Here is a 57,671-nt window from a genome sequence, read left to right on the forward strand (position 1 = left end):
AACGGGTAGCCGTCAATTACCCGATGATGTTGCCACTGCGAGTAGGAGTGTCTTAACGGACATTTTGGACTACTGTGTCACCAGACACGTGAGCGACAAGCCGCTGAATTTATTCAGGGGCAGTTGACCAGTCGTGAAACAAACAATCCCATGTGTTCCAGCCAATCACTCCCCACATCCCCCATAGAACTTTCCCGACACCCTTCCCACTTCAAAAATTGCCTGCCACGCATGCGGTGAATGCGGTATACTAGGTTTTAAAAGGAAACTTATGGAGGTGAGCAGAAATGGCATTTTTTGATTGGTTACGGCGCTTGATTGAACCGGCACCCCGGCGCGGGCCTAAACACGCTATGCGGCGCGGATCGTCATCACAACAACCAATGGTCCCTAAAGTGACGCCCGCCATTTCTGAACGCCCACAACCAACTCCGGTGGCGCCTGGTGCACCGGTAACGCCCGTGATAACAAAGCAGTCAACGCCCGACCCAACCGCTACCCTAGTGGTTCGGCTCGTCGATGAGCACGACCAACCCCTGCAACCCGCATTGATTCTGACTGGTCAGTTGCACCATCCCATTCATTTTCGTTTCCCAATCATTCCGGGGTACGTGCTGACTCACACGCACGGCTTCACGCAGGATTTCATCACCGAATACGGCCTAACGACCCTGACCTACCAGCGACAATGGGGTCAGCCCGTCGTCACCTACTTGATTGACTACGATAACGGTCAACTTTTAAAATTACCAACGATTCAGCGCGGTCGACTCGATAGTCGTTACCAATTAACGCCACCAGAAGTTCCCGGCTACCACATTTTCCAGGCCCAGGGTGTGCAACGTGGTCAATTCTCCCGGCAAGCCCAACGAGTCATTTACTTCTATCGGCGAGATGCCTGGCAAACGGTTCAGCGCGTCCATCAATACGTTCTACTCAATGTCGACCATCAAATTCTAGATCAACCAGCGGGTCAGGCCTACGGGTACCAATTCCCAGCGAACTCGCTCTGGCGGTTATTTGTCGTCGTGACCCGGACCGATGGCAGTGTCTGGTATAACTTGGGCGGCGAACAGTGGCTCGCAGCTACCGAAACGACCTTACGTGACCACCCGCTCCCCACGGCTCTGCCCCATCGGCACCATTGGACCGTTCAACCGTTTGAGCGCATGGGGAGTGTCGACTATGTGCCGCACGCCGCCGTGACGATTTTCAAAGAACCCTACGGTGAAAGTGTCGGTCAACTCGACCACGGCGAGCCGTTGGATGTTCGCGGTCGCATCGTGGACGACCAAAATCTGGTCTGGTATCAGATTGGCCCAGACGCCTACATTAGCGCCCAGTATGTCCGGATAGTTCCCATTGCCTCCGCTTAACTTTTAACGAAACAAAGACCCGCAACCAGCTACCTCCTCCAAGGGATAGCCGGTTGCGGGTCTTTTCGTTGCGGAAATATTTAGTCTAAGTCGAGTTCACCGACCATCTGCTGCGTGCTCCGCCGCTGCCAGCGTTTAGCAACTTCCAGCACCAGTGTTGGCACGAAGACTGCCGGAATCACGACCAACCAAGCCACTGCCGGTAAGGCCACGAGCCCAAACGTGTCGCGGATTCCTGGAACCACCGCAATCAGTAGGACTAATCCAACTGCCAGCAGCATCGCCCCATTTAGCACGGGATTGCGCTTGAGGCTCGCCAGTGTCAATGGCTGGCGGTCTTTGATGGCGTAGATGTCGATCATGGACCCCATCGCGAGGACCAGGAAGACCATCGTCATCCCCACCGTCGCCTGTCCGGCTGATAGGCTAAACCGACCTAGCGCGTAGATTCCTAGTGTCAGTCCCGTAAACGTCACCGCTCGGACTGCTAAGCGGCCACCAAGGCCTCTGGCAAATAAGCTTTCGTCGTTGGCCACTGGTGGTTGCGCCATGGCTTCCTTTTCGCCTGGCTCGCGACTGATGTAAAAGCCCGGGATTCCATCGGCCAATACGTTGATCAGCAACAGTTGTTCTGCCAATAGTGGCGCACCCCAACCCATGAGGACCGCTCCTACCATCAGGAAGATCTGGGCAAAGTTGACTCCCACCAAGAACTCAACGGCCTTCAAGATGTTTTGGTAAACCGTCCGACCTTCACGGACCGCCGCAATGATTGTGGCAAAATTGTCATCCGTTAAGACCATGTCAGCGGCACCCTTGGAGACCTCAGTCCCCGTGATTCCCATGGCGATGCCCACATCGGCTGCCTTCAAGGCCGGCGCATCGTTCACGCCGTCACCCGTCATGGCCACCGTCTTACCTAATTTTTGCCAAGCCTGAACGATCCGAATCTTGTCCGTCGGTGATACTCGGGCGTAAACCGCAATATTTTCGATCTGGGCCGTTAATTCTTCATCCGTCAACGTCCGCAGTTCATCGCCAGACATCACGAGTTGTCCTGGCGTCAACAGGCCAATTTCCTTCGCGATGGCCTCTGCCGTCACCATGTGGTCCCCCGTGATCATCACGGGTTTGATACCTGCTCGTTTCGCCTCGCGGATAGCCGGGATCACTTCTGGCCGCGGTGGGTCAATGATACCCACCAGTCCCGCAAACGTTAAGCCCGTCGATAGGACATCCCAGTCGATAGTCGCCGTTGCGCCAACCACCTTGTAACCCACCGAAAGGACCCGGAGTGCATTACGGCCAAACTCATCGTGGACTTGTTTGGCCGCGGCTTGTTCCGCCGCCGTCCAAGTCACGGGAAGCCGATCGAAGGCCCCCTTCACGATGACCAGCTGTTGGCCATCCTTTAGCCGATGGACCGTTGCCATCGTTTTCTTCGTTGAGTCAAATGGATCTTCGGCTAACCGCGGCGCTTGTTGTTCAAACTGCGTCCGGCTGAGATCGTGTTGCCCCAGCCAGCGAACGATGGCAAGTTCCGTGGGGTCCCCCACCGTTTTTTCTTCGCCGTTCGCCATCTTGATTTCCGCATTCGTCGCCAGTCCCAGGTAACGCATCAGTTGCTTCCCGGCTGGCGTCATCTTTTCTGCCGCAGTTGGTTGGTCACCCGGCGTCCAGTAGCGCGTAATCGTCATTTTATTTTGCGTCAGCGTCCCGGTCTTGTCGGAAGCAATCACATCGACACCACCGATTGTTTCCACGGCGTTTACCCGCCGCATGATGGCATTGCGCTTCGCCATTCGCTTGACTCCGTGAGCTAAACTGATCGTCACGATAATTGGCAGCGTTTCTGGAACGGCCGCCACGGCCAATGAGATACCGATCATGAGGCTATCCGCAAGCCCTTGGTTTTGCATCCAGATGCTGAGGGCGAAGATGGCGAGGCCCCCGATAACCGCAAACGTCGTTAACCAGCCAGAGAGCCGGTTTAAGCGCCCCTGTAATGGCGTGGCCCGCTTCTTAGTCTTGTTCAACAGACCAGCAATCTGACCAAGTTCCGTGGTCATCCCCGTCGTCACGACCTGCATGACGGCCGTACCGGCAGTCACCGCCGTGCCAGAGAAGACTTGTTGGTCGTCGCCGACTTTGTCCAGTGCCGTTAATTTTTCCTTAGTAACGGGCACACTTTCTCCCGTTAACACGGCTTCGTCGACTGACAGGTTCGTACTTTCCAGCACGATACCATCGGCCGGAACTTGGTCGCCGGCCTTGAGTAAGACCAGATCGCCCGGCACAATGTCCTTGGCCTTGATCTCTTGGGCAATGTCTTCGCGTCGAACCGTTGTTGTAGGCAAACTCATCGACTGCAAAGCCGCCAGCGCCTTTTCGGCTGATGCCTCCTGGTACATGCCAATCACCACGTTGATCACTAAGATCGACCCAATCACGATTGACTTCGTCCAGCCCCCGCCCTGGAACAACGCCATGTAGCTCGCCAGGCCAACCGCAAACAATAGGACCATCGAAGACACGTCACTTAAATGGCGCACCACTTGCCGCCACAGTACGGGCTTCTTAGCTGCCACCAGTTCGTTCGCCCCATGCTGAGTCAATCGTTCCGTTGCTTGTTGTGTCGTTAAGCCCGCTTGGGCCGTTAACGTCACGTTTTTCATCTCTTTTCTTGTCATTTTATTTTCCTCCACCGTATAAATGAGTTATTATATCAATTACTATAGTCTTATTATTACTAAAAGTTTTGCATAGACTATGGCTGAATTGTGAAGATTCTTGGAAACCTGTAAAAGTTAGCTTATGTTGGAATAGTCGCACTCCGGCTGCCAGGGATTCCGACTACTGTGGGGACGGTCCTCCGACTCAGATTGATTTCTTCCATAACTTTTGTGCGTCATGTCTCCACCCATACAACTAATTTCCATTTAGATTGCCCCCGCTCAATCACTCCAGTCTTCTGGCCTCTTTTGAACCCTCTCGCATAATTCCAGTTACTAACTTTCTCCAAAAAAAACAGCTAACATTACCTGAACACAGTCAGATAATGCTAGCTATTCTCATTTGAGAGACGTTTTTATATTAAAGGTTCCGGTCCATGTTGAAAGTCAACTTAGACAACGTTAACCCTTTTTCAATCAAATCATTCGTAAACTTCGTGGTCTTGGTCCGCATGTCAGCGACGACTTGATGGTTCTGATCCGTCAGGTAAGCGGTCAGGCCATCTCCAGACAAGCCCTTGGCATGAGCTAACGTGTTAGCTACGTGGGTCCGCAAGTCCTGTTTAGCCGCCGTCACGTAGTCCACATCCAGCTCAATAAAGTTCTGGTAGTGAGATTCAACGATCATCGACAGCTTCCGGTACATCCAGTAGGCACTCTTGTCGTCCAAATGAACGGGCGTCGTGCTGTAAGAGTCATCGGTGTCCGTGGCATTAGCGAAGAAGGGCACGTAAGGACTGAAGGCTGGTACCCCGAAACATAGCCAGAAAATGGCAGAGCTTTCGGCCGGTACATCGTTTCTGATCTGCAGCACGTGGGAGTTTTGCGTCCGGTTCATCGAGATTGGCCGGAACTTTAACCGGTCCTCGTCGGCACCTTGGCCTAACGGATCGTACTTGGTCTCGTTGTAGTGGGAGCTCAAGATGTATTCGACATCTTCCACACTGATTTTGTGGCTGGTCCGACAAATAAATGGTAATTCGCTAGATTGGGGATCCTGTTCGATCTCAGGGTTTAAGACCCGTTGGCCAAACCAGACCCGTGGCGTGTTATAGTGCCGGTCCTTTTCAGTACTGGTCCCAAAGATGTGCCGGAAGTTCCAGCCATTTTGGTCGGGGTTCAGGTGATTTTCGGTCACAAATTCTTGAATGCCTTCGGAGTACATAAAGTTGTCGGGATCATCAAACGTGACCTGTTGAATGGCCACTTGGTTCGCAGCAACCGCGTAGGCGTCATCCGGAATGCGTTGGGCAACCCAGTGGTGACCCGTGACGATTTCCATGTACCAAACTTCATCATGGTCGGAGAACAATACCCCGTTGCCTTCGGGTGACCCATACTGCTTGATCAAGTTACCCAGGTAACGAACCCCATCGCGCGCGGAGTTGATGTAAGGCAAGACCATCGTTTGGAGGGAGTCTTCAGCTAGACCATTGGCCACCAATGGGTCAAAAGCCAAAGCATCTGGATTACCATAAACACTTTCGGTGGCACTCATCGCAACGTTCTTTTCGTTAAAGCCGCTTTCGGCGTAAACGCCTTCCTTGTCGACTTCGACGTTGGGCGTTGCCGAGTAACGATAACCGTCGCTAGGAATTGGCGCCGTGAATCCGTTTTGATTAGAGGTCCAAATGCGTTCTGGCTGGTCGTGTTCTGCTGGGTGAACGTAGAACCGTTGGGGCGTCAAGGGTAAGAAGGTATCGTCGTTTCTAGCGATGAGCGTCGACCCATCGACCGTTGCGAGCTTGCCGACTAAGACGGTCGTACAAGCGGATAAGTGTTTTGCTGCTTTCATAACTAAAACCACTCCTTAATTGATTCATCTGCCAATGGTCCGCCTCGTCATTTGATCAGCACCCCCATCAACCTTATTTCAAGCAGGGAATATACCGACCTGAACAAAATGAACGAACCGTCCCAATACAGAGACTATAAGCACTAGTGTACCCCTTTCAGGCCCCAAACACTAGTCCGCTAGCCCAATCCTATTCGGAGGGTAATGGTAACACTTTCACGAATGTGTTGACATTCTACTGAGGTTGTGTAAAATAGAGTTGTAATCAATTAAGATGTTTTTCACATAGTCATACTTGTGAAAACATCAGCATACATTAAAAACTTGTTTTGGGAGGCTACACCATGAAAGTTACAGTTGTTGGTTGTACACATGCAGGGACCTTTGCCATTAAACAGATCTTAGCGGAACATCCAGATGCCGAGGTCACCGTCTACGAAAAGAATGATAATATCTCGTTCCTATCTTGCGGAATCGCCCTTTATCTCGGCGGTAAGGTCGCTGATCCCCAAGGCTTATTCTACTCCAGCCCTGAGGAATTAAAGAGTCTTGGCGCCAACGTTCAAATGAGCCATAACGTTCTGGCCATCGACCCTGACCAAAAAACGGTCACGGTTGAGGATTTGTCTACTCATGAACAAGTCACTGAATCTTACGACAAACTCGTTATGACTTCTGGTTCTTGGCCTATTATTCCTAAGATCCCCGGTATTGACAGCGACAAGGTCAAACTCTGCAAAAACTGGAACCACGCCCAGACACTGATTGAAGAAGCCAAGGGTGCCAAGCGTATTACGGTCATCGGTGCCGGCTACATTGGTGCTGAACTGGCCGAAGCTTACTCCACCACCGGCCACGATGTGACGTTGATCGACGCCATGGATCGTGTGATGCCCAAATACTTTGATGCCGAATTCACGAATGTGATTGAACAAGACTACCGTGATAACGGTGTGAAACTAGCCATGGGCGAAACCGTTCAAAGCTTTGACCAAAGTGGCGATGCCTTAACGATTACCACCGACAAGGGTAGCTACGAAACCGACCTCGCCATCCTGTGCATCGGTTTCCGGCCAAACACGGCGTTGCTCAAGGGGAAGGTCGACATGGCAAAGAACGGCGCCATCATTACGGATGATTACATGCGGTCATCCAATCCCGACATCTTCGCAGCCGGTGACAGTGCTGCCGTTCACTACAACCCAACGCACCAAAACGCCTACATTCCACTGGCTACCAACGCCGTTCGGCAAGGTATCTTAGTGGGTAAAAACTTGGTTAAACCAACTACTAAGTACATGGGAACACAATCCTCTTCTGGCTTAGCACTGTACGGTCGGACCATCGTCTCCACCGGACTGACCTTGGCTGCCGCCCAACAACAAGGGGTCAGCGCCGAACAAGTTATTGTTAAAGACAACTACCGGCCAGAATTCATGCCCACCACGGAACCCGTGCTGATGTCATTGGTCTTTGACCCAGACACCCGGCGAATCCTAGGTGGCGCGCTGATGAGCAAGTACGACGTATCTCAATCCGCCAATACCCTTTCAGTTTGCATCCAAAATGAAAATACGATTGACGATTTGGCCATGGTCGACATGCTGTTCCAGCCAAACTTCGACCGACCATTCAACTACCTCAACATTTTGGCCCAAGCTGCGCAAGTTAAAGCTGACAGTTTAGCTGGCGTTAAGGCTTAGGCATAACGTGGTACCGCGCTGTGTTCTAACTGAACAATAGTTAAGGTCAACAATCAACCTAATAATCTAAAAATTTCAGTTTGGTCTACGAATGTCATTGGAGACCAACATGAACGAAAAAAGTGACTCTCCTTCCCAAATTGAGAAGGCGGAGTCACTTTTTTTCGGTCATCAAGGGTTGCAACATAGATTGAGGACTTTCGTTTCGTCAATTTCTCACGCTGGCACGTCATTCAGTGTCCAGGTCAGTGTCCCCTCATACGTGCCAGCGACCGTGCCACCACTCACCTCGAGCAATAGGCCCGTGTCGTCCGCCCAGGTGTCCACGACGTCCGTCAGTTGGTCCTCATCTGCCGCCTCACCCTGATGAATCGCAATTGGCGTGCTCGAAACCAGCGTCCGGTCAGTGCCATCGTGGTAGTAGACGTCACCAGCCAGCTGTTGACCCTCGGTGGAGACAAATGGTGTGCCCGTGACCTGTAGCGACCACTTGGCCCCTGCCTCTCGAGTATCCAGCACCTTTAGCTGCCAATCTGCTGTACGCTTCACTTGCTGGTTTGTTCCCGTCAGTTCTGTGGGGGCAAACGAGCTCTTCTCAGCAACCGTGTGGAAGGTCAATTGCCGCGACACGGTAATCGTAAATTTCAGCTGATTAGACACGTTACCATACGGATCGCTGGCCGTGACGGTCAACCTGTTTTCACCCGCCCGTAGCTTCTCTGCTGGAATCTGCACGGTAAACAGTCCACTGGTATTGTCGCCGCCATCATCTGGAATCGTAAATTCAGGCAGTGCCGTTCCATTCAGCAACGGTCGAACTTGAATGTCGCTGTTGCTCAAATTAACGCCGTCCGGAACGACAGCTAGCCCCTTCATCGTAGCGCTTTCATTTGGTTTAACCATGATGCCACTGCCCGACAAAGAAGCCAGGTGTAGCTCTAACGTTGGATTTAACGTGAAGGCCACCGTATCCGCCGTCACCACACCATTAACCGCGCTAAACGTACTCCCGCTGGCGGATACCGTCACCGGTGATTTCACATCGGCGGCTTCTCCAGTGAGTGAAATGGTCGCCGTTGGATTTTTGGTCGACAATGACCGGTTCAACGCTACGTTGAGTTGGTTGTCGGTTAGCCCTTGCAGGTCAATGGCCTGACTACTTCCATCGGCATAAGTCACCCAAACCTTTTGATAAACCAACTGGTCCGGTAAGTTCAAGTGCGCCGTTACGTCCTGCCAATCCTGTTTTCCCGCTACATAACTGAGCTGATAGTCCAGCTGAAACGGGTCACGCCCCTTCAACGTATCCCCATCAGTTACGACTGCACTTGTCCGCTGATTAGTCAACTTAGCTTTCGCCGAAGCATCGACCAATCCCGGGACCTCCTCCATCACGACCAAATTGTTCTCATAGCTGTCCCCGGTCGCTCCCGTGAAGCCCCAGCGAACCTGACCGGTCTTCAGTGGGTCGATCTTCGTCACGTCGACATCGACCGTGACCTGCTTTCCGGGTTGGACCACACCCGTAGCGGGGTCCTTATCGTCAAATACATACGTCATTGCCTGCGTGTTAGCATCCCAGTCGAGTGACAAATGGTGCCACGTCCCATTCGACAGGAAAGTATTGCCCCCACTGATGACACCCTCGTGCTTTTGTGTCGCGTAGTAACCCGAACTATAAATAGGGAAATAGGTCACCGCCCGTTCCATTTCGTAGCTACTAGCTTCGCCTGGATAATTGGTTGCCAGATGTGGACCATTCAGCCCCACATCAAATGAATCTGCATCTCCCGTATTGCCATAGTTGGTCGACGTGTTCAAATGGGTATCAAATTCCAGCGCCCAGCTATTCTGAATGGCTGAGGCTGCAACCTTGGTCGGTGTCGACTGCTTTTTATCCGTATCGACGCCCCAGACACCCAGTGTTTCTCCGGAAACGGTCTTGCCAAAGGTCGGCGTGGCTGCGAGTTCGCGGTCATCATTCTGTAGCACCAAGGCCATACCGTCCGCCGCCTTCTTCCCGGTATTCCCGAAGTAAAGCCACATGGAAGCCGACTGATTCTGATCGAGATCAAAGGCATTCGCCTCAGTTGACCAGAGTGCCCCAAACTGTTTCTTGCCGTTATTGACCCGAGCTGCCTGGGTCCCCGTGATGTTCGGATTCGTTGTTGCGACCACAGCCGCCGTGTTATTGGCAGTGGTCCCCGGCGTAAAGATCTGCGCCAAGGAGATTCCCTGAGGAGCGGTCTTCAACGCCTGATCGTAGTCTGCATCGGCCCGAGCAACTCCTGATAGACCTATGAGGCCCAAGCCCACCAAAATTCCTATCCATACCTTTACTTTCACCGTTATCCGCTCCTCTCCTGCCCCGTGAATGGTTGTTACCCTTAATCACGTTGACTAGCACTCTTTTTCAGCATTAGCGTATCACGATTTAATCTATCGAATGATAATTGGGCAAAAAATAACGGGAGTACTTCGAAATTTGACCAACGAAAAAAGGGACCCAACCTAGCCACCGTTGTGACTAAATTGAGTCCCTTTTCAAAATTAAGCTTACAGTTTCGACGTTAATTCAACGTCAGGATACTTGTCCTTAAACCAGCGTTCTGCGAATTGATTTTCAAATAGGAATAACGGTTCGTCATGGCTGTCCTTGACCAAGAGGTTCCGCGATGATGACATGCGTTCGTCCAATTGATCTGGATTGATCCACCGTGCCGTCTTCTTGCCCATTGGTTCCATGATAACTTCGGAATTGTATTCGTTTTGCATCCGGAACTGGAAAACTTCAAACTGCAGTTGACCCACGGCACCCAGGATGTAATCCCCGGTCGAATAGGACGTGTACAATTGCACGGCCCCTTCTTGCACCAGTTGATTGATCCCTTTGTGGAAGGATTTCTGCTTCATGACGTTTTTCGCAGCGACCCGCACGAAAAGTTCTGGCGTAAATTGCGGTAATTTCTCAAACTTGATCTTAGACTTGCCCGTGTAAATGGCGTCCCCAATTTGGAAATTACCGGTATCGTACAATCCAATGATATCCCCGGCAACGGCCGTTTCCACTGTTTCCCGCGTATCGGCCATGAACTCCGTAACATTTGAGAGCCGCAACTTCTTGCCCGTCCGCTCTTGGATGACGTCCATGCCCCGGTCGAACTCACCGGAACAGATCCGCACAAAGGCGATCCGGTCACGGTGATTGGGGTTCATGTTGGCTTGAATCTTGAAGACAAAGCCCGAGAATTCTGAATCGGTTGGCGCAACGTCGGTGTCTTCTTCGGTGTGGTGACTAGCAGGTTCTGGCGCGTACTGCAGGTACGTTTCCAGGAACGTTTGCACCCCAAAGTTGGCCAAGGCCGACCCAAAGAACACTGGCGTCTGGTCCCCACTGGCGATTTTAGCTTCGTCAAATTGGTTACCGGCTTCACCGATCAGCTCCATGTTGTCACGCGCATCGCGGTACCAGTCATCATCCTGAATGGCGTTGGGTTCAACTAAGTCCCCGTCGTCATTCAGTGGCAAGTAACGGTGCTCCTCATCTTCAGGCCGGAATAAAGCCACGCGTTGGTGGTAACGGTCGTAAAGACCCTTTAATTCCTTCCCCATCCCAATTGGCCAGTTCATCGGGTAGCCTTCGATGCCTAAGACATCTTCTAGCTCAGCGATGAGGTCCATGGGATCACGGCCATCGCGGTCCAGCTTATTCATGAAGGTAAAGATGGGAATGCCCCGCATCTTACAGATTTGGAACAGCTTTTTGGTCTGTGGTTCGATCCCTTTGGCGGAGTCGATCACCATGACCGCGGAGTCAACGGCCATTAGCGTCCGGTACGTATCTTCGGAGAAGTCCTCATGTCCTGGGGTATCCAAGATGTTGATGCGCTTACCTTGGTAATTGAATTGCATCACGGAACTCGTCACGGAGATTCCCCGTTTTTGTTCGATCTCCATCCAGTCGGACTTGGCAAAGTTGCCGCTCTTCCGGGCCTTAACCGTTCCGGCCTCACGCACAACACCCCCAAATAACAGGAGTTGTTCGGTAATCGTCGTCTTCCCGGCATCGGGGTGAGAGATGATGGCAAACGTTCGACGCTTAGAAACGGCGTCAGCTAAATTTTTTTCACTCATATGGTTTCCTCACAAATTTTCATTTTTGATTTAAGTAACAGTCTCTATCATTTTTTAAACGTAACTTTTGAATTTTAACACAGCTTAGTCCGCATAGCGGTCCCTCGCGACTTTTTAGTTTTAGTTACAATTTATCTCGTCTTTTTTTCATAGTGCTTAAATTTTACCACATCTACGCCGACAATTCACGGTTTGTTCGCACCCAGGGGATTTCGTGGTATGATAATAAAATAGAACTTTAATTCGGATTGGCCATTACGGCTACCCGATGATTTAGAAACGGGTGAAACTATGTCGGCGTCTACTGAAGCCATTTTAATTGAAATTGTGTTTGGTCTGGGAGCTCTGATTGTGATTGGCGGCCTGATCAGCCTAGTGGTCATGAAGAGCCACCACCAGTCGATGCGTCCCGCAATGGCCATAGTTCTGTGTGGTGCGGGATTGGTTATTATTGCGATTCTCCTGAACGTTCTGGTGTTTAAGACCTACGACCACGTTCGTGTGAAGAAGAATCAGTATTACGAGGCGACTAGCCTGACCACCAACATGCGCGCCTCACTGGCCAGCAGTCGCACGGCCAATCAACCGGTCAGCACGCAGTCAAAGAAGGCCAGCAAGAATGTGACCTACCTGATCAAACACCTAAACCAGTCCAGGACAGCGGTCAAACAGGCCCAAGCGGCCCAACACCAATTGACCACGCAGAAGCGGCCAGATTTAAAATTAGTACGTCGTAATTACCGACTGATCCTAAACGGCTACTTCGCTGGCATTATCCGCCAACCAGCGAAGGCCCAGCGGGTGAGTCAACACGCCTACCACCAAGTCACCACTTATCGTCTTACAAAATAAACAGGTTTTGCCACTACCCCAATACGGGATCGGTGGCAAAACCTGTTTTTGATTTTCAGTTAGCAACTATCTACCACTGTGTTTCCATCACCTTACTGGTCGCCAGATACGATGCGCTTGAGCCTATATCTGACGACCTCTCGACTTACACAGCAGTATCATAATCAACACCGTATCAAGCGAATTGATACACAACAGATTTAGACCTCGGTTAAGGAACATCTGTAATTCAACCACTGATATAGCAGAGCGCAATCAGAGCCGGAGGAGGCCAGGGATGTAGCCAGCTGTGTCGACGATGTTAGTCGAGGTTCTTTCTCGGCTTACATCGTGGGACGACCTGAGAGACACGTGATTTTCGTGGCTTTCAGGCGAGCCAAAAGCCCGTTTCTCAGGCTGGAGGCGTTCCTCATAGCAGGCGGAATCTCTGGCAGCCGCAGTGCGACCAATTTTCGCTACATGTTACCCGTTCTTCTCGATCTGTTGAACCACATAGTTCACAATCTTCAAAGAACTCAACCCATCATCGATTGCACAGAAGCGGCGGTAAAAGTCCATAAACTTCTGGTTGTCGCTCATGTCTGGCGTCTGTAGTTTCTTACCGATCAGGTCCAGCAATTGCGTCTCATTATGCGCAATCTCACCCGGCAAGTCCTTTTCGTAGTCGAGGTAGAAGCCCCGCAATTCGTCCTTGTACATGTGGTAATCGTACGGGTAGAACAGGATTGGCCGCTTGAGGTAGGCAAAGTCGAAGAAGACGGAAGAGTAGTCCGTGATCAGCATGTCACTGATCAGGTACAGATCCGAAATATTTGGATGGTTGGAGAAGTCGAAGACGACCCCTTCATACCCACTGATATCCAATGCATTAGAAATCAAATAGTGCATCCGCAAGACCAGCACGGCGTCTTGGCCGAACTTTTCACGGAATTCATCCAATGAGAATGGCAGTTCGAAGGTGTACTTCCCCTTCTCGGCAAATTGGTTATCCCGGTAAGTTGGCGCGTACAAGACGACCTTCTTATCCAACGGAATTCCTAATTGTTGCTTCAAGGTGACGATGTCGTCCGGCGTACTGTTCAGTAGTTCGTCGTTTCGCGGATATCCTACCTTCAGAATCTGGTTGTTAAAGCCAAAGGCCGACCGAAAAATCCGCGTAGAATAATCGTTAGGCGAGACCAACGCATCCCAGCGGTTGGCTTCCTTGACGAAGTTGGCGTGATACTTGACCGTCGTCGTCCCCGGCATGGAAACATTTTCAATGTCCAAGCCCAGCTTCTTCAACGGCGTTCCGTGCCACGTTTGAATGTAAGTGACGTAGTTAGGCTTACGGACCCAAGCTGGGAACCGCGCGTTACTGATCCAGAAGCTGGCTTTTTCCAGCGTCCGCACCCATTTAGCCGTTCGACGCACGACAAATGGAATCCCATTTTCCTTACAGAACTTCTTCTGTGACCGGTCAATCGACCAGATAAAGTTGAAGCCAGGATAGAGTTGCGTAAACAATTGGTAAATGGCATACGGTGAGTCACTGACCTGCCGCCCACCGAAACTTTCGAAAATTAAGGTTGGCTGTTCAAATGGTCGGTGCCCCCGCTTAAATAGGCGCCGCATGTAGACCAGATTGATCTTATCCATCAGCAAGTTAAATAGCTTTGAAGCACTGCCTAGCTTGGCTGGAACACCAGCTAGCCGTTGAGGCAAGGTTGGGGACGCCATTTCTTGGACCCGAATCCCATTGTCAAACCGCTTTTCAATTAAGACCAATCGGTGATCGCCGGTAACGGCTTGGGTCACTTGACCGGCTAACGACTTAGACAATACCACGCGTTGTTCAAGGTCTTCGCCCGCCACAGTTGAGCGAATGAAGAGTTGTTGCGTCGTATTAGCAGCCAGATCAGATAGCGGAATAGCCGCCGTGAACAAGCCATGGAGACTCATCTTGGTAATCGGCCACTCTGCGGAGCTATCCTCCGTGACATTTTTCAAGACTAACCGTTGATTGGTAATGGGTTGGTTGTTGATGTGACTTGGCCCGATGATCTGTAATTGGTCATCTTGCAGGTTGATCGCGTTGATTGAGAACTCGTCTTCAGCCTGTTGCGTATGCATATTGAACAGCGCCATCCCGTTGGCGTCACTGTTCAACTGGTAGTAACTGGTCAACGTGAACTGGTGCCGGTCACTCAGGTATTCACTTTCGACCTGAATCAGGCCCCGAGTCGTCTGCTGCTGAATGTTTAAGTACATTTCCCAGCTAAACTCGCTCTGGCCCTCCGCAGCAAATTGCAGGTCAGCGGCATTGATACGAAGCCGCACGACCTCTGAACTGACGACTTTGCTAATGGGGACCGTCAGTGACGCCTTCGTCTGCTTTTCCAGGAAGGTGACCGCTAAATCGTCAAACGGTTCCGGTACGTCGATCAGTTCGAGCTCGAGTTCCTGTAAATTCTTTTTATGATGTAATCCAGATAAAATCGCACGCACGATGGAAAAACTCCTTAGTAGTTAAAAATCAGCTGGTTCGGCATTTGTGGTGAGAAGACGGCGTTGACCGCTAAATCCACGTAAAGGCGTGTGTCAGGGGTCAATAACCGACCAATGACGGCCTGGTAAAAGGCGTAAACGTCATCGAAACGCCGGTAGTTAGAATAAGCTAGCACCCCGTAATAGGCTTCCGTTGTCGTCACGATTTGCGTGTGATCGACCGCGGCGGCTTCCGCCTTCGTCAGTTCTCGTTTAGTCATGTTGGCCGCCGCAGCACTCTGCTTGGCCTCAGCGAATTTAGTCGCAATCATGGCTGATGAGGCACTCAGGTTCAGCACCTGTTCGATGGGTCGCTCATGCCGAACGAAGCGCAAGACGGCCTCCCCTTTTTTATTCAAGAGGTAGCTGGTCTGGGCAACTTCACCCTGCATTTTTTCCACACCAACGACCTGGCCATTCAGTCCATATGTATCGATCTGGGTCAACTGGTCGCTGTGATACTGGCGCAGCACCATTGGCGTTTCATCGTCTAACTGACGCAATTCAGCCACCAGGTGTCCGGCACTCAGGTACCGCTTGACCTGTTCTTGGTTGTCCGCAAATAGACGTTCGTCAAAACTCGTCAAATCAGCGGCATGGCGTTCACTCGCGGTCAGCGTCAATCCAGATTCCTCTTCGAAGAGATCTGCTAACGTGACCAGGTTTAAGTTAGCCACCCGGTCTTCCTTCTCAGCGAGCCGGTTAAGGTACTCCCGCACCGTCCACACCGCTTCAAAGTTCACCATGGCAACCAACACGCTCACGCGATGGCCCTGCCGCAAGGCTTTCATCAATTGAATCGAAAAATTGGGCTTGTGCATCCCATCTAAGGATGTCACTAAGAAAATAATCTGTTGCTGCATGCGTTTGCCTCCGTCTCCGCTCTAAAAAAAATCCCTAGTCTGCGACTAAGGATCATTGCCAACACTACTCTTCTTCCTTCCAGTCGTCTTCTTCTGACAGGCCGAGATCGTGCTTGATTTTGGTCGTGGAAATCCCTTCAGTCCGTGGTAAGTAGATCACTTCACAGTAATCCTTCAAGAAGTCAAACTTGCCCTTCCAGTCATCCCCCATCACAAAGATGTCGATGTCATTTTCTTGGACGTCACGAATCTTTTGGTCCCAAGTCGTTTCGGGAATCACGTGATCCACGTATTTAATGGCTTCCAAAATGTACTTCCGGTCTTCGTAAGACGTGTAAGCCCGCTTCCCCTTTTCGGCGTTGAATTCGTCGGAGGAAACACAAACCGTCAAATCGTCGCCTAAGGCCTTAGCCCGCTTTAATAACCGAATGTGACCCTTATGTAACAGGTCAAACGTCCCGTACGTAATTACTTTTTTCATGTAGAATCTCCTACTTTATCTGGTTAATTTCCCCCACCGTTGCCAGTCAGGGGCGCTAAAAAATCCAATAACAATCTAAATAGTAGCATATTCAGCGGTCACGTCAACTTCAAACCGCAAACGTTAGTCTTTTCTTGATAAATTCGAATCCAATTTTGGCGTTGGTTTGTCCGGATGGGCTAACTGCCAAATGCTGTACAGGTACTGCACCACCGTCTTGACCACGGCATACAGGGGCACTGCGAGGATCATCCCCAACAGTCCGGCAATATTTCCGGCCGCTAGCAAAATAATAATGATCGTCAGCGGATGAATCTGTAGGCTCTTCCCAATGATGTTCGGGTAAACCAAGTTTCCGTCGATCTGCTGGACGACCACGACAACGATAACCACGTAGATGACCATGTTAGTGCTAATGGTGAAGGCCACGATCATGGCCGGCAAGATTCCGATATAGGGTCCCACGTAAGGAATCAGGTTGCACAACCCCGCGAAGACCCCGAGTAACAGCGCGTATTTCTCACCGATCACCATGTAACCGATGGCCGTAAACGTCCCCACGAAGAGACATTCGAGAATCTGGCCACCCACGTAACGGGCAATCGTGCTGTTCATCCGGCTCAATAGCTCTGCCGTCTGGGCGCCGTGCTTCTCGGGTAACCACCGGCGAACGGCTGGCATGAAACGCTCACCGTCTTTTAACATATAGAATAACATGACGGGCACGGTCACCGCCGTTACAGTCACCGTCGTCACGGTACCAATAATGCTGCCAATGCCACTAGTCAAACCGCTCATAAAACTCTCGGCATACTTGGAAAAGGCGCTCTGGATCTGGGTCAAGTACTTTGAAAAGTCAATATCCTTAAAGATGGGACGATTGATCAGCTTAGCCATGACGGCCTCACTAGACTTAGCGAAGTCGGGAATATTGCCGATCAGATTAGACACCTGGTTGACCAACCGCGGGACGAGCCACATTCCACCGGCAACGAGTAACAGAGCCAACAGGAGAAAAACAATGGCCACGGCCGCCGTCCGGTTGATGTGAAATTTTTTCCAACGAACCTTCTCCAACAATTTCACGATAGGATTCAGCAGGTAAAACAGCACCCCTGAAAGTAGCAGCGGCGCGAACACCGTGGAGAGAAACACCCCAATCGGTGAGAATAAAAAACTAATCTGCGTGCAGACCCAAATCAAGGCAGCAACAATCAATAGCTCCAGTGACCAGAACATGACACGCGAATTGGCGACCCATTTCATCGGCACTTCCCCCTTCAACGTCTAACTCTATTTTCTTTAAAAAAAGGAGCCAGCCACGAATGGACTTGCTCCTGGTGGTGCGGAAGACAACTCTTACTGATCATTCGAGCGCCGCAGTAACTCCTGATACCGTTGATACCAGAGGTCAACATAAGCTTGAGAAAAGGGACCCTTTTTATGGTTAATCCAATCGACGAGGGTTAACACGTTGGCCTTCAATATCCGGTCGGTTTCGGCGCCATAATGCCACCGCTGACTAAAATCTTCATATTCGTCAACGTCGAGCAGGCGTTTTTCACCATCCGGAAAGACCTTCACGTCGAGATCATAATCAATATATTTGAGCGCTTCCTTGTCCAAAACATAGGGAGAGGCCAGATTACAGTAGTAACTGACCCCGTTGTCTCGAATCATCGCAACAATGTTGAACCAATAATGCTTGTGAAAATAAACGATTGCGGGCTCACGAGTCACCCACCGCCGCCCATCGTCTTCAGTGACCAACGTGTGGTCATTGACCCCAATGAGGGCGTTTTCGCTTGTTTTGAGTACCATAGTGTCGCGCCAAGTTCGATGCAAACTTCCGTCGTGCTTGTAGCTTTTGATCGTAATGAAGTCGCCTTCCTTAGGTCCTCTAGCTTCGCGCGTCATGTATAAACCCTACTTTCTAAGTAACGGGTAACTATAAAAATTCACTCAATATTATACCAGATTAGGCGCTATTATTGAATAGGTTCAGACCGATTCCTCAACAAAGTGCTGGGCCTGTTACAAAACTTAAGGTAAAGTATAGATTAGAACCTTCACCCTTGCTAAAAATGACTGTGCTCTGCTTGATTTTGTCAAGACTGAGCGTTAAGCACATAATTGTTCTGAACTTTAAGGGCGATTGCCTACAGCCTTGTAAGCCCACACTTATTGTTACGGCTAAACGATCAGCTGGTTTAGTCAGGTACGGATACTAGTAGTTATCCATTTTCAACACGACCAAACATGGCAGAAGGTTCGGGCCTTTCAACATTTGCATGATATACTAACTAACGAGGTGAATAAACTATGGCACAAGCTCCTCTAAGTACCTTTGAACCAATGATTCCTCAGGTGGCTGAACTATTGTCTGATGATCCAACACTGCTGGCCTTCTTTAACAACCTGACCGTGGGTTATCAGCGTGAATGGGCACGCTACGTCTTCGGTGCTAAGGCCGAAGACACCAAGCAACGGCACATCGCCGACATGCACCAGATTCTCGCTGCTGGCTACAAGTCTAAACGGGCCTATGGTAGTCGGCCAAATAAATAATCAAAAACACGTGATCCGGTCATCCTGCATTTCAGCGGGTGACTGGATCACGTGTTTTTTGACTAAAGGTTGAAAGATGATGCCCCTGTCTCGTCCCAGTATTTGGTAAGAATTCAAACGATTAAGTCAGTGTAAATTTACCGCACTCCGGTTGCCAGGGATTCCACCTCACTTCAATTCCCCAGCCTCTAGCAGATTCCAAATCTGCACGGCTGCCGTTTGTGCCAATTGGTTTGGCCGGTAATAGTTGGTCAGCAAAATGACGCCATCCTGGCCGTTCTTTGTCAGCATGGCCGTGGCTTCATAGCCGTATGCTAACCCGTGAACCCGAATGTAGGTCGGGTAAACGTACGCACCCCCACCGTACATGGATGATGACCCCGGTGCCAGTAAAATGTTGACATCGCTTTGTGGGTACAATTTCCCGAGTAGCATGTTGCGCTCCCCAACGTACAGGTCATGGGCTGACATGTAGACTTGACCGGTCCCAAACTGATAATACATGGATGCCCGCGACTCTGGATAGCGACTTGCGTAGTTAGCCGCGACATTGTTGTCATTACTATTTTGATAGCCCTGCGAGTAAGTCTTACTGTGGGCCATTTTGAAAACAAATCCCGTATGCTTCAATCCCCACGGTTGAATGATATTTTCTGTGAAGTATTGGCGGTAACTTTCCCCGGTGACCTGCTGGATGATCCCCGCTAGCAACATGAAGTTCACTGGCGAGTAATCCCACTTGCCGATTTGACTTGGCCGACTAATGATGTTCTTCAAGATAAACTTGAGCATCCCATTTTCGGAGTCCAATCCGTTCGGAAAGGCCTCTAACGTCAGGCCGCTCTTCATATCCAGCATGTCTCGGAGCGTAATATCCTTCGCCCCAGTGATCTGTGGGTAATACTGTGCCAACGTGTTTCCTAAGGACAGCTTCTGTTCGGCCGCCAACTTCATGATCAGACCAGCCGTAAATGACTTTTGAACCGAGGCGAGCTGATAGACGCTGTTCACGCCATTTCTTTTTTGCAACGCCGCATCCGCGTACCCCATGCCCTTTTGGTAAATGACCTTATCCTTGTGAACGACCAAGGCCGTTCCGACAAACCGGTTGGCTCGCAAAATGGCATCGATTTCCCGTGTCGCCGCAGTTGCCTTAGGCGTGACGACCTTCTTCTTTTTCTTCGGTGCCGCAACCCGCTTTGGCTTTGGTTTGACCACCGAACTACTACTGGACGACTCCTGTTCAGCTTGAGACTGAGTCTGACTGTTGAACCACCATGCCAGGCCCAGACCGATGCCGATGATCATCCCCATTGCAATCACAGTACCCCATACTCTATTCTTCATAACAGGTGCCCCCTACCTGATTAAGTTTTTAATCCGATTCCCCAAAATCGGCCAGCCAACGACTAATATCATCGAGCTTAAATCCCTTACGATATAGTGCCTGCTTGGTCTTGTAGGCCCGTTCCGATGCCGATAACGCCCGATAACGGTGCCACATCTTTTCACCCTGCTTTGCCAGCAGTTCCTGCTGTTCGTCAACGTCTGGCGTGAGTTCCAGCGACTCTAACATGGCCCCCGCCTCGTCGCTATCGAACCCCCGGGTCATCAGGCCCTGCCGAATCTTCTGTTGTTGCGTGCCAAAGGCTTGCCGATGATACCGCTTGGCCAGTTTTTCCGCGACGGCCGTCCCCACGGTCATGCGTTCCGCTGGTGTGTACTGCTTCAGGGCGTCATCGATGACTTGCTCACCCACACCCTTTTGGCGCAAGTTCTGACGAATCACCCGCGGCCCTTTGTCGCTGGTGTTCATCATGGTCCGCACGTAGCTGCCCGCATACTGACCATCATCGACCAGTGACATGTCGCGCAGCTTTTGTAGCGTCTGATCGATCGTCTCAGGTGGAATCTCCAATGTTCCTAATTTATCACGAACCTCTTTTTCAGTTCGCAGCTGATTGGATAAATAATCCAGTGCCCGGTTATAGGCCTTAGAAACATCATCAGCGGCCGCCAAACGACTTTCGAGGTCCTTATCGACCTCCATCCCCTTAAAGAGCCGGAAGTCGACCAGCACGCTCTCACTGACGGGAAAAGCATAGTGCCCGTCAACGTAAATATTAAATCGTCCACTGCGCTTTTGCGCCTCAATCATAGTAATTTCAGCCATGCAAGTCACATCCTTTGCGTTATTTTTATTCCCAATAGGAAACATTGTGTTTCTTTCGGCTTACCTTGTTAGCCTGTAGCACCGATGATCATAACTAAAGGTTGAAAGATGAAGTACCTGTCTCGTCCCAGTTTCGGCAAGGATTCACACCATTAAGATAGTATAAAATTGCCGCACTCCGGCTGACAGGAATTCCGCCTGCTGTGGGGACGCTTCAGACCGGAAATTCACCAGTCTTCTCGCTCGCTTTGAAGCCACGAAGATCGCGTGTCTCCAAAGTCGCCCGTGCTGTAAGCTGGCTGCATCCCTGTCCTCCTCCGGCTCTAACTCTGTGCGTTACCACGACAACAGCCGGAATACCTGGAGTTTTAGCGCTTTCGGTCCAATCGATAGTGACTGTTACAGTCATTATCTCCGTCGTCTATGCACACCGCGTAAGCCGAGAGGTCGGCAGATATGGGCTCAGGCGCGTCGTTCTGCTTGGTCGGCGTTTCTTGCCGGCTTAGCAGAAAACCAACCTTGTAGACTCGGTTCTTTCGAGGCTTCAAGTTGTGTTCGCACCGTTCCAGCCCATATCTGCCGGCCGGTAAGGCGAAGGACTCACCAGGTTGCCTAGTTTTGGGACCGATGTTATTGCTAGAGCAGACGTAATTGGTATTTTGAAACTTTCAACCTCGTATTATATAGATTAACAAAAGGCGTGCATCAGCGACGATGCTTACCATTACAAGTGGACTTTCTGGCAGTCATGACACGACCACTCTAGTCATTCTTCAAGCTTCGCAACTATTCTACCAGTTCTCTAACCGCGATGCTGGACCTAACGGGTAATTAGTTAAGCCATTATCTTTTCCCTAGCAACACCGTGTGTGGTCGTCATGGTCCCTAGCCACCAAGCGATCGACCTGCTATAATTAACGGCATACTGACAAGGGAGTGGTCAAATTGGCAACGGCACACGTGGTATTTGCCACAATTACGGGTAACAATGAAGACGTGGCGGACATCGTCACCGAAAAATTAGAGGATCTAGGCTGTCAGGTCACCGAAACGGAAATCTCGCAGACCGACGCCGCAGAATTAGCGGACGCCGATATCTGCGTGGTTTGTGCGTACACCTATGATGAAGGGTCCCTTCCCGATGAAGGCATGGACTTTTACGAAGACCTGCAAGAACTCGACTTGGCTGGTAAAGTTTACGGCGTTGCCGGGTCTGGTGACACCTTCTACGGGGAATACTATAACACCACCGTCGACCACTTTGACCATGTCTTTCAAATGACTGGCGCCACTCGTGGTGCGGCCAACGTGAAGATCAACTTGGAGCCAGACCAGGAAGCCATCGACCAACTCGATCAGTTTGCTCAGGGTCTGGTCACCACGTTCCAAAAACAATCGTCCTCAAAGTAAGCAACCAGTTAAATCAATAAGGGGTAAAATTACCCGGAGTCACCAACGCACGCAGTCAACGATTAGGTTGATTGCGTGCGTTTTTTGACACTTCATTTTTTCTTAATACGATACTTTAGTATCTGAGGAATCGCGGATTGCTCCGCGATATCCCCCTCCCAGAGCTCTTGAATAGCCGCATTCAACACGGCCCCGAACATCAGGATCATTCCGGTGAAGTACAGCCAAAACATCAACACGATAAACGTTCCAATGGTCTTATAACTATCGATGTTGTGGACGAAGTACTTCACATACAGCGAGAAGGCTTGCGACAGGAACAACCAACCCAATGTCGCCGTGAGCGCCCCAGGCCACACGTAGCGCCATTTAATTTTAGCACTGGGCACAAAGTAAAATAGGATCATCAAGATAAAGAACGTGACCAGAAATGTCACTGGCCATTTGATGGCGTTGACGTAGGCAATCAGTTGCGTTGGCAAGTGCAGCAAGGGGGTCAACTGTTCCAAGACGATCTGGCCAAAACTAAAGGACAACATCAACACGAACAACAACACAATCAAAACGACCATCCAGAAAAACGCCACCACCCGACTCACCAGGGCATTTTGCTTGGAGACCCCGTACGCACCGTTGACAGTTCGTTGAAACGCCGCAACGGCCCGTGATGAGGACCATAATGACACGATAACCCCGATGGACAAGACGCTACCACTCTTGTTATTTAAAAACGAGTGAATAATCGGCTTTAACATGGTGAAGATACTTTCGGGAACGATCGGCTCGATGCTATTGAGGACGGATGTCGTATCAATATGCAGAAATGGGAGCAGACTGGCCAAAACCAGCAACGCCGGAAACAGCGACATCAAGACATAGTAAGCCAAGACGACGGCTGAGTCGGAAACGTTCGCCATTTGAAAGTGCTTAGCGATGGTTTGAATCACCCGAATGGTGGGGGCAAAGCGTTTGCGCCACTGACTAGTCACGGTCACCTGGCTCCTTTCATTAGAATGACCCGTAGTCCTCCGCGAACTTCAACGTGCCAATCATTTTTTCAAGAGTTTTACGACTAAAACGAACCCGTTTAGCCTGACGAAAGGCTTCGATGAAGGTCTTTAAGTCCTCATAGTTGGCGACCGCCGTACAGTTGTAGGCATCACTTGCATTTAACTTCGTCTTATTGCCGACAACTAGTGAATTGTTGTGGTCGTAACGGTCGTAATAATTATAGTAAACCAACGGCTTCACAAAGTCGATGATTCGGTCATTTTTATTTTCCAATTGCTTGTGCATCGTGATTTCACTATTGATATAACGCACCAGCAGTTTCGATGACAGTTCCGCCTGCGTTGCGGGATTACTGATCCCTGTATGCAAGGTGATCGACCGTTGACCACGGCCCTCCTGTTCCAGACTCATCGTGTACCCCTGCGTCAGGGATTCATTTTCGTCGGATAGATTGGGCAGGAAAAACCGATCCAGCCGATTGGTGAGCATCTGTGACGTTTCTTTTTCCTTTTCGCGTGAAGACAGGTTCACCGCAGAAAAGTCATCCAGACTAGACGAGAACATCTCCTCCGACAGATCATGGAAGATCATCCCCCGCCAATACTTGCTCTCCACGTTGATGACGCCAAACGAGGTGACCAGCAGGTTGTCGATCTGCATCACCCGCCAGGAATCCCCATCATTCATTTCCTGAGTAACGGGATTCTTGACCTTATTGGCAAAGTGAACGTTCCGTAAAATTTTATAGTCAAATCGTTCATTCTTCTTTTGCGCATCTAAATGAATATCCCGCATAATTTCTGATAACTGTTCAGTGGTCTTAATCTCGGCCCGGTCATACGCCGTCTCAGCCATTAGCATTGCCTCCAATTTTCTTCTGAATCGCATCTAAAATGTATTCTGCCGCATGCCCGTCACCATAAGGGTTCTTAACCTGCGCCATCCGGTCATAGGCTGCTTGATCAGTCAGTAAACTTTCCATGGCCGCTGTGACTTGTTTAGGATCAGTCCCCACTAACTTCAGCGTGCCATTGTCGACCCCTTCAGGCCGCTCCGTGGTGTCCCGTAAAACCAAGACTGGTTTGTTTAATGACGGGGCCTCTTCCTGCACACCACCGGAATCGGTCATGATGAAGTAACTCCGGGCCGACAGATTGTGAAAGTCAACGACATCCAGTGGATCGATCAAATGAATCCGATCCATGCCATCCAATTCCTCGTGCGCCACACTCTGTACGGCCGGACTCAGGTGCACGGGATAGATGACCTCCACGTCAGGATGGGCGACGACGACCTGCCGAACGGCGTGCAACACGGCGTGCATGGGCGCACCCTGGTTCTCACGCCGGTGCATGGTCAGCAGGATCAAACGGTGCCCTGCCTGTACTTGATCCAAGACCGCATGATGGTAATTCGCGTCAACGGTCTGCTTCAAGGCGTCGATGGCCGTGTTCCCCGTCACGTAGATCTGACTGTCGGGGTGGGCTTGTTTCAAGAGATTAGCGCGTGATAGCTCGGTGGGCGCAAAGTACAGATCACTCAGGATATCCGTTAACTGCCGGTTCATTTCCTCAGGATACGGCGAGTACTTGTCCCAGGTCCGCAGCCCCGCTTCCACGTGTCCCAGCAACGTTTGGTGATAAAAGGCACTCACACTAGCCGCAAAAGTAGTGGTTGTGTCCCCGTGGACCAGAACGATATCGGGTTTGGCTGCCGTCAGTACGGCATCTAAATGTGATAAGACCCGCGTAGTGATCTCACTCAGCGTCTGTTTGGGTTTCATAATATTTAAATCATAATCCGGTTTAATGTGGAAAATTTCCAGAACTTGGTCTAACATTTCGCGGTGTTGCGCGGTGACGACCGTAATGGGTGTAAATTCACTCGGTCGTTTCTGCATCGCTAAAATAATCGGGGCCATCTTAATTGCCTCGGGCCGCGTTCCGAAAATGGTCATGACTTTAATTGGTTTCGTCACAATTTTCCCTCCAATGATGATGCTAATTAAGGTCAATTATAGCAGATACCGCCGCCAAGTGTTACGCTATCCGACCCATCCCCTAAAATAACGTCACCTGGTTTTTCGTCATTAATCAGTTGCTCCGCACAACGACTAAGCACATGCTACGACCACCTCCTTAACTAGCCGCAACGAACTCGTCAGCTGTTACCCTTTCCGCGAGTTGTGCTAAATTTTAATCAAGTGGTAGCCGTAGTGCAGCCAATTTACAACAACACTTGTCTTTAGATACTACCGACTGTAAGGGAAACTTAATGGCCAGCCCGAATCAAATGCGGTAAGATAGTATCGTTGTGAAAGGAATGTCTGTGATGAAAAAAATTAGTCTGGTCGTTCCTTGCTATAACGAGGAGGAATCCATTCCACTGTTTTACCGAACCGTTAGCAAGGTGATCGATTCTATGAACACCCCTACCCCGACGGTAACACCGGAGTATATCTTCGTGGATGACGGGTCTAGTGACCGCACCCTTGAAGAAATGAAAGCCTTACATCAGCAGTTTCCGGAGGCGGTCCACTACCGGTCCTTCTCCAGAAACTTTGGGAAGGAATCGGCGCTCGCTGCCGGCTTGCAAGCCACGACTGGGGACGTGGTGGCCGTCATGGACGTCGATTTACAAGACCCACCTGAGCTACTACCGAAAATGTTCAAGCTGATTGAACAAGATGGTTACGACTGCGTGGGTACGATTCAAAAGGAACGGCGCGGGCAAAGCCGGATTCGGGCTTTTCTCTCATCTAGTTTCTATTGGGTCATTAACTGGTTATCCGATGTGCGCATTGAACCCAATGCCCGGGACTACCGCCTGATGACGCGCCAATTTGTCGACACCGTCTTATCGTTACCGGAGTTTAACCGCTTTTCTAAGGGTATCTTCAGTTGGGTCGGTTTCAAGACGACCTACCTGACCTACGAGAGCCAACCCCGCGCAGCTGGCAAGACTCACTGGAATCTGCGGCAGCTGTTTTCGTACTCGATTGAGGGCATCATCGATTTTTCCAGCGCACCATTGCGGCTGGCAACTTGGGTCGGTGGCATCTCATTTGTCTTGTCGCTGATTGGCATGATTTTCGTTTTCGTTCGGGCCTTGACCGTGGGTGGTGCCGTTGCCGGTTGGCCATCCTTAGTCGTCATCCTGCTGTTGATCGGCGGAATTCAGCTCTTTTGTCTGGGGATTCTTGGTCAGTACATCAATAAGATCTACCTCGAAACCAAGCATCGACCGAAGTTTATTATCCGTGAAGAAAAATAAGTCTCACTAACTAAAGAGCGTCGTGTCCTCTCCCAATTGGGAAGTAGACACGACGCTCTATTTTTAAGCACTAAAGTAACCTCAGCGCACCACAATATCTAACAATTAAATAAAAGATACAATTAGTGGATGATCATGTTCATCAGTAAGACCATGAGCAAACCGACTACTGAGATGACCGTTTCCAGTGTCGTCCAGACTTGGAACGTTTGCTTAACGCTCAGGTCAAAGTACTCGGAGAACATCCAGAATCCAGCATCGTTCACGTGGGAAGCAGCCAAGGAACCCGCACCGATTGCCAAAGCAATCATAACGGGGTCGGCGCCCAGCGTGTGCATCAGTGGCGTGATCAGCCCAGAAGCCGTCATCCCAGAAACCGTCGCTGAACCCAGTGAGATCCGTAGAATAACGGTAATCAACCAAGCCAACAGAATTGGTGAGAACTTGGAGTGCATCATCATCTGTTGAACCGCTTTACCAACCCCACCATCGATCAGGACCTGCTTAAACGCAGAACCCCCGGCGATTACCATTAACAGCATCGAAATCGACTTGATGGCGTCTTCTAAAGTCGCACTGATTTCCTTCATGGACCGGCCACGATGGAAACCCATGGACCAGATGGCAAAGAGCAGCGCAATGACCATGGCAATGACCGGATTCCCGAGCATCGTGATCACGGCGTCTACACCGTGCGGATTTTTCGGCGCAGTTCCCCCGTTGACGACCATTTGATAAATCGTTGCCAAAATCATGAAGACAACTGGGAACAATGACGTGAAGACGGCCAAACCGAAGCCAGGCGTTTCCTTCAGGTCAAATTCCTTCACTTCACCAAAGGCGGGTAAGGACCGCTTAATGACAAAGAGATCTGGGTTAAACCGACGAATGACCCGCGTCCAGATTGGGCCGGCGACGATCACACACGGAATAGCGACGATCACACCGACCATCAACATTTCACCAACGTTTGCGCCTAAAGCGGTCGCAACGGCGGTTGGGGATGGTTGGGGTGGCAGGAATCCTTGCGTGGCCGACAGTGCAGCCGCCATGGAAATTCCCAAGTAGAGGAATGGCACTTCGGCTTCCAGCGCAACCGCAAACACGATTGGCGTGACCAAAACCAGTCCCACTTCAAACAACAGGGAGATCCCGATCAAGAAGGATGCCACCACAATGGCTACTTGTAACCGTTTCTTCCCAAAGATACTGATCAAGGTCCGGGCAATTCGGTATGATCCACCGGCGTCAGAAACTAACCGGCCAATCATCGCTCCAAAACCAAAGACGATAATCAGTTCGCCCATGGAGCTACCGATCCCGTTTTTGATGGAATCCGCAATACTTGCGGGGTTCATGCCTAAACCAAGCGCTACTAAAATCGACGTAGCGATCAGTGAAACGAAGGTATTCAACTTTACTCGAATGATTAAGAAGAGTAATAGCAAAATACCCAACAACAAAATCACGAACTGCATTCTTATTCTCTCTTTTCTTATGCTGATTCTAACTAATTCTGCCTGCCGAAGCAAAACTAGCAACTCGCATAAGAACCATTGTATGAAAAATATTTTCAACTTGCAAGGGGCCAATTGAACATTATTTTCATATTAGTTCGTCAAATCGCTGTGAAACCGCTAACGGACAATCATTACGGAAATTGGAGAATATTTTGCCATGTAGGCGGCCTGACTACCGAAATACTTACGAACGCCGGATTGTGACAGTGACCCCACGACTAGCAGGTCTGGCTTGGCTTCCGGAATGATCTTCTTGACAATGGTCTCACCAGGGTCCCCTTCACCAATGATGATCTTAACCTTAGTAATTCCGAAACGTTCAGCCAGCTTTTGATACTGCTGCAAGTGGTGTTGCATGTCGGTGCGTTGCCCGTGAACATAGTCCTTACTCAACGCCTGATAAATGTTCATGTTGTCCGATTCCAAAACCGAGCAGATCACCAACTCGGCATCATCAAATTTAGCCCGGTTCATCGCATAACGAAAAGCCAATTGGGCATCAGGTGAATCATCCACCCCCACTAGGATACGGGTAAACTTCTTTGGATTCATTGATTCTGTGTTATCCATTAAGAAACTCCTCCTCACTTGTTTGACTACCCTCATTATAACGGAAAACGATTCCATTGGGGAGTTGAATACTGGAAAAGCTTGTTGCCAAAATCAGATTGGCTAACAATGGCCGCACTCCGGCTGCCAGGGATTCCGCCTGCTGTGGGGACGCTCCGGACTGTGAAGCGGTCCTCCGGCTCGATTTGAAGCCGCGAAGATCACACGTCTCCAAAGTCGCCCATATTGTTAGCTAGCCAACGGCCAGCTAACAATATTTCCACGGCTAGCTGCATCCCTGGCCTCCTCCGGCTCTGATTGATCACTGCAAAACTAAAGGTCAAGCCCCAAACCTTCCCTTTCATTTACAACTTAGCTCATCACAATTTTTCAGCTGAGTTGTCATTGAATACAACTGTAAGCTGAGAAGTCGGCAAATATGCAATCAGTCACATTACTTTTCTGAGGTGGCATCTTTTCTATCCGCTTAGCAGAAAAAAATTGGAAACTAGTGTTCTGCAAGACCCCAAGTTGGCTTCATGCCATTTCAACCCACATCTGATGGCTGGAAATGGCTCACCTTAAGTAGTTATAAGGCGCAAAAAAACGCCCTAGACCGTAATCTAGAACGTTTCGCAACCGAATAAATCATATAGAATTGGCCCCACCCGGACTCGAACCGGGATCATTCGCTTAGGAGGCGAGTGCCCTATCCAGTTGTGCTATAGGGCCATAAAAAGATCCGCTACTAATTTTTACACGGATCTTTCAAATTGTAAAGGGCTACTTCTGGTTCTGCTCGTCGTGGTCACGCCACTTCTTGCGCATCCCCTTGTTCTTGGTGTGCCGATTCTTATGTTTCTTTTTCTTACTAGGATTGCTGACGACGGCCTTGGCTGGCTTGCTGGCAGTCTTTGTCGTTGGCCGTTCCGTCGGCTGCGTTGTTACTGCGGCTGAGGCATCATCCGTCTTGGCCGTGGTGACCGAGGCTTCCGCTTGGCCTTGCGCTTGCGTTTTCACTGGCACTTTTACTGATGCCGTTGGCCGTTCCGTTGTTAACGTTCTGCCGCTGAAGTAGATCGGCACTAGGTCGTAGTCCGTGTCCTTCAACAGTTTCTTCAGGTCCCGCAAGTCATGGTCGTCACCTAAACTGATGACCTGACCCGGTTCACCCATTCGCCCTGTCCGGCCGACCCGGTGAACGTATTCATTCACTGAACCGGGCAGATCGTAGTTGATCACGGCGGGCAACTTGGGAATATCCAAGCCCCGCGCGGCAACGTCGGTGGTCAGGAGTAAGCGAATACGCCCTAACCGAAAGTCCTGCAACGCCTTTTCGCGTTGAACTTGGCGTAAGTCGCTGGTGAGGCTAGCCGCTGACATGTGCTCATGGTAAAAGCGGGTCGCCGTTTGCCGCAAGGTGTTTGCCTGCTTGAAGAAGACCAATGCTCGAAAATTCGGCATGGCTAACAGCCGCTTCAACATCTGATCCCTTTTTCCCATCCCGACTTCGAGCAAGCCGTGACGAACGACCCCCTGCGTCTGGTCCTGCTGACGAACGTCGATGCGTTCTACAGTTTGGCCAAACCACTGGTCAAGTTCATGCAAGATTGGCGTGTCGGTGGCCGAGAAGAAGCCCAACTGCACTTCCGCCGGAGCGGCCTGGGCGATTGACCGGACCGTATCCAACGTATCCCCCGTCAACAAGTCGTCGGCCTCATCAATGATCAGTAGTGACACCAAGTGGAGCTTTAACTTCCGATCGCTCACCAGGTTCAAGACCCGCCCGGGCGTCCCGACGATGACCTCTGGCCGCTTCTTCAACCGTTCCGTTTGCCGCTTAACGTTGGCCCCACCGGTCAAGGCAAGCACCTGTAAATTCAGTAACTTCGCCCAGTCACGCATGACCCGGCTGGTCTGAATCGCTAACTCCTGTGAAGGTTCCAACACGATCAGTTGGGTGCCATCACCGGGTAAAAGGTTCGCCAAGGCGGGCAAGGTAAACGCCACGGTCTTGCCGGAACCCGTTGGGGCTAACCCCAAGACATTGTGGTCACCGACCAGCGGTTCGTAAACCGCGGCTTGAATGGCCGTTTGTTCCGTGTAGCCCAGATCTTTAAAATGAGCTTCAAATTGTTTTAACATACAGTTTCCTTTCTGTTAGTGCGCGTCGGCTGGAAAACTCAGGTTCGCCGAAACCCGCAAACTGTAAAGTACTTGATTGACAGTCAGGCTCCACTGTAGCCAGCGCTGGTAGTCGCGGACATTTTGCGGATCATCCGGTGCTTGTAAGACCCGAGCAAAGTCCATGACCTCCGGTAGCATCGGGTTCGCTAAGTCGCCTTGACTCAGATCCGTTGCCTGTCCATCCGCCGCCCGCTGTTCAACGTGCGTCAGTTCTCCAGCACTATCAATGGTGATGGTTTCCTTGAGACCGTAAATCTCAGAGAGACCGTACGCGTTACTGGTCTTCCCAAAGCTAACCGTCACATCGAAGTCGCCGTACCGCAGAATCGCAACGCCCTTACCGTCCGCACCAGTCTCAACCAGTGTGGGGAAAAGGTCCACGTGACTAGGTTGGCCAAACAGGGCCACGGCCACGTAAATGGGATAAACGCCGACATCTTGTAAGGCTCCCGCAGAGAATTCGCGGGTAAAAATGTTGGGCCGCTCACCCGCTAAAACCTTGTCATAACGGGAAGAATACTTCATATAAGTGAAGCTAGCTCCCTGAACGGTCGGTAATCCTGACAGTGCCGTTTCAATCGCCTTGAAGTTGGGCGTGTGCACGTGCCGGGCCGCCTCAAAGAATCTCACGTTGGGGTGCTCTGCCAAGGCTGCCTTGAAGGCGATCATTTCCCGCTGGTTACTGAAAGCGGGTTTTTCAACGATGACCGAGATGTCCTTGGCAATGGCGGCCATGGCTTGATCGAAATGTAGACTGTTGGGCGAGGCAATGTAGACAGCGTCTAACTTGGCTTGCGCTAACATCTCATCGTAATCCGTGTAGCTCGCTTCGGCGTGGTTCTTGGTGGCAAATGCCGTTGCCGTCTCCGAGTGCCGCGAATAGATGCCCGCTAGTGTGAACTGCTGAGATAAGGCTAGTGCTTCAACTAATTGCTGCGTAATCCAGTTAGTCCCTGCCGTTCCAATTCGAATCATCATAATCCCTCCAAAATTGATTGTTATTTTAACTTTCTCAAACTTCTTCATGGGTTCTGTTGCGGCGCTAGACACGCGATCGCTCAACTCAGGCTGGGTGACCTGCAGGACCATAACTTATCTGCGATTAACTCCTGCGCCTAGCCAAAGATGTCACTGGATTCCTTAGCCATTCAGTCACGACTGATTTAAACCGCTTATCCAGCCCATAAAACTAAGTGTCTTTTTCTATTTTAACAGTCGGGCCGGCGTCGCGATAGCTCTAGAATTAATTTTCCGCTAAACCGGGGTAATTGTTAAGGCATTCGCAGTTAAAAATGGTATATTGAAGGTGGAAATCTATTCAAGGGAGGGATTACCGGTGAAAGGTCGGGAAATCGCACTATTTGGTATTTCACTCGTCGCTGGCTTAACGGGCGGCTTTTCGTTACGGAAGAAAAAGCAGTCACAGCCAAGCGACTCACCGCTATTTTACGTGGGCACATGGCAGTTCGTTGACCCCCATAATCAACGGCGTCACCGGTTAGAAATTAGTCCTAATCTTGACGTGCAAATCGATGATCACCAGTTACAGGTGCGGGTGCAGGACCTCAACGAGCAGCAGCTGACATTCCAAGATAAATTTGGCTATCATTTGACGATTCACGCCAATGAGCGTCAACCAATTTCTTTCTTCGATGAAGCCGACGACTGTACCTACGCCGTCAAGCCACTGACTGACAAGAATGACTAGTTAGGGTCTTAGGCTCTAGCTTTTTTTGTAGCCACTGAACGCCAGGTAAAATGACTGCTCCGTCATCCTTCGTTTTTTCTATGGCTATTCCAATTACATAAACTTACAATTCAAAATCAAACCAACAAAATAAGGGCCTGGGACAACTTCCCAGACCCTTATTTTGCGTTCCGAACGGACATGTACAAAAAACGGTCAACTCCGCTAGACAAGCAATCTCAAACCGCAATTTTTCGTCTAGCGACGGTAATGCTCATTGACTAACCGCCTTTTGGCTCACGCCCCTTCTCATTGATACAATTTAATTTACTCCGAATACTTCGTCCAAGCCTGCCGCGTGCCATTGAAGACCGAGACCGCCACTGCATGATCCTGACCGTCCTGCGTAATCGACGCGTTGGCATCGTATTCGATGAACCGAATCTGAGCAGCATGCCCCACTAGATGACCACCGGCGATCCAGTAATCCTGTTGCGGGAGGACCGGCTTGACGAATTGATTTAACACTTGCCGGTTCGCCAAGACCACGATGCCCTGCTGATAATGTTGTTGGAGCAAAGCGACGAGTCGCTTCAATTTCTGTCCCTGCGTCGCCATGGTCGTATTCCCACTATTGTAGTTACCATAATAGCTCACACTGATGGCCAGCGGTAACGACCCCGAATCTGTGCCGACCGTTTCGACGATGTGTTCGAACTGATGCTGCGCCGTCGTGGTGAAGCTAAACGTGTGCATGACCCCGACCTTAATGTCGGCTCCCTGCGAACGCGAATAGTTATCGCTGAAGTCATCGTCCGTGTAGGTCGCCCCCGACGTCGCCTGGAGGTAGACAAACTGATGATGTTTGGCCAACTGCTGAAAATCAAGGTAGCCGCTGTCCTGATTCACGATGACCCCGCGGACCGGATAGTTGGCCAACTGTTGTTTCTGGTGAGCTTGCCACTGAAACCAGCCAAACCCTCCCACCAGCAAGACGACAATGAGGGCGCATAAAGCCCACCACCGCCGTCGATGATGCCGCTGAAAGGTGTTCTCATAAATTGGTTGATAGTCGCGTCGTTTCACCGTCGATCACCGTTCCCCTAACCTGGCTCGCTACCCGGCATAGTCACCGGATAGCGGAATATTTCTATTATACCATGCCAATTAGGATTCGTGGCGGGTCTGTTCGATCACGTTGCGGACCCGCGTCATGACCTTATTAGTCCGTGAAGAAATGCGCAAGATGGTCATCATAAAAAGACTGTCGAGGATCGTCAGCTGCGAAATCAACGAATACATCCCCTCCGACCGGTACTTCACTTCATCGGTCAATGAAAGGAATGTGACGTCTGCGGCCTGAGCCAGCGGCGACCCACTATAACTGGTGATGGCAATGATGGTCACCCCGCTGCGTTGAAGCTCCTTAACAATATGTAGAGTTTCATGATTCCGACCTGAATGAGAAATCACAATTGCGCAGTCCTCATCGGTCATTTTAGCGGCCTGCATCAACTGAATGTCGTAATCCGGATGATACATCACGTTTAATGATGTTCGAATAAACTTATGGTAGCCGTCCAATGCCGCCACGGATGATCCCCCCAGGCCAAAGAAGGCCACGTTACGGGAGTTGATCAACTTTAGCACTGCCCGGGCGAGGTCCTTCTCGTTCAATGCTTCATTAGTTGCGCGTAAGGAACTAATGGAGAACCCGAAAGTCTTGTTCGCAATCGTGGCCAACGAGTCCCCTTCCGCAAGTTCGGGAAACGAACTAGGCTGTTGCGGAGTCTCCTCAGTTGCTGTATGGGCCAATGCCATGGTAAACTCCCGGTAGTTGGCGTAGTTCATTCGTTTAACGAACCTTGAAATGGTCGCTGTCGACACCCCGGTGGCGCTGGCGAGCTCCTTAATTGTCATTTCACTGACCAATGCTGGATTGTCTAAAGCCAGCTGAGCCACCTTTTTTTCCGTGCGGGACAACTGATCATACGTTCCGCGAATCTTTCCCGTCGTTGAGCGTGCGATGGTCGCCGCCCCCTTTCTTGAAGATTAATTTTAAAATTATTTCAGCTTTTGTAAACATTTTACATCATATGACTTGAAATGTGAAACTTTTTTACATATAATATTCCCTGTCAGAAAAATTTCGCATCTTGCAAAGGAGATTATTTCATGAAACTCGGATTGATTGGATTAGGTAAAATGGGGCTTAGCCTTGCAGAAAACGCAATGGACCACAAGCACGAAATTGTTGGCTTTGACTTAAACAAGGACTTTGTTGACAAGGCTGTCGCTGCTGGTGCTGAAGGCGCTAACAGTTTGGAAGAAATGGTTGCTAAGTTACCTTCTCCTAAGATTGTTTGGGTAATGGTACCTGCTGGCAAGCCAACTGACTCAACGATCGAATCATTGAGCAACTTGTTAAGCAAGGGCGACATCTTAATCGATGGTGGGAACTCTTACTACAAGGACTCCTTACGTCACAACGAAATTCTGAAAGCCAAGGGCATCGACTTCTTTGACTGTGGGACTTCAGGTGGTATGGAAGGCGCTCGTTCACACGGGAACTTCATGATCGGTGGCGACAACGCTGCTGCTTTCGAAACGATTCGTCCATTGTACGATGACATTTCCGAAGCTGACGGTTACCTTTACACTGGTAAGGCCGGTTCAGGTCACTACTTAAAGATGGTCCACAACGGGATCGAATATGGTGAAATGCAAGCCATCGCCGAAGGTTTCGAAGTGCTCGAAGCTTCCAAGTTCGACTACGACAACGAAGCCGTTGCTAAGGTTTGGAGTCACGGTTCAGTTATCCGCGGCTGGCTCATGGAACTTGCCGAAGAAGCCTTTGCTGCTGACCCAGAATTAGACAAGATTGCTGGGCGGATGCACGCTTCTGGTGAAGGCCAATGGACTGTTCAAGAAGGTTTGGACAGCCAAGTACCAACGCCAGTTATCGCTTTGTCATTAATGATGCGTTACCGGTCCATGCAAGATGACACCTTCACTGGTAAAGTAGTTTCTGCTTTACGTAACGGTTTTGGTGGCCACGCCATGGACAAGGCTGACAAGTAAGCCTTTAAACAAAACCACTTGTAACTTGTAACACGAAAGGAAGAGCATTATGGACTACATGATTGGGGTCGATATTGGGACAACCAGTGTCAAGACCGTACTTTACGATACTGCGGGTAAGATGCAAGGCTATTCAAACAACCTGTATCCCCTCTATCAAGATGTGCCCGACATGGCTGAAGAAGATCCAGATGAGATCTTCTCCGCGATTATCGATGGGATGACCACGGTAATGCGCAAAGCAGATTTGAAGAACGGCACGTTACACGGCGTTTCTTTCTCTGCTGCCATGCACAGCTTGATCTTACTAGATGATGATCACAAGCCTTTGACTCGAGCAATCACTTGGGCCGACAACCGAGCCGTTAAGTACGCAGATGAATTGCGTGAAAACGGCGTCGGCAAACAACTTTACGAAAAGACTGGGACGCCAATTCACCCAATGACGCCGTTGAGCAAATTGATCTGGTTACGCAACGAACAACCGGACCTGTTCAACCAAGCACGTTGGTTCGTTGGTATCAAGGAATATGTCATCTACAAGTTGTTTGGTGTCTTACAAGAAGACTACTCAATTGCCAACGCAACTGGGCTGTTCAACATCTTCAACATGGACTGGGATGACCAAGCCCTCAAAGTTGCTGGGATTACCCGTGACCAATTACCTAAGCTAGTTGACACCACTGACCAGATTACTGGAATGAAGGCCGACTATGCGGGTGTGATCGGCATGGACCCACAAACGCCATTTATCATGGGTGCCTCTGATGGTCCCCTGGCCAACTTGGGTGTCAACGCCATCGATCCTGGTGTCGTTGCCGTGACCATCGGAACTTCCGGTGCTGTGCGGGTCGTTACTGATAAGCCGAAGATTGATCCTAAGGGTCGGGTCTTCTGCTACTACCTGTCCAAAGATCACTGGGTCGTTGGTGGACCGGTCAACAACGGTGGGATCGTCTTCCGTTGGGTCCGCGACCAACTCTTCGCCCCAGAAAAGCTGACGGCGGAACAAATGCAGATTGATTCCTACGACCTCTTAACTGAGATTGCAGCGAAGGTGCCTGCTGGTTCCGACGGTCTCATTTTCCACCCATTCTTGGGTGGCGAACGGGCCCCAATCTGGGACGCTAATGCTCGTGGTTCCTTCTTCGGCTTGACGCGGACCCACTCACGGGCCCACATGGTTCGTGCCGCACTTGAAGGAATCGTCTACAACCTGTACACCGTGATGTTGGCCCTCGAAGAAGTCGTTGGCAAGCCATCTAGCATTCAAGCAACCGGTGGGTTCGCCCGCTCCGCGCTTTGGCGGCAGATGTTAGCCGACATCTTCGAACAAGACGTCACGATTCCAGAGAGTCCTGAAGGGACCGCTCTGGGGGCCGCAACGTTAGGCATGTACGCTTTAGGGATGATCGATGACTTGTCCGCCGTAAAGAACTTCATCGGTGTGGCTAACGTCCACCACCCTAATCCAGAGACCTTCCCCGCATACCGGGCCTTGGTTCCTATCTACATTCGCCTGAGTCGGCAGTTACAATCTGAATACAAGAACATCGCTGAGTATCAGCGTAAGTACGTTCACAAATCAGAGAAGAAATAGTTCTGTTGATTTAGTATTTTCAGAAAACTAACCCAACAAATTTATGGGTTTTGAAACTAAATTGTATACAAAACTTTAAGAATCAAGTACAATGTGTTTAATCATATTGAGAAGCCAGTGTTTTCACACTGGCTTTTCAAAATTTATTCAATGAAAGGGCTTACTTATAATGGAGCTTATAGCACTTTTAATTGGGGTCATCTTCTTATTGGTCCTCATCATCAAATTTAAGATCAATACCTTCGTTTCCCTGATTCTTACCTCCGTTCTGACAGCCATGCTGTTAGGGATGGACCTTACCAAAATTGCCACGACGATTGAGGCTGGGATTGGGAGCCAACTTGGCGAACTATCCTTAGTCTTTGGATTTGGTGCCATGCTGGGTCGGTTAGTTGCCGATGCCGGTGGGGCCTACGTGATTGCTACGACACTGATCGATAAATTCGGGAAACAACGTCTGCAATTAGCCATTATGTTAGCGTCATTTATTCTTGGGATTGCCCTGTTCTTCGAAGTTGGGATGGTTCTGTTGATCCCTATCGTCTTCGCCATTGCCGTTGAAGCCGAAGTGCCAATTCTCTATTTGGGAATTTCCATGGCGGCCGCTTTGTCCGTTACCCACGGTTTCTTACCACCGCACCCCGCACCAGTTGCCATTGCGCAAGTCTTGGGTGCCAACGATGGTAAGGTTCTCCTGTTCGGTTTAGTCGTTGCGATTCCTGCAGCGGTTGTTGCCGGACCAATGTTCACCAAGCTCGCTCAAAGATTTGCACCAGAAGCCTTTGAACGTAAAGGTAACTTATCTTCATTGGGTGAAGTTAAGACCTTCAAGCCTTCCGAAGCACCTAGCTTTGGCCTGTCCGTTCTGACTTCCCTCTTCCCAGTTATCCTGATGGCCATCACGACCATCTACAAGATGACGGTCGACGGTGGCGCAACGCCTACCAAGAACGCGTCGCTGTTGGACCAAATCGTTGGTCTAATCGGTGACCCAGCCATCGCGATGTTGATCTCACTGCTCGTTGCCATGTTCACCATGGGTTGGGGTCGTAACCGTAAGACCGCAGACATCATGGCAACCTTGGAAAACGCCGTGAAGTCAATCGCTATGCTACTGTTAGTTATCGGTGGTGGTGGGGCCTTCAAACAAGTCCTCATCGACGGTGGTGTTGGTAAAGAAGTTGCTAAACTCTTTATCGATTCCAACATGTCCCCACTGATCTTAGGTTGGTTAGTCGCTGTGGTTCTCCGGGTTGCTTTGGGTTCCGCAACCGTTTCTGCATTGACTGCCGCCGGAATCGTGGCCCCATTGATGGCCCAATCCGGTGTTGACCCCGCCCTGATGGTTCTCGCCATTGGTGCTGGTTCCTTAGCCGCATCTCACGTGAACGATGCTGGGTTCTGGATGTTCAGAGAATACTTTGATTTAACCGTTAAGCAAACCTTGAGTATTTGGACGGTTCTGGAAACCGTGATTTCCATCGTCGGGATTCTGATCGTACTGCTTTTGAACATGGCATTCCATTAAATTCTAATTTCTGACAAGTCAATTCGAGTTTATGAGGGTTGGGACAAAGGTCCTGACCCTTTTTTTGTGGCGGCGGTGGAAATGTCCGTCTGCGGCTGCTAGGGATTGAGCCAGCCGAGTCGGAGGACCGTTTCTCAGTCTGGAGCTTTCCCACAACAGGTGGCCAATTTTAGTCAATCTCGTACTAAAGCAACTACTGAATTTTCTTAGTGAATTTTCACAAAGTCCTCCGCAAGCCGTTTAAAATCCGTGCTATAATGGTTAAATCAGTCATTCGAGAGTAAGAGAGGAGTTTTACTTTGGCAAAGGAGTTACGCCGTGAAATCGGCACGTTTACCGCCCTGGCGACCGTCATGGGGACCGTTATCGGTGGCGGGGTATTCTTTAAAACAGCTAGTGTGGTGGCTGCCAACCACTCCGCTAACATGACCCTCGCCGCCTGGATCTTGGGGGGCCTCCTAACCATCTGTGCTGGATTAACCAGTGCGGAGCTGGCAGCGGCCATTCCGCGGACCGGTGGCGCCATGCGGTACCTCGAGTACGCCTACGGAAAACCGGTGGGCTTCTTAATGGGTTGGGCACAAATGTTGGTCTACTACCCCGCGAACATTGCCGCACTATCCATTATCTTTGGCGTGCAGTTTGTCGCCCTCTTCCATTTGGCAGCTGCTTGGCAATTGCCAGTCGCCATTCTATGTGGCTTCAGCATTACCGGCCTCAACTTTCTGGGCGCCAAAGTCGGTGGGACGGTCCAGTCCATCGCTCTAATTTTTAAATTAATCCCTATCGTCATCATCGTCATCTTTGGGCTCTTTGCCCCGGCGCACACCACGATTCAGCTCTGGCCGATTACTACTGGCGACCACATCGGCTGGGGCAGCGCCTTTTCTTCCAGTCTGTTAGCCACGATGTTCGCGTACGACGGTTGGATCAGCATTGGCAACATTGCTGGTGAAATGAAGCATCCGGAACGCGACCTACCACGGGCTATCGTCTTAGGACTGGCCCTGATCACCGTGGTCTACACGCTGATCAATCTGGTCTTCCTGAAGACCTTGCCAATCGATCTGATTGCCGGGAACCAAAATGCCGCAGCCGATGCTTCTATGAAATTGTTCGGTCAGTTTGGGGGTAAGCTGGTCACCATCGGCATCCTCATCTCCGTTTACGGTGCCATCAACGGGTACACATTGACTGGGATGCGCGTGCCGTTCGCCATGGCGGAGGAAGACAGCTTGCCATTCTCAAAATATTTCCGGCGGCTTTCTTCGCGGACCTACGTCCCCTATTTTGCAGGAAGCGTTCAGTTTGGCATCGCCCTGATCATGATGTTCATGGGGAATTTCGACGTTCTGACCGATATGCTAGTCTTTGTCATGTGGGTCTTCAACTGCCTCATCTTCCTAGCCGTGTTCAAATTGCGACGTAAGGAACCTGAGCTCAACCGGCCATACCAGGTCCCGTGGTATCCCGTGATTCCGCTAATTGCGCTGGTTGGTGGGATCTTTATCATCGTGACGACCTTGGTGACCGAAACGGGTCTGGCCGTAACTGGCCTCGCCCTCACCGCAATTGGTCTGCCGATTTACTTCTGGCACCAGAAACGCGCAAACTAAAAACAAAATCACCATTCACTGGCAACTGTCAGCGAATGGTGATTTTTTTAATTGTTAATAATGTAAGGGAGCCGGTAATGGCGGCAAATCTGGGAACAACAATCGTAACCGTTTATCTGGATCAGCGACTTTGGTATCCCGGTCCTGCAAGACCTGTGTGACGCCATCAAAGGTGAACATCAACAGGTCCTCGCCGTCTTCATCGCGGACTTGAAAGAAGCGAATCCCATCTTGCATGGCGACCAGGACAAACCGCTGAGCGTGCTCACTCAACTGTTTGAGCCGGGGCAACAATTGATCAGTCCCCAGTCGTTCCTGATACCAGCGACGGGCAACGGCTTGACCATACGTCATCAGACTATCTTGCTCAACGTGTTCCATCAGCTTCGCAGCCGGCGTCAGTTCGGGATGCATCAAGACTTCTTCTAAGTCATCAATGACGCTCCACTGTTCTGTATGCGCCTGTAGCTGATCAGCCATCGCTCGCATTTCCTTAAAAACCCGCTCACCGGCTGCTTGGTACTGCGTCGGGGCTAATGGATTCTCCAAGGCGACGGCCTGGTTTTGATCACGGGCGGCGTCCAAGGCACCATTTAAATCGTCGGGAAGATCACGCGTCAATAGATAGATCATAAAGATCTTCAAGAAGTACAGGGCGTGCCGACTGACCCCGTTGGCGGTAAATGGCGTGTTGTCAAAGTCACGCAGTTCGAGGTATTGAATCCCGCCGGTCAAGAAGTCACGGGCATTGCCCTGCCCCTTGAGCCGCACTGGCCCATAAAATTCATGGGCGGAGAAGTAGGTCCCATCGTCGATCAAGCGCTGGAGCTGGGTGAGATGAGCTGGCAGCGAGGCATACGTGACCTGCTCCTGTGGAAAGTTCACAAAACCATAACGACTGTTGCGAATGCTCCGTACTGGGCGTTTCAACGCATCTGGAGTCGTCTCAAAGAACCCTTTTTCGGCAATCGGACTGGCCCCAAAAAGGTAGGTCAACAGCCACTGATAGCGCACAAAGTTCTGGGTGATTCGGAAGTACAGGGCGTTTTTGAACCCGACTAATGAATCAAACTCTTTGGTATAGTGACTGTAAAGCCGATGAATGACGGGATCGGGCAGACTGTAATTGACGTGAACACCGGTCATACAGCCGTGTTGAATCCCATACTTTTTCAGAAGATATTCTCGATACGGCCGGATTGCGGGCCGATCAAAATGCCCCGCTACAAATTTCAAATCGTCAGCATCCATCACCGGTGGCATACTCAACGGCCAAATTCGGTCATCCCCTTCAAGCGACCGGTAGACGACCGTTTGTAAGGTGTCTAGCTGATCCAGCGTCCCCCCAATATTCGGATTGGGGTCGGTGATGACCTCTAACTGTGTTTCCGTAAAGTCCGTTTGAAGATATGGATGAAAGGTCCGTGACCCCAACTTACTTGGATGGGGTTGGCGACTTAACCGACCATGCTGGTCAATTCGCTGTTCTTCAATTTCAAGCCCCACGAGACTGTGATAAAGTTGTTCTGATAAATTCTCTTCGCGAATAACCGCTAATAAATTGTCTAGCATGGCGGCAACATCCCCTGACCTTCAATATGTTTGACTTAACCTAAAGTGTAAACAAAAAGGGGCGTGCTGTCACTGATATTGTTCGAATTTTTACAAAAAAAGTCAATTCTGACAAATTGGCGGCCACCGCGCTATTTTAAAATTACAACGACTACCTCGCTGTACCAATATGAGATAGTAGAAATAGCCCGTTTGGCAACCTACCATCAACAACGTAAGGCAGTTTGCAGGACTAACTCTTCTGACTTACAAAAAATCGGTCTCCCAAAAAAACAACTCCCCCCGAGCCACGAAGGCCCGGGGGGAGTTGCTGCAGAACAGCTCAGTTAGTGTCTAATTACTGTCTAACGAACCGTTTCGTGAATCAGCGTAAATGGTTCTGCTGAGTCACTGATTTCGATGTTATCATATAACCGCTTCTTGATGTCTTCAACGTCTTCACGGTTACTGTAGATGGTCAGCAAGGTGTCGCCTTCCTTGACGGCGTCGCCAACCTTCTTGTTCATCATGATACCAACTGCATAGTCGAGCTTGTCGTCAGCCTTTTGCCGGCCACCGCCCAGCAACATGCTGGCGATACCCATTTCATCGGCTTCGACCTTGCTTACGACCCCACTAGCCTTAGCTGGCAATGGAATCTTGTACTTGGCTTGTGGCATGATTTCTGGGTGGTCGATCACACTACGGTCGCCGCCTTGTGCTTCAACCATGTCGCCGAACTTCTTCAATGCGGAGCCATCTTCAATGGTCTTTTCACACATTGCTCGGGCTTCATCCAAGGTCTTGGCCTTACCGGACATCACAACCATGTGTGCGCCTAACGTTAAGACTAAGTCGGTGATGTCGGCAGGAGCTTCACCCTTCAACAGGTCAATGGATTCTTTGATTTCCAAAGCGTTTCCAATGGCGTTCCCCAGTGGTTGGTTCATGTCGGAAATGATGGCCATGCAGTCCATGCCAACACCTTTCCCGATACCAACTAAGGCCTTTGCCAATTCACGGGAGTCGTCCAAGGTCTTCATGAAGGCCCCGGCACCGGTCTTAACGTCGATTACTAAGGCATCGGTCCCGGAAGCAATCTTCTTACTCATGATTGAGCTGGCAATCAGTGGAATCGAGTCCACGGTGTCGGTCACGTCACGTAAGGCATAAATCTTCTTGTCGGCAGGAGCAATGTTTCCAGTAGCCCCCACGATAGCCAAGCCTTGGTCCTTGACTTGTTTGATAAAGTCGTCTTCGCTAATTTCGACTTGGTAACCTGGAATCGCTTCCAATTTATCCAACGTCCCACCAGTATGGCCTAACCCTCGGCCGGAGATCATCGGTACTGGAATACCCAATGCAGCGACGATTGGGGCTAGCGGAATACTCGTCTTGTCCCCAACACCACCGGTTGAGTGCTTGTCGACCTTCATCCCAGGAATGCTGGAGAGGTCCAAGTGGTCCCCAGACTTCATCATTGCCATGGTAAGCTCTGAACGTTCAGCATCCGTCATGTCCTTAAAGTAAGTTGCCATCAGGAATGCACTGGTTTGGTAGTCAGGAATCTCACCGGAAACGACCCCATCAACAAACGTTTGGATCTCTTCCTTAGTTAATTCGCCACCGTTACGTTTCTTATCAATAATATCAACCATTCTCATAATTAAGCCACTCCATTTCTAAGTCAGTTGCACCACCGGTTCTAGGCCGACGGTGTGAGCTTCAGTAGTTGTGTTGCTGCATGTTGATCGATGATGAGGCAGTTCGGGTAGCCGCCGAGCAAGGCCGCCTTGATTGCGGGGACCTTGGCATCACCGGCTGCGACTAAAATTGAATGTTCCTTTTCACGTAAACTATCGAGGTTAATGCCAATTGTCCGTTGGTTCAACTGCTGATCGACGATTTCACCATTTTCGTCTATGTAGCGGGAGAAGATATCTCCCACGGCATGATCCTGTAAGAACTTCTTTTCCTGTTCCTGCAGGTAGCCTAGCTGAAAAACCAACGCGGTATTGCGCACGGTACCAACCGAATAAATCGCGATATTGGCCCGTTCACCCAATTTCAGGAGGTACTGGATATGCCGTTCAGCCTCCACCAATTCCTTAGTTTGTTGGTGGTCAAAGATGACCGGCAATGGCAAGTACTGGGGCACCGCGTGGAAGGCATTGGCAAAGGCGTCGATGCTTTCGTACGCGTACGTGTGCTCCGTAGAATAACTCACACTCCCTTTAAGTTGAATCACCTCGACGCCCGTTAACGTGTCGGGTTGTAGATTGGACCCAATGGCGTAAATGGTCTTGCCCCAGCCGATCCCGATGACATCGTGTTCGGTCACAATGTCTTCCAGATAGCGAGCGGCGTATTGACCGACCGCGTTGAGCAGCTCACCGGCTGTCGTTAACTGCGTCGGGACCACGTGCACCTCAATGTGATACGCCCGTTTCAGCGCTTGTTCCAGTGTCTGAACGTCTTGAACTGGATCGACGATTTGAATTCGAACCAGGCCCTGTTCTCTGGCAAACTGGAGTAATCGCGAAACAGTTGGTCGTGAAATTCCTAATTTCTGGGCAATCTGGCTTTGACTCTGGTCGCCCTGATAGTACATCTTAGCGACGGTCAGTCCTTGTGCCAACCGTTGTTCCGTCGTCTCTGCCACGTCCTTGCCCCCTCTAATTAAAATTGATAAACCTGTCGCCTTACCGGTCCGACTGTAAGTCCACGACATTTTAGACGATCACTCTACACAATCTGTAGAAGAAACTCGCCACAAGTATTATTAATAACCAAAACGACGAGTGCAGCCATAATTGTCCGCACCCGCCAGGTTAGTTATGCTTTAACGGCTGTGTCTAAGGCAACCTTGATCATATCGTTAAATGACTTTTCCCGTTCTTCAGGAGTGGTAGATTCACCAGTAATCAAATGGTTACTAATGGTCAACACGGACAGTGCCCGAACGTGGTACTTCGCTGCTAACATGAAGAGGGCTGCGGATTCCATTTCGGTAGCGATAACGCCGTAATCGATCAGCTTTTGCCGATCCATTTCGTCATTGTAGAACCGATCTTCGGCTAAGATATTCCCAACCTGTACCGGAATCTTCAGGTCCTGGGCAACGTGGTAAGCGGTATCCAGCAGGCCAAAGTCACTGATTGGTGCGTAGTAGATACCGCCGCCAAACGTGTTGTGAATGATGGAAGAATCCGTCGTGGCTGCTTGGGCCAAGACCACGTCGCGAACGTGGACGTCTGGGCTCATCCCACCAGAAGTGCCGACCCGGAATAAGGTTTTTACGCCGTAGTCATTGATCAGCTCGTTGGTGTAGATGGAGATTGAAGGAATCCCCATCCCGGTCCCCTGAATGGAGATCCGTTTGCCCTTGTAAGTCCCGGTATAGCCGAAGCAATTCCGAACCTTGTTGTAGCAAACGGGATTTTCTAGGAAGGTTTCCGCAATGTATTTCGCCCGTAATGGGTCCCCTGGCATCAAAACAGTATCAGCAATGTCGCCCATTTTCGCTTCGATATGGTTACTCATGATTAGTTCCTCCTAAAATGGTTGTGGTTAACTATTTCAAGTCTGCTAAGAAGCTGTGGCCTTCACCGTTGCCAGCCACGCCAAAGTTATCTAAGACGGTTGCCCCGAAATCAGCAAACGGTGACCGAACACCCAGGCTCCCACCTTGCTTGAAGCTTGGTGAGTAAACCAGTAATGGTACTTGTTCACGCGTGTGGTCTGAACCCGTAAATGTTGGGTCATTCCCATGGTCGGCGGTGATCATCAAAAGGTCATCATCGTTCATGTTATCCAAGACGGTGCCGAGTCGTTTGTCAAAGTCCATCAGCGCATTCCCAAAACCATCTGGGTTCCGCCGGTGACCGTACATGGCATCGAAATCAACTAAGTTAATGAAGCAAAAACCAGTGAAGTCTTCCTTCATAACGTGGTCGACGTGGTCCATCCCATCCATGTTGCTTTCGTTATGGTAGCCTTCGTCGATACCGTGGCCAGAGAAGATATCGTTGATCTTCCCAACGCCAACGACGTGCACGCCAGCTGCTTGTAAACGATCCATGTCAGTTTCAGCAGTTGGTTCCAACGTGAAGTCACGCCGGTTAGCTGTCCGCGTAAAGTGTTGGCCATCTGGTCCAACGTATGGCCGCGCGATGATCCGACCAACTAAGTATTCTGGACCATTAACTAATGAACGCGCGTACTCACAGATCTTGTAAAGTTCGTCGAGCGGGATAATATCTTCATGCGCCGCAATTTGGATAACGGAATCACCCGAGGTGTAGACGATCAGGTCGCCCTTTTCCATCTGTTGTTCACCAAGTTCAGCGATGATCTTGGTCCCAGATTCCGGACGGTTACCGATAACTTTTCGACCGGAAAACGCTTCCAATTTATCGATAATGTCTTGTGGGAACCCATTAGGGAACGTGCTCAACGCCTTACGAACTGGCAGACCCATCATTTCCCAGTGACCATCCATTGAATCCTTACCCGCAGAAATCTCACGCATCTTACCATAGTAAGCGTGAGGATTGTCGGCTACGGGAACCCCTTCGATAGGCGTGTCCCGCAGGTTAGATAACCCAATTTTAGCTAAGTTAGGCAGTGCCAGCTTACCGGCGAAATGGTGACCAACGTGGCCCAAAGTGTCGGAACCTTCATCGCCATACTTGGCGGCGTCGGGTGCAGCACCTGCACCGACTGAATCCATAACTAAACCAAAAACTCGTTTGAACTTCATACCTGTATCCCCGCTTTCACAAATTAAATTCTAATAGCCAGCTTTAGCACTTGCGGCATCGCCAGTTAAGATAGCCACCGTGGCACTAACACCTAAACGACTTGCACCGGCATCGATCATGGCCAATGCTTCTTCGCGACTGTGAATACCACCTGAAGCCTTAACACCTAAGCGGTCGCCGACAGTTTCGCGCATCAATTTAACATCTTCTAGTTTGGCACCAGCCGTGGAGAACCCAGTAGACGTCTTAACGAAGTCGGCACCGGCCTTTTCACTTAATTGGCAACCACGAACGATTTCGTCTTTCGTTAATAAGCAGGTTTCCAGAATGACTTTGAGCAACTTGCCCTTGGCATGAACGGCGGTTGCTAAAGCTTTGATGTCAGCTTCGACAACATCATTGTTACCAGACTTCAATTCACCAACGTTGATTACCATGTCGATTTCTTCGGCGCCATCGTCGATAGCCTTTTCAGCCTCGAAAACTTCACTAGCAGTTGCCATTGCCCCTAGTGGGAAGCCAACAACGGCGATTGGATTAACAGTTGTGCTCTTTAATTGCTCAGCAACGAACGGAATCCAGTAAGAGTTCACGCAGACTGAAGCTGTGTTAAATTTGGCAGCTTCGTCACAAGTTTGCTTAATGCTTGCTTCAGTAGCATCCGCCTTTAAATTCGTATGGTCCATGTATTTAGCGAGTTGTTCAGTAGTTAATGTCATTGTATGAAACCCCTTTCATTTATCATCAATAGCATACCGGATTCGTGCACAATTGTAAAGCCCTTTTATGCACTTCCGTTCAGCAACCCCCTGAATTGTGTGATACTACACAAATAGTTTACAGCTTTTTGGGTTTATCGTTTTACTAATAATAATCCTACAACCACAACGTTTCTCCGAGTTTGGGGTTACCAAACTAGTTCACCTAATTGACCCTAAACCCACTCGATTTGTTTAAGAAAAAATTTTTCAAAAAAATATCGCCTTGGAGCTGCTCCTCGGCGACGGTGATCCTAATTCTGTTTTTTGTAACCGGATCAGCCCGGTCCCCCCTAGAACGCCTATTTAGTTCCTAGTCGCCCGTTCGCGCAAAGAACGAATAAAATCGTTTTTCTTGCCAAAAAAAAGGACAGCCTTTGGAATTTGATAGAGTTGAGATAGGCGTTCGATGGTGGCTAAACCTAAGTTGGAGCTATCACGCTCCCAGGATGCCAACGTTTGATAGTGAATTCCCAAGCGTGCCGCAGCCTCTTTTTGCGAGTAACCCGCATTGTGGCGAGCGGCGTCAAGTGTAATCTGCACTTTCTCCATCACGCACACCTCCTTACAAACACTTTTGTATATTAAGCGAGTTTATTCGTTTTGTCAATTACTTTCAGCAGTTAATCAACTAAATAAGTTTGCTTGCGCGCAATCTATTCGTTATAATGACGACAGCGGATTATTTCCTAGTCTGGAAAATGCGGTTTCCGGGTCACATAAATGACAAATCATCGTTCACGACCAGTCTTGCTATCAGCTTCACAGTGACGCTTTATCCAAGGTCTTTTTCTCAAGAACTAGCCGTAAGCAATTTGCTGTCATGTTACCCATTTATATGTTTTACTTGACCAAACTAAAGGTTTACTCACTAATTGCTTTTTGTTGATTATAAAGTCAGTCAGCCACTTGTTGACGGCCAAAATTGATAAAAACTGCTGCAAAGCCCGTGCTGTTTGTTAGCCAACTATCCGAACTGAAGTTAGTCTTTGATTCTATCCAAACAGTCGGTTTTGCGCAAACCTATTCCTCAAAAAATTAGCGAGCAGCCTTTAGAACCATACTTATACGTAAAGGAGTGAGTGCGGTGCCCCGCCATGAATTATCTTCATTCGAAAAAAATATTCGACGACTTATTGCTCAGAATCTAAAAATAGCCTCACGGGGCATGACCCAAGGCGACCTTGCCGCCAAAACCGGCATTCCCTCCTCGACACTCTCGGGATATTTCGCAGAACGGTCAACTCCCAACCCGGAGAACGTGCAACGACTGGCCGACGTCCTCGGTGTACATAAATCGGCAATCGACCCGCGCTTCAGTGACACCTTGTTCACACAGGATACGGCGTTCGATGTCGCTTATCTACAACTGACCCCCAGTCGACAGTTAGCCGTTCGACTCTTCGCTCAGGAGCAACTTAAGCAACAGAATCAGGAGTAACCAAAAAAGTAGTAACGCTGTGATCCGAATTGGGTCATGGCGTTACTACTTTTTATTCAATCTATGACAGCTTTTACTACCCATAAATTCAACTCTAAGGGCAAACTAATCCCATTTGCGTATAAAGCCCTACACTGTCCTCGTTGGCCCTTTAAATGGGGCTTGTCTCAGACAGCTATGCCTCATGATCATACATTGCAATTCCAATTGGCGTGACAAATTGGGGGAAATCTGGCTTATATGCTGGTGTGCCCAATGCTTTACTAAACGTATCAATAAAGTCTTTAAAATTAATGGCCCCACCAACAACGATTACCGGTTCTTGCGGGGAACCTTTGGTAACATCACTGGTAATTGCCGCCATCTTCTCAACTACTGGTCGAATTAATGCAAACACATCTTGTTCCTGAGTTGGATCACGTTTTGCTTGTTCAGCCGTCTTCATGTCCCAACCATTATGTCCAGCCACGACGAGCGACATATGAAATCCTCCAGTAGCTTCATCACTCACTTGGATCAACTTTTTATTCTTAAAAACACTAACTCCAGTGGTTCCCCCACCAATATCTACCACTGTTCCATTCTTCACTCGTAAAAATTGCGCTGCAGCAGTTGGCTCATCAACCACTTTTCGACAGACGAATCCAGCCGACTCAATCACGTTTGCCACAATTTTAGCACTGCCAGCCCCTGTTCCAGGTGGAATCGCACCACAGGCAGTGGTCAAAGTCACGCCTAAGATAGTTTCCGTCTGTTCCTTCAATCGGCTTAGGATCCGGACGGAATCCATAAAGTTTACAACTAAGCCATCTCGGACAGCGTGATCGTACTCAAAATTACCGTAAACGACTTGGTCATCTTGATCCAAGACCACCATTACGATACTTGAAGTTCCTAAATCAACCCCAACACGTAAGGGCTCGTCCTTGCTAACTGGGCGAACTGCTTTATCACCATTCACCACCTGAGCGAACTGCTGAAGCTGTTGATTCGCCTGCGTCAATAAATTACGATTACGCTGAGCCATTCATGCCACCTCATCTTTATTTGTCGAATTATTTTGCTATTCTATGGTATCAATAAAGCTTTTTATTGCCCCATCTAATTCCTTTGCCACCTGTTGATCAACTAGTCTGTCTTGATTATCAAATACCTCTTGAACTTTACCAATGGTGATAAAATCATTCTTAACATTCATCCCCATATAACGTAATAATTGCTGAATATGGGCATTAGCATTGGCTCCACCACGTTCACCTGAAGAATCGGTAATGACTAAGGCTGGTTTATGAACAATATGAGCCGGTGGTAATGGTACCGATAACACGTCAAGTGCATTTTTCAATCCACCAGGGATTGAAAAATTATATTCTGGTGTAACTAAAACTAGGGCATCCATCTGATCAATCACGCTACGAAAAATTTGCCATTCCAGTATTGGAGAGTGCTCTAAATCTGGATTATACAGCGGTAAAATTTCATAATTCACCTGAACAAATTTGACCGGTAACTGTTCCTTCATCAGATAATTAGCAATCTTTTGACTATAAGATTTTTCACTAAGACTCCCAACCAAAATACCAATATTAGTCATCAGTGCCACTTCCTTAGTAGTTGTCTAGCAGATTCTTATACTTCTTCTATGTATGTAGTTTTACTACTGCACTTTAGCTATTCAGCTTGGCATAAATACCATAGCAAAACCACGCTTAAACCAGATGCTCTTACTAACCAAGATACTATTCTAGAAAAAGTTTCCTTAGCTTAATCAGATCATCTTCGCTGAGTCCAAGCTGTTCATGCCAATATGACTTGACCCCACCGAAGTGATCATCGATAATTGACATCACCTGTTCAAAATACTCTTCTCGAACAATAGACAGGTCAAAAATCGACTGCAGATAAGCTAAATTACCGCTCACCAGCTTGGCCCCATTGAGACGGTCATTAATTCTCAACGCGGAAACCCAATTACTATTTAGGTAGTCTGCCTTAACTGTCTCTTCTGGAATATCTAACATCATCAAAATTAGACTTGCTAGCAGGCCCGTTCGATCCTTGCCAGAAGAACAATGAAAGAGAATCCCTCCAGGAGTGGCATTGAGCACTGATCTGAAAAAACGATGATAGGCTTGTTGGGCCTCGGTACTGACGACTAATTGCCGATAGCTACGCAGCATCAACTGAAACCCAGCTTTTTTGTCTGTCAACTGACTAGCCAAACTTCTCAGATTCTCCGTACTCTCTGTTAAATCCCGCCTAGAAACTGAAATTCGTAAGTAACGCGCAATTCCACCTAAATGATCCGGATATTTCACTACTTCCATCGGTGATCTCAAATCAATAACGGTTCGCACGCCATAATCATACAGTATCTTTTGGTCCACACTATCTAAATCGGACAAATAGCCCGCACGAATTAATTGATGTTGCTTAATCGTCAATCCATCTGAGGTTTGATATCCACCTAAATCACGGCAATTGAAGGCATTATTCAACTTAATTTCTCGCGCAATTTGCATGAATATTCCCCCTTAGACACCATTCAGCGCACACTTTCATCCATCATTAGCTTCACTCAATAAGAAAAGAGCCGCGGCCTAACGCTGTGGCCCTTTTCTCTTATTTAAGTTCTCGTAATTTTGGGAATGTCGAAGCCGAGAAGCTCATGTAGCTTGGTAATGACCTCTTTCAAGGCAGACTCAACCTCTGAGACCTCACCAACAATAACTACCGAGCCGCTGAATCGATCGATAAATCCAAGCGTCACATTACTCGATTTAGTGGCAATATCTCCAGCAATGATTGCCGCCTCACTAGGTGTAATCGTTAAAATTCCCAGTGCATTTTTCGGTGTCTGGATACCCAATTTTTCATAAATATCAGGAGTGGGGTTAGCAACAATGTGTGCTAACGTCACCTGCTTACCGGGCACGTACTCCTGGATTGTTCGTTCAATATCACGACCCATAGAACCATCCCTCGCTAACCGATACTATTCTCTACATCCTGCTTAATGCCTTCTAGTAAAGGAGAGTTATCTACATCGGAAGACTCACCCTTAATCTTCTCCAGCACTGAATCACGCAAATCTCTTAGTAGTGGCGATGTATTACTATCATCTAGATTGGCCCTAGGCCCACCAGATTGCTGGTTCGTGCTACGACCAGCTTCCTGAGCAATAATGTCACGAATAAGCGCTTCCATTTTTCCTTGATCCATAATCCTAATCACTCTCCTTCTTAAAAGTATCAACAGCCACTTCACAAATAGCCTGATCTTGCTTAACAGCGCCGCCACTAACACCAATGGCACCAATAATTTTGCCATCAATCTCTAGAGGAATTCCACCCCCAAAGGAAGTCAGCCGTCCACCCATCATGGTTTCAATCTGATATAGCTCAGCTCCCGGTTGAACTTGTTCGGATATCTCAATCGTTGGCTGTTTCATTGCTAGCGCAGACCAAGCCTTCTTAGGGGCCAGCGTACTACTTACTAAGTTCGCGTTTGGCATATGATAACTCATCTGAAGAACTTGATCATTACGCATAATGGCGATAGTGACACCAATATTGAATTCATCCGCACGTTTCACAGCGGCTTCGATGACTTTCTCCATTTTATTCAAAGAGAACTGATTCACCTGTTGCTTTGCAATTACTCGTTTAATCACACTGTTTAATTGATCTTCATTCATCTTTACGACCGTCCTCAATTTTTGAATAGACTTTAATGACCTTCTCAGTAACATCGTCAATCAAATCTTCATAGTCTTCAGACCGAGCCATGATATAAAGAAAATCAGAAAGCCGGTTGACGTATCTTTCCAACTCCGGACGAAATTCAATACTTTTAGACAGCTTGACAAATGATCTTTCAGCTCGCCGACAAATGGTTCGACAAACATGGAGTTGGGCACCGGCCGTGCTCGACCCAGGCAAAATAAAACTATGGATGGGTGGTAGCGCTTGGGTATAGTCATCAATAATCTTTTCCAATGAACGCGTATCGTCATCGGTGATGAATTGGCTCTGTTTTAAGAACTTCTCCGTGTCTTTGGTGGCAATTTCACCTTGAAGATAAAACATACGGTATTCAACGGTCTGTAAAATTTTTTTATTCTTTTCGCTCTTACAGAACTTATCTGCCAGACTGATATTTGCATTCAGTTCGTCAAACGTTCCATATGTTTCTACACGAATTGAATCTTTTTCAACTCGTAAGCCGTCAAATAGACTTGTCTTACCTTTGTCGCCGCCTTTAGTATAAATAGCCACTAAGACTCACCCCTTAACATCAAATTCTACTTGTCAAAGCGATCGATGATGCCAACGATCGTACAGTCATTAACATCCGCCGCATCTCGTTGAGAATCACCATCCGCTCTACGGGCTCCTGCACCTCTAGTGACCAATACGTTGTCACCAATACCAGCATTAACTGTATCAGATGCAACTTGCTCAAACCGAATTGCTTTTTGGTCCGAATCGATTGGACGAACAATCATCAACTTTTTTCCAACTAAAGATGGATCTTTTTGGGTAGATACAACACTACCAATTACTCTAGCCATATACAATTTTCTTCAGTCCTAATCTTTATTTTAATATTCTTCTTATCACAGATTTCTAACCCCTCATCGGTCAACGTCTGTCTTACCGTTTTGATTAAGACGGCGCTATCCGGCAAAGTAGCAATCTCTCTTCTAGAAATAATCTTGTGATAACTTCCTACAATAAGCGAATTACGACCAATGATAAATTTGATCGGCCAGTCTAAGACCATTGCTCGAGGAATAAAATTAATGATGTGTGCATTGACTTTTAAGTAAAAACAAACACCGTAATTGATACCGTTTAATACCCACAATACCGAGGCATTATCCGTCTTTAACGAATAGAGATCCTTGATAAACTGAATAGAAACGTCATCCAATATGACGCTGCCATAGTCAATAAACACCTGCTTATCCTGTGGAGATGGCAACTCATTAAGGGAAAGAATTGTGTTCGCAGTTTGTCTTTCCTTTAATTTCGCAATAACTTTTTGAACTAAGTCATCCATCAGCACACCTCCAGCCCATTAAATATAATTAGATTGTTATTCGGCAGTAGTATCCGCAACAACCGGTAAGATATTTTCAACTTCACTATGTGGACGAGGGATAACGTATGATGAAACCACTTCACCAACAGATTGTGCTGCTTGGAGTCCTGCATCAACTGCAGACTTTACGGCCCCAACATCTCCACGAATCATAACCGTAACCAAACCAGCACCAATTTTTTCTTGGCCGGTCAATTGAACGTTAGCGGCCTTGACCATGGCATCCGCAGCCTCAATCGAAGGTACTAATCCTCTAGTTTCAATCATTCCCAAAGCATTATTCATTTATTCTTCCTCCTAGTTCTTGTTGGGTTTATCCTTTTTATTCAATTCAGCTTTCTTCTCCAGCTCATTGTAGTGAATGCACTTGTTATGCGGTTCACCCAATTTACGAGGACACTTTGGATCACCACATAAATTACAAGTAACCCGATCGCTAGGTTGATCATCGTCAGACGCACTACTTGCTTGCGTCTTAGAATCATCACTTTCACTGGTTCTTGCCGTCTTTACATGGGACTCAATTGACACCTTTTGTACCACATTTTGAGTCTTGACAACCTTATGCTCAGGATGTGGCCCAAACATGGCAGACTCTTTCATTGACCCATCTGGATTGTATTTTTCAGGATTAAATCCTTGTGGTGCCACATCACTGGCGCCTGAACTCCCTAATCTATTCAACCCATCAGCCGGACTACCAATTACCAGGCCAGCAATATATTCTTTTGGCAAAGTCTGCTTGACAGTTTCAACAGCAACGTTCAACGCAGCTATGTCACCCGTAAACTCTAGCGTAATCCAACCATTTTCAGCATTACGAATTCTGCTAAGTTTAACGTCGCTTGTTTTTAACATGCGATCAGCGGCAACAGTTGCGCTGGACAGTCCGTTACATTCTACATATCCTAACGCTTCCATAATTTTATCCCCATTCATGATAATTTCTTAAAGGGTATCCCCTTTACTAACCGAGCGGCGTTGGCTCCCAGCATTCGTAACTTCGACGCATCATCAATCGTCACATCAAACAATGGTTCATGTTCCGGCAGATTCTTGTAGTGAATCACATAGCGATGATTGTCGTACGCAATTCCTACCGACAACCTGGAGGATAACGCTGCCTGATATGCCCGAGAAACAATGTCACTAACTGCAATAACTTGCATCGAGCTCGGGATCTGCTCCTCTTCAATACCATTCAAGAGCGGCTGTAATTGAGCCTGTGCAACGGTAGCCTCACCGTCTACACCAATGACGATTGTTGGACGTTCAAGAGTATCAGCCATTGCTCAGCCTTCTCTCTTCAGCGTAGCGAAGAACCAGCCCAGTAGCAACAGCATTTCGTGGTCCCATAATGCCACGAACATTTCCACGACCAGAGACCAAGTTATAGTGCGCCAATTCATCCGTAACCAATTGTGGAATTTCAAAGTCCAGCGCCGATCCTCCAACGATGACTACAAACGGAATATCCCGAATGTTTCCCGTTGGACTGACATATCTTAGGGCCCGAATGGCATTCGTCACAAACACACGCTTCTTAGCACTTTGCCGAACTAACTTGATCTTTTCAATGCTTGGATTACCCGTAACTGGTTCATAACCGTCTGGCTTGATGACCACAATTCGGGCAAACAATTCGGAAGGTAACGGATGCTCAAAGAACTGAACAGAACCATCTTCATGCCGTAACTGAAAGAGATTTTCGACCTTAGCTAATGGATAACGTTTAATATCCTCCGCTAAGTAAGGATCAGACAAACCCAGTTCGGAATTGATAATCATAGTGACCATATCACCGGCACCAGCAAGATGAATCGCAATCATCTTATCTTCCTTGTCGATAATGGACGCGTCCGTAGATCCGGCCCCAAAATCAAGAATTGCAATCGGCTTAGACGTACCGGGCGTTGTCAATGCACCATGAATGGCTGACTCGACCTCTGCACCACCAATTTCAACCTTAACATTGAGTTCCTTCTCAATTAGCTTAGCAATCACTTCCATCTGCAAATGATCAGACTTAACCATCGCAGCAATCCCAACGGCAGATTCGTTCAAGAACTCTCCCGCTAAGCCCCCAGTGACTTTTACTGGAACTTGTGTATCGATTGCCAGCAGATCTTGAATCGCAACATCCTTATTTTGCTTGCCAGTCAGAGTCGCCATCGTTTGACGAACCTTTTCCAGCATACCACCAATGTTTGTCCCCGATTCCCCGGTAATATCCTTGATGTGGCGGAAATTGGAAACCTTTTTCATAATTGCGTCAGCACCCCTTGAGACACCAACTTCTTCTTTTCCAGTCTCACCATCAATGATAATTTTACCAGCAGGAATCACACGAGCCTTAACATCACCCGCTGGTGTCTTAATGACGACCGCCGAACGGTTGCCAATCAGAGCCCGTGAAACGGGAACAATATTTCTAGTTTCTTCAGAATCAAGGTTGAACAACGTCGCAATCCCATATGGATTAGCTAATTGGGAAATAACTTGTCCTGGTCCAGCCACTTCAACGGCAGCCAACATTCGAACCGGCACCTTATCAATCAAAGCCACTTCATCGACAATTGGAATTTGCTTTTTCAGCCGATTATCAACAAGAACAGCATCGTCATTTTGTAGAATGGCCGCCGTTACATCGTAACCAGCATCGATGTAAGCATTGATTAACTTAGCACAATTTTCAAAGTCGAGCTCTTTGGGGACAATTACAATATAGCTACGACTCTTATCGCTCTCTCTAGCTAAATCTAAAATTGGAATTGTAATCCCAGACGCTGTTCCCATGCCACCTGGTGTGTCAGGATTATGGCCAATCATGGTTGATTCGGTGACAATTGTCTCCGTAATCGTTTCCATGGCCACGTCCCCGATAACCGGAGTGGCTTCGTTAATTCTAATTAAATCAATATCACTAATTGATAAATTAGTCTTATCTAACACCTGGTTGATTGAATCACGAATACCAACTAGATTTTCCTTGGTACCCTTAATACCTGTTGTTGCAGCTATCCCTGATCCAATAAAATTTGCCTCTCCACTATCGGAAACATTAGCTAGTGCAACTTCAGTTGACGAGTTGCCAATATCAACGCCAATCACATTTTTCATTGCCATGCCTAAACACCCTTTTTCGACTTTTCCTACTTATCTCCTTTAAGCTTCTTACGGCTTTCGTAGTATTTTGCGGCTTCTTCAAACCATGCCGCACAAATATTAGCATCATACTTTGTCCGTAATTCATTGGCGATACTCAGGAGTTCGTCCTTAGAAGAACGGTATGGCCGTAACGCATTGTACATTTCCAGCAACCGATCATCAGGAATCTTAGTCAACTCTGCCGCACGGTCAAAGTTCATTTGTAACGTCTTCCGTCCA

At 49.0% G+C, this 57,671-nt stretch carries 53 protein-coding genes and 1 tRNA gene (1 of these 54 running past the window's edge); 12 read left to right on the forward strand and 42 right to left on the reverse strand.

From position 1 onward, the window contains the following. Positions 1 to 287: 287 nt before the first annotated feature. Positions 288 to 1,376 carry a MucBP domain-containing protein gene (locus FC99_RS02830; protein ID WP_048735730.1) on the forward strand — a complete coding sequence of 363 codons (1,089 nt, stop codon included), beginning with the start codon at positions 288 to 290 and terminating at the stop codon, positions 1,374 to 1,376. A gap of 80 nt (positions 1,377 to 1,456) precedes the next feature. Here FC99_RS02830 and FC99_RS02835 read toward each other — a convergent pair whose 3' ends face one another. Together FC99_RS02835 and FC99_RS02840 are read right to left on the reverse strand one after the other, a co-directional pair. Next, positions 1,457 to 4,066: a cation-translocating P-type ATPase gene (locus tag FC99_RS02835; protein WP_048735729.1), complete on the reverse strand. Its 2,610-nt coding sequence runs from the start codon at positions 4,064 to 4,066 to the stop codon at positions 1,457 to 1,459. Between the two features lie 403 nt (positions 4,067 to 4,469). Continuing rightward, positions 4,470 to 5,903, reverse strand: a complete 1,434-nt coding sequence (locus tag FC99_RS02840) for a C69 family dipeptidase (protein ID WP_048735728.1) — start codon at positions 5,901 to 5,903, stop codon at positions 4,470 to 4,472. A 344-nt stretch (positions 5,904 to 6,247) separates the two neighbouring features. On the opposite strand from FC99_RS02840, the gene FC99_RS02845 reads away from it, so the two are divergent. After that, positions 6,248 to 7,606, forward strand: a complete 1,359-nt coding sequence (locus tag FC99_RS02845) for an FAD-dependent oxidoreductase (RefSeq protein WP_048735727.1) — start codon at positions 6,248 to 6,250, stop codon at positions 7,604 to 7,606. Between the two features lie 216 nt (positions 7,607 to 7,822). Here the strand turns inward: FC99_RS02845 and FC99_RS02850 are convergent, their stop codons facing one another. Both FC99_RS02850 and FC99_RS02855 read right to left on the reverse strand, forming a co-directional pair. Beyond that, the gene (locus FC99_RS02850) at positions 7,823 to 9,952 is read right to left on the reverse strand and encodes a lectin-like domain-containing protein (protein WP_048735726.1); all 2,130 of its coding nucleotides are present in this window, start codon (positions 9,950 to 9,952) and stop codon (positions 7,823 to 7,825) included. 210 nt (positions 9,953 to 10,162) lie between these two features. Further along, positions 10,163 to 11,740: a peptide chain release factor 3 gene (locus FC99_RS02855; protein ID WP_048735725.1), complete on the reverse strand. Its 1,578-nt coding sequence runs from the start codon at positions 11,738 to 11,740 to the stop codon at positions 10,163 to 10,165. A gap of 291 nt (positions 11,741 to 12,031) precedes the next feature. On the opposite strand from FC99_RS02855, the gene FC99_RS02860 reads away from it, so the two are divergent. Continuing rightward, a complete protein-coding gene (locus tag FC99_RS02860) occupies positions 12,032 to 12,592 on the forward strand; it encodes a hypothetical protein (RefSeq protein ID WP_048735724.1) in 561 nt (186 codons plus the stop codon). A gap of 462 nt (positions 12,593 to 13,054) precedes the next feature. Here the strand turns inward: FC99_RS02860 and FC99_RS02865 are convergent, their stop codons facing one another. From FC99_RS02865 to ntdP, 5 genes are all read right to left on the reverse strand, one after another. After that, positions 13,055 to 15,079: a CDP-glycerol glycerophosphotransferase family protein gene (locus tag FC99_RS02865; protein ID WP_048735723.1), complete on the reverse strand. Its 2,025-nt coding sequence runs from the start codon at positions 15,077 to 15,079 to the stop codon at positions 13,055 to 13,057. A 14-nt stretch (positions 15,080 to 15,093) separates the two neighbouring features. After that, complete coding sequence (locus FC99_RS02870) at positions 15,094 to 15,981, reverse strand: hypothetical protein (protein WP_048735722.1); 888 nt, start codon at positions 15,979 to 15,981, stop codon at positions 15,094 to 15,096. Positions 15,982 to 16,045: 64 nt separating this feature from the next. Further along, positions 16,046 to 16,462 (reverse strand): glycerol-3-phosphate cytidylyltransferase, encoded by a 417-nt coding sequence (gene tagD / locus FC99_RS02875; protein WP_048735721.1) that lies wholly within the window; start codon positions 16,460 to 16,462, stop codon positions 16,046 to 16,048. A gap of 123 nt (positions 16,463 to 16,585) precedes the next feature. Then, a complete protein-coding gene (locus FC99_RS02880; RefSeq protein WP_048735720.1) occupies positions 16,586 to 17,728 on the reverse strand; it encodes an AI-2E family transporter in 1,143 nt (380 codons plus the stop codon). A 93-nt stretch (positions 17,729 to 17,821) separates the two neighbouring features. Beyond that, entirely contained in the window at positions 17,822 to 18,379 is a 558-nt protein-coding gene (ntdP, locus tag FC99_RS02885; protein WP_048735719.1) for a nucleoside tri-diphosphate phosphatase, read from the reverse strand. A gap of 405 nt (positions 18,380 to 18,784) precedes the next feature. Between ntdP and FC99_RS02890 the strand changes: the two genes are divergently transcribed. Continuing rightward, complete coding sequence (locus FC99_RS02890; protein ID WP_048735718.1) at positions 18,785 to 19,030, forward strand: YdeI/OmpD-associated family protein; 246 nt, start codon at positions 18,785 to 18,787, stop codon at positions 19,028 to 19,030. Positions 19,031 to 19,198: 168 nt separating this feature from the next. Here the strand turns inward: FC99_RS02890 and FC99_RS02895 are convergent, their stop codons facing one another. After that, entirely contained in the window at positions 19,199 to 20,377 is a 1,179-nt protein-coding gene (locus FC99_RS02895) for a serine hydrolase domain-containing protein (protein WP_048735717.1), read from the reverse strand. A gap of 28 nt (positions 20,378 to 20,405) precedes the next feature. Beyond that, positions 20,406 to 21,203: a recombination regulator RecX gene (gene recX, locus FC99_RS02900; protein ID WP_048735716.1), complete on the reverse strand. Its 798-nt coding sequence runs from the start codon at positions 21,201 to 21,203 to the stop codon at positions 20,406 to 20,408. 945 nt (positions 21,204 to 22,148) lie between these two features. On the opposite strand from recX, the gene FC99_RS02905 reads away from it, so the two are divergent. Beyond that, positions 22,149 to 22,613, forward strand: a complete 465-nt coding sequence (locus tag FC99_RS02905) for a flavodoxin (RefSeq protein ID WP_048735715.1) — start codon at positions 22,149 to 22,151, stop codon at positions 22,611 to 22,613. 92 nt (positions 22,614 to 22,705) lie between these two features. Here the strand turns inward: FC99_RS02905 and FC99_RS02910 are convergent, their stop codons facing one another. The 3 genes from FC99_RS02910 to wecB are packed head-to-tail and all read right to left on the reverse strand — an operon-like array spanning position 22,706 to position 25,602. Continuing rightward, positions 22,706 to 23,602: a YihY/virulence factor BrkB family protein gene (locus FC99_RS02910; RefSeq protein ID WP_048735714.1), complete on the reverse strand. Its 897-nt coding sequence runs from the start codon at positions 23,600 to 23,602 to the stop codon at positions 22,706 to 22,708. Between the two features lie 19 nt (positions 23,603 to 23,621). Next, the gene (locus tag FC99_RS02915; RefSeq protein WP_048735713.1) at positions 23,622 to 24,479 is read right to left on the reverse strand and encodes a nuclease-related domain-containing protein; all 858 of its coding nucleotides are present in this window, start codon (positions 24,477 to 24,479) and stop codon (positions 23,622 to 23,624) included. Then, positions 24,472 to 25,602 (reverse strand): non-hydrolyzing UDP-N-acetylglucosamine 2-epimerase, encoded by a 1,131-nt coding sequence (wecB, locus tag FC99_RS02920; RefSeq protein WP_156166947.1) that lies wholly within the window; start codon positions 25,600 to 25,602, stop codon positions 24,472 to 24,474. Before wecB ends, FC99_RS02915 begins: the two co-directional genes overlap by 8 nt. A 353-nt stretch (positions 25,603 to 25,955) precedes the next feature. Between wecB and FC99_RS02925 the strand changes: the two genes are divergently transcribed. Further along, on the forward strand, positions 25,956 to 26,897 hold the full coding sequence (locus FC99_RS02925) for a glycosyltransferase family 2 protein (protein ID WP_048735712.1): 942 nt from the start codon (positions 25,956 to 25,958) through the stop codon (positions 26,895 to 26,897). Positions 26,898 to 27,019: 122 nt separating this feature from the next. On the opposite strand, the gene FC99_RS02930 is transcribed toward FC99_RS02925, so the two are convergent. The 5 genes from FC99_RS02930 to FC99_RS02950 form a co-directional block, all read right to left on the reverse strand. Beyond that, on the reverse strand, positions 27,020 to 28,375 hold the full coding sequence (locus tag FC99_RS02930; RefSeq protein WP_048735711.1) for a gluconate:H+ symporter: 1,356 nt from the start codon (positions 28,373 to 28,375) through the stop codon (positions 27,020 to 27,022). 159 nt (positions 28,376 to 28,534) lie between these two features. Beyond that, positions 28,535 to 28,987: a universal stress protein gene (locus FC99_RS02935; protein ID WP_048735710.1), complete on the reverse strand. Its 453-nt coding sequence runs from the start codon at positions 28,985 to 28,987 to the stop codon at positions 28,535 to 28,537. 638 nt (positions 28,988 to 29,625) lie between these two features. Next, positions 29,626 to 29,698 (reverse strand) — tRNA-Arg (locus FC99_RS02940). A 51-nt stretch (positions 29,699 to 29,749) separates the two neighbouring features. After that, positions 29,750 to 31,111: a DEAD/DEAH box helicase gene (locus FC99_RS02945; protein ID WP_048735709.1), complete on the reverse strand. Its 1,362-nt coding sequence runs from the start codon at positions 31,109 to 31,111 to the stop codon at positions 29,750 to 29,752. Positions 31,112 to 31,126: 15 nt separating this feature from the next. After that, positions 31,127 to 32,128, reverse strand: coding sequence for a Gfo/Idh/MocA family protein (locus FC99_RS02950; RefSeq protein WP_048735708.1), 1,002 nt, complete (start codon positions 32,126 to 32,128; stop codon positions 31,127 to 31,129). 361 nt (positions 32,129 to 32,489) lie between these two features. Here FC99_RS02950 and FC99_RS02955 point away from each other — a divergent pair, with 361 nt between their 5' ends. Beyond that, positions 32,490 to 32,861 carry a DUF4828 domain-containing protein gene (locus FC99_RS02955; RefSeq protein WP_048735707.1) on the forward strand — a complete coding sequence of 124 codons (372 nt, stop codon included), beginning with the start codon at positions 32,490 to 32,492 and terminating at the stop codon, positions 32,859 to 32,861. A gap of 306 nt (positions 32,862 to 33,167) precedes the next feature. Here FC99_RS02955 and FC99_RS02960 read toward each other — a convergent pair whose 3' ends face one another. Together FC99_RS02960 and FC99_RS02965 are read right to left on the reverse strand one after the other, a co-directional pair. Beyond that, positions 33,168 to 33,926 (reverse strand): GH25 family lysozyme, encoded by a 759-nt coding sequence (locus FC99_RS02960; RefSeq protein ID WP_048735706.1) that lies wholly within the window; start codon positions 33,924 to 33,926, stop codon positions 33,168 to 33,170. A gap of 81 nt (positions 33,927 to 34,007) precedes the next feature. Beyond that, on the reverse strand, positions 34,008 to 34,868 hold the full coding sequence (locus tag FC99_RS02965; RefSeq protein WP_048735705.1) for a MurR/RpiR family transcriptional regulator: 861 nt from the start codon (positions 34,866 to 34,868) through the stop codon (positions 34,008 to 34,010). A 147-nt stretch (positions 34,869 to 35,015) separates the two neighbouring features. Between FC99_RS02965 and gnd the strand changes: the two genes are divergently transcribed. The 4 genes from gnd to FC99_RS02985 all read left to right on the forward strand — a co-directional run bounded on the left by gnd (position 35,016) and on the right by FC99_RS02985 (position 40,665). Continuing rightward, on the forward strand, positions 35,016 to 35,921 hold the full coding sequence (gene gnd, locus FC99_RS02970) for a phosphogluconate dehydrogenase (NAD(+)-dependent, decarboxylating) (protein WP_048735704.1): 906 nt from the start codon (positions 35,016 to 35,018) through the stop codon (positions 35,919 to 35,921). A 49-nt stretch (positions 35,922 to 35,970) separates the two neighbouring features. Continuing rightward, complete coding sequence (gene gntK / locus FC99_RS02975; protein ID WP_048735703.1) at positions 35,971 to 37,521, forward strand: gluconokinase; 1,551 nt, start codon at positions 35,971 to 35,973, stop codon at positions 37,519 to 37,521. 169 nt (positions 37,522 to 37,690) lie between these two features. Beyond that, the gene (locus FC99_RS02980; RefSeq protein WP_048735702.1) at positions 37,691 to 39,049 is read left to right on the forward strand and encodes a gluconate:H+ symporter; all 1,359 of its coding nucleotides are present in this window, start codon (positions 37,691 to 37,693) and stop codon (positions 39,047 to 39,049) included. Between the two features lie 299 nt (positions 39,050 to 39,348). After that, positions 39,349 to 40,665, forward strand: coding sequence for an APC family permease (locus FC99_RS02985; RefSeq protein WP_082153275.1), 1,317 nt, complete (start codon positions 39,349 to 39,351; stop codon positions 40,663 to 40,665). Positions 40,666 to 40,719: 54 nt separating this feature from the next. On the opposite strand, the gene FC99_RS02990 is transcribed toward FC99_RS02985, so the two are convergent. The 7 genes from FC99_RS02990 to FC99_RS03020 all read right to left on the reverse strand — a co-directional run bounded on the left by FC99_RS02990 (position 40,720) and on the right by FC99_RS03020 (position 48,289). Continuing rightward, entirely contained in the window at positions 40,720 to 42,237 is a 1,518-nt protein-coding gene (locus FC99_RS02990) for a gamma-glutamylcysteine synthetase (protein ID WP_048735701.1), read from the reverse strand. Positions 42,238 to 42,581: 344 nt separating this feature from the next. Continuing rightward, entirely contained in the window at positions 42,582 to 43,880 is a 1,299-nt protein-coding gene (locus FC99_RS02995; RefSeq protein WP_048735700.1) for a pyrimidine-nucleoside phosphorylase, read from the reverse strand. Positions 43,881 to 43,921: 41 nt separating this feature from the next. Next, positions 43,922 to 44,878 (reverse strand): sugar-binding transcriptional regulator, encoded by a 957-nt coding sequence (locus FC99_RS03000; RefSeq protein ID WP_048735699.1) that lies wholly within the window; start codon positions 44,876 to 44,878, stop codon positions 43,922 to 43,924. Between the two features lie 173 nt (positions 44,879 to 45,051). Beyond that, the gene (gene deoD / locus FC99_RS03005; protein ID WP_048735698.1) at positions 45,052 to 45,759 is read right to left on the reverse strand and encodes a purine-nucleoside phosphorylase; all 708 of its coding nucleotides are present in this window, start codon (positions 45,757 to 45,759) and stop codon (positions 45,052 to 45,054) included. Positions 45,760 to 45,790: 31 nt separating this feature from the next. Next, entirely contained in the window at positions 45,791 to 46,978 is a 1,188-nt protein-coding gene (locus FC99_RS03010) for a phosphopentomutase (protein ID WP_048735697.1), read from the reverse strand. Between the two features lie 30 nt (positions 46,979 to 47,008). Then, the gene (deoC, locus tag FC99_RS03015; RefSeq protein ID WP_048735696.1) at positions 47,009 to 47,698 is read right to left on the reverse strand and encodes a deoxyribose-phosphate aldolase; all 690 of its coding nucleotides are present in this window, start codon (positions 47,696 to 47,698) and stop codon (positions 47,009 to 47,011) included. Between the two features lie 345 nt (positions 47,699 to 48,043). Continuing rightward, complete coding sequence (locus FC99_RS03020; protein ID WP_048735695.1) at positions 48,044 to 48,289, reverse strand: helix-turn-helix transcriptional regulator; 246 nt, start codon at positions 48,287 to 48,289, stop codon at positions 48,044 to 48,046. Positions 48,290 to 48,824: 535 nt separating this feature from the next. On the opposite strand from FC99_RS03020, the gene FC99_RS03025 reads away from it, so the two are divergent. Next, entirely contained in the window at positions 48,825 to 49,178 is a 354-nt protein-coding gene (locus FC99_RS03025; RefSeq protein ID WP_048735694.1) for a helix-turn-helix domain-containing protein, read from the forward strand. Positions 49,179 to 49,353: 175 nt separating this feature from the next. Here the strand turns inward: FC99_RS03025 and eutJ are convergent, their stop codons facing one another. From eutJ to FC99_RS03095, 14 genes are all read right to left on the reverse strand, one after another. Then, positions 49,354 to 50,205, reverse strand: a complete 852-nt coding sequence (gene eutJ, locus FC99_RS03030; RefSeq protein WP_048735693.1) for an ethanolamine utilization protein EutJ — start codon at positions 50,203 to 50,205, stop codon at positions 49,354 to 49,356. 36 nt (positions 50,206 to 50,241) lie between these two features. Beyond that, on the reverse strand, positions 50,242 to 50,772 hold the full coding sequence (locus FC99_RS03035) for an NADPH-dependent FMN reductase (RefSeq protein WP_053083558.1): 531 nt from the start codon (positions 50,770 to 50,772) through the stop codon (positions 50,242 to 50,244). Positions 50,773 to 50,917: 145 nt separating this feature from the next. Beyond that, positions 50,918 to 51,700 (reverse strand): tyrosine-protein phosphatase, encoded by a 783-nt coding sequence (locus FC99_RS03040; RefSeq protein ID WP_048735692.1) that lies wholly within the window; start codon positions 51,698 to 51,700, stop codon positions 50,918 to 50,920. Positions 51,701 to 51,804: 104 nt separating this feature from the next. Then, positions 51,805 to 52,149 (reverse strand): BMC domain-containing protein, encoded by a 345-nt coding sequence (locus tag FC99_RS03045; RefSeq protein ID WP_048735691.1) that lies wholly within the window; start codon positions 52,147 to 52,149, stop codon positions 51,805 to 51,807. A 14-nt stretch (positions 52,150 to 52,163) separates the two neighbouring features. Continuing rightward, a complete protein-coding gene (locus FC99_RS03050; RefSeq protein WP_048735690.1) occupies positions 52,164 to 52,400 on the reverse strand; it encodes a hypothetical protein in 237 nt (78 codons plus the stop codon). A gap of 4 nt (positions 52,401 to 52,404) precedes the next feature. Next, positions 52,405 to 52,875 (reverse strand): GlcG/HbpS family heme-binding protein, encoded by a 471-nt coding sequence (locus FC99_RS03055; RefSeq protein WP_048735689.1) that lies wholly within the window; start codon positions 52,873 to 52,875, stop codon positions 52,405 to 52,407. After that, positions 52,868 to 53,455, reverse strand: a complete 588-nt coding sequence (locus tag FC99_RS03060) for a cob(I)yrinic acid a,c-diamide adenosyltransferase (RefSeq protein ID WP_048735688.1) — start codon at positions 53,453 to 53,455, stop codon at positions 52,868 to 52,870. The genes FC99_RS03055 and FC99_RS03060 overlap by 8 nt, the downstream gene beginning before the upstream one ends. Before the next feature lie 26 nt (positions 53,456 to 53,481). Next, positions 53,482 to 53,751, reverse strand: coding sequence for a EutN/CcmL family microcompartment protein (locus tag FC99_RS03065; protein WP_082153273.1), 270 nt, complete (start codon positions 53,749 to 53,751; stop codon positions 53,482 to 53,484). Continuing rightward, positions 53,739 to 54,242, reverse strand: a complete 504-nt coding sequence (gene pduM, locus FC99_RS03070) for a PduM family microcompartment protein (RefSeq protein WP_048735686.1) — start codon at positions 54,240 to 54,242, stop codon at positions 53,739 to 53,741. The genes FC99_RS03065 and pduM overlap by 13 nt, the downstream gene beginning before the upstream one ends. Before the next feature lie 36 nt (positions 54,243 to 54,278). After that, entirely contained in the window at positions 54,279 to 54,569 is a 291-nt protein-coding gene (locus FC99_RS03075) for a BMC domain-containing protein (protein ID WP_048735685.1), read from the reverse strand. Positions 54,570 to 54,581: 12 nt separating this feature from the next. After that, positions 54,582 to 55,205, reverse strand: coding sequence for a BMC domain-containing protein (locus tag FC99_RS03080; protein ID WP_048736401.1), 624 nt, complete (start codon positions 55,203 to 55,205; stop codon positions 54,582 to 54,584). Positions 55,206 to 55,219: 14 nt separating this feature from the next. Then, positions 55,220 to 55,573, reverse strand: a complete 354-nt coding sequence (locus FC99_RS03085) for a glycerol dehydratase reactivase beta/small subunit family protein (protein ID WP_048735684.1) — start codon at positions 55,571 to 55,573, stop codon at positions 55,220 to 55,222. Further along, the gene (locus FC99_RS03090; RefSeq protein ID WP_272946240.1) at positions 55,566 to 57,410 is read right to left on the reverse strand and encodes a diol dehydratase reactivase subunit alpha; all 1,845 of its coding nucleotides are present in this window, start codon (positions 57,408 to 57,410) and stop codon (positions 55,566 to 55,568) included. The genes FC99_RS03085 and FC99_RS03090 overlap by 8 nt, the downstream gene beginning before the upstream one ends. 26 nt (positions 57,411 to 57,436) lie before the next feature. Beyond that, on the reverse strand, positions 57,437 to 57,671 hold the 3' end of the coding sequence (locus tag FC99_RS03095) for a diol dehydratase small subunit (protein ID WP_048735683.1). The gene runs 290 nt beyond the window's last position; only the last 235 of its 525 coding nucleotides appear in the window; the start codon falls outside the window, past its right edge — the gene reads right to left on this strand; its stop codon occupies positions 57,437 to 57,439.

This window comes from Levilactobacillus koreensis JCM 16448, assembly GCF_001435525.1.
Taxonomy (GTDB): Bacteria; Bacillota; Bacilli; order Lactobacillales; family Lactobacillaceae; genus Levilactobacillus; species Levilactobacillus koreensis.

Coding starts and splice junctions, on each gene's coding strand:
- ntdP (WP_048735719.1), bottom strand. CDS start 18,379: ATGACGCGCGAAGCTAGAGGACCTAAGGAAGGCGACTTCATTACGATC.
- gnd (WP_048735704.1), top strand. CDS start 35,016: ATGAAACTCGGATTGATTGGATTAGGTAAAATGGGGCTTAGCCTTGCA.
- FC99_RS02840 (WP_048735728.1), bottom strand. CDS start 5,903: ATGAAAGCAGCAAAACACTTATCCGCTTGTACGACCGTCTTAGTCGGC.
- FC99_RS02895 (WP_048735717.1), bottom strand. CDS start 20,377: ATGAAGAATAGAGTATGGGGTACTGTGATTGCAATGGGGATGATCATC.
- recX (WP_048735716.1), bottom strand. CDS start 21,203: ATGGCTGAAATTACTATGATTGAGGCGCAAAAGCGCAGTGGACGATTT.
- FC99_RS03040 (WP_048735692.1), bottom strand. CDS start 51,700: ATGCAAATTGCGCGAGAAATTAAGTTGAATAATGCCTTCAATTGCCGT.
- FC99_RS02835 (WP_048735729.1), bottom strand. CDS start 4,066: ATGACAAGAAAAGAGATGAAAAACGTGACGTTAACGGCCCAAGCGGGC.
- FC99_RS02880 (WP_048735720.1), bottom strand. CDS start 17,728: ATGAAATGGGTCGCCAATTCGCGTGTCATGTTCTGGTCACTGGAGCTA.
- FC99_RS03020 (WP_048735695.1), bottom strand. CDS start 48,289: ATGGAGAAAGTGCAGATTACACTTGACGCCGCTCGCCACAATGCGGGT.
- FC99_RS02980 (WP_048735702.1), top strand. CDS start 37,691: ATGGAGCTTATAGCACTTTTAATTGGGGTCATCTTCTTATTGGTCCTC.
- FC99_RS02915 (WP_048735713.1), bottom strand. CDS start 24,479: ATGGCTGAGACGGCGTATGACCGGGCCGAGATTAAGACCACTGAACAG.
- FC99_RS02950 (WP_048735708.1), bottom strand. CDS start 32,128: ATGATTCGAATTGGAACGGCAGGGACTAACTGGATTACGCAGCAATTA.
- FC99_RS02855 (WP_048735725.1), bottom strand. CDS start 11,740: ATGAGTGAAAAAAATTTAGCTGACGCCGTTTCTAAGCGTCGAACGTTT.
- FC99_RS03065 (WP_082153273.1), bottom strand. CDS start 53,751: ATGGCTAGAGTAATTGGTAGTGTTGTATCTACCCAAAAAGATCCATCT.
- FC99_RS03010 (WP_048735697.1), bottom strand. CDS start 46,978: ATGAAGTTCAAACGAGTTTTTGGTTTAGTTATGGATTCAGTCGGTGCA.
- FC99_RS03035 (WP_053083558.1), bottom strand. CDS start 50,772: ATGACTAATATTGGTATTTTGGTTGGGAGTCTTAGTGAAAAATCTTAT.
- FC99_RS02890 (WP_048735718.1), top strand. CDS start 18,785: ATGGCACAAGCTCCTCTAAGTACCTTTGAACCAATGATTCCTCAGGTG.
- FC99_RS02945 (WP_048735709.1), bottom strand. CDS start 31,111: ATGTTAAAACAATTTGAAGCTCATTTTAAAGATCTGGGCTACACGGAA.
- FC99_RS03050 (WP_048735690.1), bottom strand. CDS start 52,400: ATGGATCAAGGAAAAATGGAAGCGCTTATTCGTGACATTATTGCTCAG.
- FC99_RS02930 (WP_048735711.1), bottom strand. CDS start 28,375: ATGCAGTTCGTGATTTTGTTGTTGGGTATTTTGCTATTACTCTTCTTA.
- gntK (WP_048735703.1), top strand. CDS start 35,971: ATGGACTACATGATTGGGGTCGATATTGGGACAACCAGTGTCAAGACC.
- eutJ (WP_048735693.1), bottom strand. CDS start 50,205: ATGGCTCAGCGTAATCGTAATTTATTGACGCAGGCGAATCAACAGCTT.
- FC99_RS03075 (WP_048735685.1), bottom strand. CDS start 54,569: ATGAATAATGCTTTGGGAATGATTGAAACTAGAGGATTAGTACCTTCG.
- FC99_RS02935 (WP_048735710.1), bottom strand. CDS start 28,987: ATGGATAACACAGAATCAATGAATCCAAAGAAGTTTACCCGTATCCTA.
- deoD (WP_048735698.1), bottom strand. CDS start 45,759: ATGAGTAACCATATCGAAGCGAAAATGGGCGACATTGCTGATACTGTT.
- tagD (WP_048735721.1), bottom strand. CDS start 16,462: ATGAAAAAAGTAATTACGTACGGGACGTTTGACCTGTTACATAAGGGT.
- FC99_RS02990 (WP_048735701.1), bottom strand. CDS start 42,237: ATGCTAGACAATTTATTAGCGGTTATTCGCGAAGAGAATTTATCAGAA.
- FC99_RS02870 (WP_048735722.1), bottom strand. CDS start 15,981: ATGCAGCAACAGATTATTTTCTTAGTGACATCCTTAGATGGGATGCAC.
- FC99_RS02860 (WP_048735724.1), top strand. CDS start 12,032: ATGTCGGCGTCTACTGAAGCCATTTTAATTGAAATTGTGTTTGGTCTG.
- deoC (WP_048735696.1), bottom strand. CDS start 47,698: ATGACATTAACTACTGAACAACTCGCTAAATACATGGACCATACGAAT.
- FC99_RS03085 (WP_048735684.1), bottom strand. CDS start 55,573: ATGGCTGATACTCTTGAACGTCCAACAATCGTCATTGGTGTAGACGGT.
- FC99_RS03080 (WP_048736401.1), bottom strand. CDS start 55,205: ATGGAAGCGTTAGGATATGTAGAATGTAACGGACTGTCCAGCGCAACT.
- FC99_RS03090 (WP_272946240.1), bottom strand. CDS start 57,410: ATGGCAATGAAAAATGTGATTGGCGTTGATATTGGCAACTCGTCAACT.
- FC99_RS03045 (WP_048735691.1), bottom strand. CDS start 52,149: ATGGGTCGTGATATTGAACGAACAATCCAGGAGTACGTGCCCGGTAAG.
- pduM (WP_048735686.1), bottom strand. CDS start 54,242: ATGGATGACTTAGTTCAAAAAGTTATTGCGAAATTAAAGGAAAGACAA.
- FC99_RS02845 (WP_048735727.1), top strand. CDS start 6,248: ATGAAAGTTACAGTTGTTGGTTGTACACATGCAGGGACCTTTGCCATT.
- FC99_RS02995 (WP_048735700.1), bottom strand. CDS start 43,880: ATGAGAATGGTTGATATTATTGATAAGAAACGTAACGGTGGCGAATTA.
- FC99_RS03055 (WP_048735689.1), bottom strand. CDS start 52,875: ATGAATGAAGATCAATTAAACAGTGTGATTAAACGAGTAATTGCAAAG.
- FC99_RS02925 (WP_048735712.1), top strand. CDS start 25,956: ATGAAAAAAATTAGTCTGGTCGTTCCTTGCTATAACGAGGAGGAATCC.
- FC99_RS02830 (WP_048735730.1), top strand. CDS start 288: ATGGCATTTTTTGATTGGTTACGGCGCTTGATTGAACCGGCACCCCGG.